Consider the following 56,810-nt stretch of genomic DNA (forward strand, 5'->3'; position numbering starts at 1 on the left):
CCTGCGCGGTGGCGAAATCAACGACCTGTCCCTAATCGCACGCCATGTCGGCGATTTGCAAATCGGCGTCTACGTCGCCCCCAGTTATGTGGAACGCCTTGGAGCCCCTACACACCCGCGCGAGCTGGAAAACACTGACCATCGCATAGTGGGATTCATGTCCTCACGCACCGGTAAGATTGATCCTCTGGTACTGCGCAGAGAGAGTGAACATATTGAAATCACGGGCAACTATGTACTTGCCGTGGATGATGGCAATGCTTACCTCGAAGCTGGGTTAGCCGGGTTAGGCGTGATTGCGCTGCCAGTCTATATGGCGACAGCACATCAGGCTTGTGGCTCCTTGATTCCGCTATTTGAACATTGGCGTATTAATCCAATGCCCCTGTACCTGGCATTTCCGCCGAACCGCCATGTCAACGCCAAACTGCGAGTTTTTATTGATTGGATCGTTGAATTGATGCAGCAGCATGTCCCCCATTCCAACAATAAGTAACGACGTCCCGGCCATTCGCTCATCAGCGTCGATTGGTGGTCATTCTGGTGGTCTTGACAGCAAGGGAATTCAGATTCAGCTTACTTATTCGCCAGTTACTGGCAAAGGCGATCCCAGTCAGAGGAGCCATATTAGAGAAGCCCGCTCAGGGAAACCTGAGCGGGCTTTTTGGCGTTTTTGACCGACGGTTATGAGCTGTGAGTTCAACGGGTCGATGCAACGCTATCCTTTATCTTGGAGGGCGCAAGCCTATCATTCGCTACCAGCATGAGCCGATTAAGATACTTGTCTATACAGTCGGGATGGTGCCGCCATCTATCACATATTCAGTGCCGGTGATGGCGGCAGCATAAGATGACGCCAGGAAGGCAATGAGATTAGCCACCTCAATGGGTTTTGAAGGACGCCCCAGCGGAATACCCCCGAGTGCCTTCATGATGATCTGCTTACCGCCTTCGTAATCCGTTCCAGCCTGCTGCGCCAGTCGTTCCGCCAATGCCACCGAAGCTTCGGTTTCGACCCAGCCGGGCGCGACGCGAATCACCCGAACGCCCTTCGGCGATACTTCTTTCGACAGGCTTTTGCTGTACGCCGAGAGCGCCGCTTTCGCTGCCGCATAGCCGGTGGTTGATTCCGGTAACGGCAGTTCACGCTGGATAGAAGTGACGTGAATGATCACCCCGCCACCCTGGGCCAACATCCCTGGCAACAGCGCACGATCCAAACGTACCGCGGGCAACAGATTGAGATTGAGTTCTTGCTGCCACTCCTCTTCGCCCAACGCCGCAAAGCCACCGCCGGGTGCGGTAGAACCGCCCGCCACATGAACGATGACGTCGACCCCGCCCAGGTGTGTCTGAACGGCTTCCGCCACTGAGGCACAGCCTTTGACCGTAGTCAGGTCCGCCGCCACGAAGGCGTCTGCGATACATTCCGTGGGCGCGTGGCGCGCAGTGGTTAACACTCTGGCGCCCTGCTGTTTTAACAGCCCGACGACCGCCTTACCGACACCTTTGGTGCCCGCGGTAACCAGCACGCGTTTACCCTGGAAATCAAGATCCAACGACATCATAGAATCTCCAGGGTGTTGATCTTGTCGCCGACCAGGCCGAAAGCATGTTTAAGCACTACCGGGCTGCCGGGAAAGTTACCGACGACGTTCGAAGTGACCGTCACCCGGTCGCCTTCGGCAAGAACCTGAATCGGCTCAACGCTGTAGTCGAACGCAGCCTGCGCGGCACGTTGCCATGCCTCGATCGCTGCGTGCCCCTGATGGGTTTTACCTTCGTCGATCACGACGGCATCGGCGGTAAAACACTGCTTAATGCCGGCGATATCGGCACCATTGCTGATCGAGAAATAGGTAGAGATAGCCGGCGGTAGTGATAATGACATGGCTCTGTACTCCCGTTATTTACAGTACGGATATCTTCAACATAGACTGTGAAATTGACAAGTACGCACGAAAAAGTGAGTGACTGAATGGTGAGTAAGTTATATAGCCCGGAATCGGCCGCAAGCGGCGTGGAGCAGGTCCTGCGGCTGCTGGAAGGCCGCTGGAAATTAATCATTCTTTTTCATCTGTTCGACGGGAAAGTACAGCGCTATTCCGATTTTGAAAAACTGATCCCCAGCATTTCGCAAAAAATGCTGGCGCAGCAACTGCGACAGTTGGAAGCCGACGGGATCGTGTCGCGGACGGTGTATCCCCAGGTGCCGCCGAAAGTGGAATATCGGCTCACTGAGTGGGGGCAAGCGTTGTGCCCTGCTCTCGATGCAATGCTGAAATGGGCGGAAAAACGCGAGGTTTAACCGGCCCAAAAGCTTAGTCGATTGAGACGTTACCTGATTGCGTTGATTCTCGGGACACAGAAATTGCCGAAGTAGCAAGAGTGGCCGGTTCCGGTTTACTGCTGCACCATAGACCTTATCGACGTCCGCTCCCGGCACCAAGCCGTTGGCCGGACCTATACCGGCCGGCTCTGAGTGAGGAGCCGACTGAGGGGGCATAGGGTAAATAGCCCAGTGAACGGCAAAAGGTGGAATAATAAATTTAATGCCAGAGGGTTCACCTAAAACGCTCGGCAAGACAGGCATAGCACCCCTGTTTTGCATTATGTATCTGGATATAACTGATCGCCGGGTCGTTGAAAAAACGGCCTATCAGATTTTCTGCAGACTTTCCTTCACAGAGATCCGCTTGTCTTAGAAAATGGTTTTCGTCGTAAGCTCGCAATGAAAGGATCCGACTTGTCATAACTTCAGGTAACTCATTGATGTAGATACCCTGCTCAGTACATCCCTCCCAGATGTATATTGCATGAGAGCCGAAATAAGGGGTATCGGCCGGTTGGTATATATGGTTAATCAGAAGCGCGTTTTCTCCAGCAGGAATATCACGCAACGAAATTCTGTCAGGGTAGCCAGGATAGCTATCCACTGTATTTCTTACTGCACCCTGTCTTTTTAGATAGGACTCGCTCTGCCCGAAAAGATGGGTAAACTGCCCGGCTTGCAGGCCTGAAATTTTGTATCCCATAACTTTCTCCCGTTGTTGTCATAAATACAGTAGCTTTCATTCTCGGGAGGTGCTCGCTGTTTTAGGACATGTAAACAGCGGTGATGCAGCTGTATAAAAGCGGACTCTATACAATTGAAAGTGATGCTTTTAAGAGGCGCTCCCCTCCTACTTACCCTAATGAAAGATACTGTAAGCTGTGCAGGGCGTACGCGAATATAGTGCATGTTCGACTGCCCATTTTGATGAGCCCCAAAGCCAGCTGTTCAAAAAACCGGGTATCGAAGACCAGGTAAAAGAGAAGGCGCACATGATTGAACGCCCTCCGATGGCATCCGAGGTGGCGAAAGGGAAATATGCGGTAGGTTTCCAGCAAGTGAGTGAACTGCTACGTAGTCACAATCTTGATTCAGTTGCTCACGCGGGTACGTTTCTGTTGACTTGTTATGTAGCGATCACTAAAAATAAAGAATGCATTACTTAGTGAATGATACAAAACATTCTGAAGCTGTAATTTATCTGAAGAGAGAATCATGGAAAGCACTGTCGCATCGCTGGTTATACAGCGTGATATTGAAGAAGTCTGGGCCATCATTGAAAAGTTTCACGCACTTTCAACGTGGCATCCCGCCGTAGTAAGCAGTGAGTTTGAAGAAGGCTATACCGAAGATGTTGTAGGGGCGGTGCGCCGGGTTATCCTTGGAAGTGGAGCCTGTGGAACGGAAAAATTAATCCGTAAAGACAGTGAAGCATATGTTTTGACCTATTCCTTTGAAACAGCACCTCTGCCTGTTGAAAATTATCTTTCTACCATACAGCTGTTACCGACCCGTAATCCGGGGAACACGCATGTTGTCTGGTCCGCCTCTTTTGACTGCAAACCTGATTTGTGCAGTGAGATGCGCAGGGTGCTGGAGAATGATGTTTATTTGGCTGGAATTAAAGCCTTGCAGACAGCGACCGTCTGACGACGATAGGCTGAAGTCGTTTATTTCCAGAGCTGAAGTGGCAGCCAGCCTGCTGCCACTGTTGATTTACCAGTTCTGTTTCGTAGGGGATACGATAAGATCGTTGACCGTCACGTTCTTAGGCTGGTTGAGAGCGTAGACCACCGCATTTGCCACATCCTGCGGGCTGATAGCAATTTTTGTCAGCTCCTGCGCCACCTTACGTCCTTCCGGATCACTCACCTTGTCAGCCCATCCCGTGTTAATCACGCCCGGGCTGATGGTATTGACCCTGATGCCCTTATTCACACCCAGATCCTTACGCATAGATTCCGTCATTGCGTGTACAAAGAATTTGGTCGCACTGTACACACCCGCGCCGGCATCAACCTGGTGCCCAGCGACAGAGGCCATGTTCAGGATCTGTCCGTCATTTTTGCTGAGCATGACCGGGAGTACGGACGCAATGGCATTCAGATACCCCTTGATGTTGACGTCGACCATCTTGTTCCAGTCGTCCCACGCGATGTCACTCCAGGCTGAAAATAGCATCAGTCCGGCGTTGTTAATCAGGATATCAACAGAACCGTAGGTGTCAGTAGCATGCTTTACCAGCGCCTGTGTGTCTTCAAGACGAGTCACATCAGTCACAAGACCGGTAGCATGGCCGCCGGCTGACTCAATATCCTTTACCAGCCTATCAAGGCCGGTCTGATCCAGTGCTGCGGCTACGATATTCACGCCATGACGTGCAAGTTCCAACGCGGTTGCGGCGCCAATGCCCGACGACGCGCCAGTAATAACAGCGGTTTTATTCTGCAGGTGATTCATATTCTTATCCTTCTTTATGAGGTACAGCCGGCGGGAAGATCCCGCCAGTTTTATTTATCAGTAATTCCCTTCGGGCCAGTCGGTGTAACCTTTCGCACCACCGCCGTAGTAGGCTTCTTTCGGCGCGATGGTCAGCTCGGCACCATAACGCAAACGCTTAACCAGATCCGGGTTGGAAATAAACAGGCGGCCGAGGGCGACGGCGTCGATTATCCCGGCATCACGGCGACTGATGGCCATCTCAAGGTCGTAGTTGTTGTTACCGATAAACGGACCGCTGAACTGCGCGCTCAACGCATCCATATCCACGTCAGCAGGCACGTTACGCGACGTTGCCGTTGCCCCTTCGACGAAGTGCAGGTACGCCAGATTAAAGCGGTTAAGTTGCTGGATCAGATAGCCATACATCGCCATCACGTTGCTGTCCGGCGCCGTGTTGCCGGCGTCAGGGGTAACCGGTGACAGGCGGATGCCTACGCGGTCATTGCCCCATATGTTGACGATCGCTTCAGTGACTTCCAGCGTCAGGCGCGCGCGGTTTTCAATAGAGCCGCCGTAGGCGTCGGTGCGTTGATTGGTTGAATCGCGCAAGAACTGATCGAGCAGGTAGCTGTTTGCAGAGTGCACTTCTACGCCGTCAAAACCTGCGCGCAGGGCATTTTCAGCGGCACGTTTATACTGCTCAATAATGCCCGGAATTTCATCGGTTTCGAGCGCACGCGGCATCGAGACCGGCACGAAACCATTAATGGTATAGGTCTGGCCTTCGGCCTTGATAGCGGAAGGGGCGACAGGACGCTCGCCGTTGGGCTGCAGTTCAACGCTTGAAAAACGGCCTACATGCCAGAGCTGACAGACGATTTTTCCGCCTTCAGCATGCACTGCATCGGTGACCCTTTTCCAGCCGGCGACCTGTTCGTCATTCCAGATACCCGGCGTTGCCGCATACCCGCGGCCCTGAGCTGAGATGTTTGTGGCTTCTGAAATAATCAGGCCGGCGCTGGCGCGCTGAGCGTAGTAAGTCGCATGTAACTCATCCGGTACGCCGTCTTCACCATAGCGGCTGCGGGTTACAGGCGCCATAACAATACGGTTAGCCAGCTGAAGTTTCCCCATTGTCACAGGGGAAAAGAGATCGGTACGGGTGCTGTTATCAGTCATGGTTACTCCAAAATAGTTGACCGGTCGTCTAGTAAATTAGTAAAAAAAACGCGGCTACGCGAGCAGCCGCTTTGTTGCACTCATTGCTTTGTCGAACGCCTGTTCAGGCGTATGAATTTTTGCCATCAGGGATGCGCCCAGCCACAGCTGGTAAAGCTCTTCTGCAAGAGCCTCTGCATCCACACCCGATGGCAGGGAGCCATCCTCCTGCCCCTGATGTATGCACGCCGTGATCTTCTGAATAATTTCACGGGTTCCGTTTGCCAGGACGCTTCGCATGCTGTCGTATTGGTCGCAAACTTCTGCCCCAAGTTTGACGACCAGACACTTGCTTTCCGGCAGATCGGCTCCCTGCGTGGCTCTCCAGAATGCAAAGTAGCGCAGAAGGCGCTCTCTGGCCGGCTCGCTGCCGCACAGCTGCTCTTCAACCTGAATGAGATAATGGCTGAAGTAATGTTCCAGCAGGGCTTCGGCAAACTCTTCCTTGGACTGGAAGTAGTAATAGAACGATCCTTTAGGAACGCCGGCGGCTTTGACAATCTCAGCCAGGCCGACGGCGCTGTAGCCTTTATGTGTGACAAGCGTCCGGGCAACATCAATGATGTGCTGACGCATGTTAGCCGTTTGTTTTTTCATAGTCCGCATAGCATAGTGAAAAAACTGACCGGTCGTCTAGCTTTGCGGTTCGCATTTTGTGCGGTCATTTTTTTCCGCCCGGGAGCAGATGTGAAGCATACCGCCCGGTTATCCTCAGGCTTTCAAGTGTGGCCCCGTCTTTAGCCTCGATCGACATACCCTCCAGGAGCGTATTCAGAACCGTGGCCAATGCAGCGGTACTGGTATTCACCGGCAGTTGCTCTTCACGAACTGCCCTGCTCAGCCGTTTTTCAAACAGATCTTTTCCTTCCTGCCTCAGTTTGCTTACTGCCTCCACAACGTCAGCGGACTCCTGGGAGACGTTGATAGCTGCAAGTACCACCATGCAGCCGCATGGTGCGGAAGGCGAAAGCAGAATATCAGCCGCTTCGCTGAAGAATTTTTCAATCGCCTGCGTGATATCAGGCTCCTTTTCAAGCCGCTCCCAGGTTGCCTTCCAGTAAACCCTTTCGTAATAGCTCACGGCCTCCAGAAAAAGTTTCGCCTTGTTACCGAAGGCGGAATAAAGGCTGGGCGGATTGATTTCCATCGCAGCGCAGAGCTCGGCTACCGAGGCTGGCTCAAACCCTTTACGCCAGAAAATGTCCAGCGCTCTGAGCAGGGCCCAGTCACGATCAAAGCTGCGCGGCCGGCCTTTTGGCTTCTCGCCAGTGGCACCTGCGTTTTTCGTCTTCATGTCGGGCATACAATCATTCTCTTGACACATTACATAGCAATCACTATACAATAATAACATTACTTAGCGATTACTACACAATGCATGAGACTCCCTATGTCAGAACTCGCGTTCTCCTTCAGCCATTATCTGCAGTCCTCCGGAGAGGCAGGGGTTGTGTTGTATTTCGTTATTTTTGTCACTGCGACGCTGATGTTTTTCCCGGCTTCTCTGCTGACCGCGCTGTCCGGGTGGCTGTTCGGCGCTACGGGAGGAACCGTGCTGGCTCTGCTAGCGGGCACCACCTCCGCTCTGGTCGCGTTTTGCCTCAGTAAAAGTCAGTTATTTCCGACAGCATCGCGCGCTGCAGGCCGGAACCGCTATCTGAAAACTCTGCTTTCACTGTCGCATAACAATGCCCTCCTGCTGATCTTGTTGCTACGCCTGAGCTCGGTCCTGCCGTTCACGCCGCTAAATTACGTGCTTGGGATCAGCGGTGTATCGCTAAGAAAGTACACGGCAGCGACGGTGTTTGGCCTGATCCCCGGCACGTATGTGTATGCCGCTGCCGGGAGTGTTATTTCTGACGTCCAGGTGCTTCTGCGCGGCGGGGTCAGCGCCGGGGATGTTTTACAGCGAGCGGATGTGTTAACCGGCATGGCAGTTGCTATGGCGGGTCTGATGCTACTGTTCGTCATAAAAAAGATTTTCAACCGCATAGCGGGCATCCATGCGGATACCCGTAACAACACAATCGGAGACAGATGATATGACCGACTTAACTTATGTGCAGGAATATAACGCCATCGTGGAAGTACTCAGCAAATATAACGAAGGCGGAAAGCAGGCAAAGAGTGAGGTAATGAAGCCCGCTTTCAGCGACCAGGCAACGATTTTTGGTGTTGACGCTGATGCAAATCTCACGGGCGGTCCGATCCAGGGCCTCTTCGACACCATTGACACCGCGTTCCGGCCTTCACCGGAGGCGAAGGCCGCCATCGTATACGTCGACATCGTGGGCACCGCGGCAAGCGCACGTATCGATACCGACGATATTTCAGGCTTCCGTTTCACGGACTTTTTCAACCTGCTGAAGGTCAACGGACACTGGACCGTGGTGAGCAAAATTTACCATACCCACATAGCTTCCTGACATCAGCCATAGCCCCACATCCGCCGTGTCTGGCTGTCCGACAGACGCGGTGGAACCAGCCGAGGAAAAAACATGAGCGAAAATATCAAAATCGTCCCCACCTCTGCCTATGAGGCCGTACTCGACACCGCGCGTCGTTACGTTGATGGTCTGAGAAAAGGCTGTGCAGAAACGGTGGCAGAAGCGTTTCATAAGCATGCCGTCATGTACGGATTTACAGACGGTGAACTGCTGGGAGGATCTGTCGACAACCTCTATAAATTCGTTCGCGAAAACGGCAGCGCGCCGGAGATCGTAACGCATCTGGATGTGCTGGCCATCACCCCGACCACGGCGGTGGTGCGTGTGGACATGGAAAAGGATGCTATCGGTGCCGACTACAACGACTACCTGACCCTTATCCTAATCGACGGCCGCTGGCAGGTCATTGCGAAAGTCTATCACCAGTTTAAGAGCTGACTGCCGGCGATTTTCTGCAGAAAACAGGTAACGCAAAGGAGTTATCCATGAGTGCAGTTTTCATTATCGGAGGTGCAGGCAAGGTGGGCCTACGCCTGTCTAAAATTCTTGCTGACAAAGGACAGGCTGTTCATGCGCTTCACCGTTTGCCGGAGCAGGCCCAGTTTATCCGCCTGCAAGGAGCGAAGCCCGTCAGTGGGAGCCTGACGGAGCTTGATGCCGAAGCCCTTGCGACGGTCATGAAAGGCTGTGATGTGGTGGTATTTTCGGCCGGTGCCGGAGGCAAAGGCGGTCCGGAAATGACAAATGCCGTTGACGGCGAAGGTCTGAAGACCGCAGCAGAGGCGGCAGCGCTGGCCGGAATTTCGCGCTTTCTGCTGGTTTCGGCATTTCCGGAGGCCTCGAGGGGTGAAACCACCTCTGCATCTTTTGAAAACTACATGCGGGTTAAAAAGCAGGCCGAGGTAGTGCTGGCCGAAAGCGCTTTGGACTGGGTCATTCTGCGGCCCGGCCTGTTGCGGGACGACAAAGGATCGGGATTTGTCCGTACGGGGCTGGCCATTCCTTACGGTGAGGTTACCCGGGATAACGTGGCGGCCGCGCTGGCTGAAATTATCGGGCAGCCCCGGGTCAGCCGCCTCATCATTGAGCTGACCGACGGTGAGGTACCGGTCCGGGAAGCGATACAGCAAATGGCAGGACGCTGAAATGGAAAAGTCGCCGGTTTCAGGTCCGGAAATGCGGCTGCTGTTGCTCGGCGCAACCGGCCTCGTGGGCAGTCATGCCCTGCATCAGGCTATGGCCAGCCCGCATATCGGTACCGTGATTGCGCCCACGAGAAAACCACTCGGGTGTGGCCTGGCCGGGCGAACACGGCTCATAAATCCCCTGATCGACTTCGATGCGCCAGACGCTGACGCCCCGGAATGGCGCGTTGACGCGGTTATTTGCGCGCTCGGAACCACCATCGGCAAGGCCGGCAGCCGCGAGGCATTCCGGCGGGTTGATTACGACTATCCGCTGACGTTTGCCCGGCTGGCGCGTAATGGCGGCGCCTCAGCGTTCGCGCTGACGTCGGCGACCGGTGCGAATACGGCCTCCCGCTTTTTTTATAACCGGGTGAAGGGTGAACTTGAAGAAGCGCTGATGCGCGAACAGTTCACCTCACTGACGCTCGTCCGTCCCGGGGTTATTGCCGGTGCCCGGACTGAAACCCGCCCGGGAGAAACGGCGCTGAAGCTCGCGCTCACGCTTTTCTCGCCGCTTCTGCCAGGTAGCTGGCGGCTTAGCCCGGCTGGAGACATAGCCAGCCACCTGCTCAGGGCCGTTATCACTCCCCGACAGGGCATCAGCATTGTTTCTGCGGGTGAAATAAGCCTTAAAAAATGATTTTCATAAGATGAATGATAAGAAGGAACCATTATGTCAGTAGTTAACTTTAATGCCGCGGTTAAAACCGATGCTGGCCGCGTCTGGCAAACACTCAGCAAGTTTGGCCGTATCAGCGACTGGCACCCGGCCATCCACAGCAGCGAAATCGAAGACAATCAGCCCGACGGTCGTCCGGGCTGCAGGCGCCGACTGGTACTTGAAAACGGCGATGTCCTGCGCGAACAACTGCTCATGCTGGATGAAGATAAGCGTGCCTTCTCATATCGCTTTATTGAAGCCCCGCTGGCCGTAGATGGCTATGTGGCAACGGTCAGCCTCATTCCTCTGAGCGATAGCGACGAAACGGTCATTGCCTGGCAGGCGAGTTTTGAAGCCCGGTCCCGCAACGAGGTACAGGCGATGGAGGCGAGCGTTCTGGAGCTGATAGCGTCAGGCCACCGCAGCCTCGCTGCCTACCTTGAAAACCTGTAACGTCTTAACGGAGCCCGGAAATGCTTGACCACATTGTGCCCGTAGAGCCAGCAAAGGCCTACAGGCTGATAAATCATGGACCGGCAACGCTGGTCTCTGCGCGCCATAACGGAGCGGACAACGTCATGGCGGCGTCATGGGTCTGCGCCCTGGATTACGAACCGGCGCGGCTGACCGTCGTGCTGGACAAGACTGCATTCACCCGCGGGTTGATTGAAAAAAGCCGTTCCTTTGTTATTCAGGTCCCGGTGGCAGCCCAGGCGTCGCTCGTGCACTACCTCGGTTCACATTCACTGTCCTGTGAAGCGGATAAACTCGCGCAGTCCGGGGTGTCGCTGTTTGAACTGTCAGGCGTGGATGTGCCACTGGTTTCAGGATGTGCCGCGTGGCTGTATTGCGAACTCATCCCTGAAGCACATAACCAGCAGGCCTATGATTTATTCATCGGAGAAATAAAAGCGGCCTGGGCTGACAGTCGCGCTTTTAAGGACGGACACTGGCAATTTGAACGGGGAGCGGCGGACTGGCGAAGTCTGCACTATATCGCGGGCGGCCACTTTTACACTACCGGCGATCCGCTGGACGTGCCGGACGCGCCGCTGCAAATGCCCGGAGAGCCGCAGGGCTGAGTCTCACGCTGTTGCCGGTCGGGTTTACCGCCCCGCCTGCAGGATAATCTGCTCGGAGATCCGCCTGACGTTATCGTCAAGGTTTTCAAGCGGGCGATGAATAAGCCCAACGTCCCGGTAAAAAACCTTCTCATTCAGACCGATGGCCCTGACGGAGGCCGGCCAGCGCCGCCAGTTGGCTGTCCGGGGCAGCAGAGCAACCCCCATGCCATTACTGACGAGCTTGAGGATGGCCTCCAGCTCGTCCACCTCGCAGATTTCGTTGACCGAGAGGTTCATTTCGCGAAGAAAGCGATCAACCTGGCGTCCACCGAAGGACGAACGATCGTAGCGGATAAAAGGCTGGTCGCTCAGCAGAGCGGCAATATCGTTACCTGCCACATTTTTCGGCACGATGAGGTGAAAAGGTTCATGTGCCAGCGCACTCCACTGCAGCCCTGTCGGCAGCGCAAACGGGGGTTTCAGCACCGCGGCCATATCTATTTCACCGGCGTCCACAAGGTTAATCAGTTCCATCGACAGGCCCGGTATAACGCGGATACGGCAGCCGGCGCTGTGTCTGCAAAACGCCGTCAGCGCATCCGGAAGCAGCGTACGCTGTATAGAGGCAATTGCGCCTATCGTGATGGTCTTACCGGGGGTAGCCAAATTCAGTCGCTCACCCAGCCCGTCATACAGAGAGAGGAGTTCCTGAGCCTGGGAAATCAGTTGCAGCCCTTTCTGGTTCAGACGTGCGTTTCTCCCCGACCGGTCAAACAACGGGAAGTTTAAGTCGGCCTCCAGCCTCTGCATCTGAGCGCTGACGGCCGCCTGCGTCAGACCAATTTTATTGCCAGCCGCCGCAAAGGTCCCTTCCTTTGCCACCATCAGAAACGTTTTCAGTTCACGGATCATCGCGCTCACGATACACAAATATTATTTGTTATATATAAAGATAAAAATTGATTTTAATCAAATTAAATTATCCATAAGCTCATTTGTGACGGTAATGTTAATGCGGGAAAGTACTGAAACCCGGCTGTGCATTGAACATTACACCTCCCCTAAATTATCGATCTTGCCGCAAGCAGGCGGATCTTCTTACTGAGGATGCATAAATGAGCCTTTCCCCCTTCCATCTGGCGATCCCTGTCTATGATCTGAAAGCAACACGTCGTTTTTACGGCGAGACCTTCGGCCTGAGTGAAGGCCGTTCGAGCGAACAGTGGGTTGACTTTGACTTTTACGGTCATCAGCTGGTCATTCACGAACATCCTAAAACCGCATCGCAGGAGAGCGTGCATTCCAATTCCGTCGACGGTCATGACGTACCCGTCCCGCACTTTGGCATCATCCTGAAGTGGGAGGAATGGGAGGCACTTGCAGAACGCCTCAGATCATTTAACACCAAATTTGTCATCGAACCTTACATCCGCTTTAAGGGACAGGTCGGAGAGCAGGCCACCATGTTTTTATTCGATCCCTGTGGCAACGCGCTTGAGTTCAAAGCGTTCAAGGATATGAGTCAGCTTTTCGCAAAATGATTACCCGGCACGGCCTCAGGCCGTGCCATACATCTCCTTCACCCGAATTTTTTAAGCGTGGCTTCTGCCTTTTTCGGGCAGAAGTTGCCCCTGTTTAAACTGAGGGCGTAATGAAAAAAATAACACTGGTCTGGCAGATAGTTATTGGACTTGTACTTGGAATAATTGTGGGATGGTATTTTAATACGCACCCTGAGTATCAGCAGTGGGTCAGCCACGAAATCCTTAAACCGCTGGGCGATATTTTCATCAAAATGATGAAAATGGTCGTGGTGCCTATTGTCTTCTGTTGCATGATCCTGGGCATAACCGGAAGCGGTGACAACAAGTCGTTCGGACGAATGGGCGCGAAAGCGCTCGGTTACTTCTTTATCGTCACGGGGCTGGCCACCATCTTTGGACTGGTGCTGGCTAACCTTATTTCCCCAGGCGAAGGCACCAGTATTCAGGGAATGGTGCACGGCGACGGACACATGAAAATGGAACCGGCGCGGGGCGCACTGATTATTCTTCAGAATATCGTTCCTGATAACCTGTTTGTTGCGCTCTCCGAGGGCAAACTGCTGTCAGTTTTGTTCTTTGCCGTGCTGTTTGGCCTGGCGCTCAATGGCCTTCCCAGGGATAAAACGGCCCCGATCCTCAGCGTTCTCCAAAGCGTATCAGATGGCATGTTCAGGGTGGTGTCCATTGTCATGGCCTACGCGCCGGTTGGCGTCTTCGGCATGATTGGTGCCACCGTGTCCACTTTTGGTTTCGCTTCCCTTCTGCCGCTGCTCAAGCTTGTAGGCACCGTTTATCTGGGTCTGGTTTTATTCGCCCTGATCGTGCTGGGCGGTATCTGCGCGCTGATCGGGGAAAACGTCTTTAAGCTGATAAAACATTTTCGTCAGGAACTGGTGCTGGCATTCTCAAGCGCTGCTTCTGCAGCGGTGATGCCACAGCTGATGTACAAGCTTGAACGCTATGGCGTACCGGGGCGGATCGTCAGCTTTGTGGTGCCCGTGGGATATGCTTTTAATCTTGACGGTGCGTCGATATTTCTCGGTGTGGCGACCATATTTGTGGCTCAGCTTTACGGTATTGACCTGACGCTGATGCAGCAGGTCATTTTAGTTGTCACAATGGTGCTAACGTCGAAAGGAGCAGCCGGTGTGCCGGGGTTCGCCATTCTGATCCTCTCCGCCACTCTGGCGTCTGCGGGATTACCGCTTGACGCCGTTGCCCTGATAGCCGGGATATTCCGTATTATCGACAGCGGTACGACGACCCTCAACGTGCTGGGAAACGTTGTTGCTCCACTGGTCATTAACCGGTGGGAAAAAGAACCCGCATCGTTCGAGGGCTCTCAGCCGGGCCTGAATAAACGCTGATATGAAATTAAAAGGGAACGATGCCTGTTCCCTGCATCATTCCGGTAATTTGTGAAAATCGCAGAATTGAAAATTGGTTCGGGTTTTACACATCGTGTTTGAGTAGCGTCCATCGGTTGAACTCACTGCGAAAAGCGGAAAAATATTAGAAGCGTGACAGACTGCAGCCCCTGTGCTCCGACAGAATAATGGGGTCGAAACTCATAATCAGGGCAGCCGGGAAACTATTACTTTGTTATACGGGATTGAGCTCAGCTAGCTCGCTATCGCTTATAAATCCCTTTGCGTCCTGTGCTGGGTCGCATTTTCAATAGCTTCAGTCATGTGTCCTGAAGATGCTGCTATTGGTGGTCTTGACCGGAAGAGAGTTCAGGTTCGGTTTGTTTATCAGCAGTTACAGGCAAAGGCGTTCCCAGTCAAAGGAGCCAAATTAGAAAAGCCCGCTCAGGTTTGCCTGAGCGGGCTTTTTGCTTTTCCGTTTGGGGGAAAAGTGACATGTTTTTCAGCTTAGCGTTTCGGCTCGAAAGCCTGATGGCAGGCTCCCCATCGTCACTTTCACGTTGTTCGTTCTACGCGTGACAGGGCACGCTTGTCGTCTTGCTCATTCCTTACCGGCGGGAAACATGCATCCGCCATTGCGAACCAGCGCCTTCACCTCTTCGCTCACTTCCACGGGGTTTCGGCTTAGTCGATCAACCCACTCCTTGCGGTGCAGCACGTACGACTTCGAATCGTGCTTCGCGCTCCAAAGGACGATGTTAAGCATGACAGGAATGAGGTCGAGGCCTTTCTCGGTCAGAGTGTATAAATCCTTGCGCCCGTCGTCGGGGCTGGGTGCCCTTGCAAGAATCCCCTGCTGCTCAAGAAAGGCAAGCCGGGAAGCCAGGACATTGGTCGCAATGCCCTCTTCCGATTTCATAAACTCGCCATAGGTCTTCTTACCGGTAAAAACGATGTCGCGAATGATCAAGAGCGACCACCGGTCGCCGAAGATCTCCACGCCGTAATTTACCGCGCAATGGGACCGAATTTCTTTATTCGTCGTTTTCATGGCGAGATCTTACATCGCTTGTCTATCGCAAGCAAACCCCTCTCCTTTTCTTACTTGTTTTTTACAAGTAATTTTACTTGTTTATTGAAAGTGACAAGACTAGCATGACCTGTACGTTGAGTCCGGTTGTGGGATCGCCCCTGCAATCCATGAATGATTAACCCCCTATCCGTAAGGAAATTGCACATGAGCACTATCAGCATCATCGGCTCCGGCGGCATGGCGGCAGCGATCGGCGGTCTTGCCGCCAGGGCCGGGCACCTCGTCGAGGTAATGAGTCGCGATGCGGCCAAGGCGCGGGCACTGGCCGAAAAGATCGGAACCGGTGCAACGACAGGAACCTTCGGCGCCACCCCGGCCGGGGACATCGTCATCCTGGCGGTTCCCTACTCCGCCGTTCTCGACGTGCTGAAGCAGTACGGCGAAAAGCTGGCGGGCAAGCTTCTTATCGACATCACCAACCCCATCAAACCCGACTTCTCGGGCTTCCTGACACCTGAAGACAGTTTCGGCGCGCTGGAGATCGCCAAGGCCGCCCCTGCCGATGCGGATATCGTCAAGGCATTCAACACCCAGTTTTCCCACGTGCTGGCCGTGGGTTCAGTCAAAGGTCAGTTGCTGGACGTGTTCATCGCCGGGGATAACGCGCAGGCGAAGGCACACGTCTCGGCGTTCATCGAAAGCCTCGGGCTGCGCCCGCTGGATACCGGGCCACTGTTCATGGCGCGGACGCTGGAGCACGCCTGCATGCTGTGTCTGGGCCTCATGACCCACTCCGTCAGGCACACCAACTTCTCGATCGGCGTCAGCCTTCTCGGTTGAGCGCACGACACCACCACTCATATCGCACCTAAAAGGAAAATATCATGCACGTTTTAGTCACTGGCGGGACCGGCCATATCGGCTCGTACATCATCCCCGAGCTTATCGCCGCCGGCCACGAGGTCACCGGCCTGGCCAGGTCGGATAAGTCCGCCGCTGCGGTGTCCGCACTCGGCGCCAAAGTGCGTCGCGGGGATATTTCCGATCTGGATGGGCTCAAGGCGGCTGCGGCGGCGTCCGATGGCGTCATTCACGTCGCGCACAGGCAAGACCTGCTTCCCGTCGGCGGTATTGACGCCGTGGCCGCAGCGGAACTCCAGATCATGCTCGCGTACGGCGAGGCATTGGCCGGAACCGGAAAACCGCTGGTCGTTTCGGGGAGCATTGGCTCGCCCACGAACCTGGGCTGGGCGGCGCCCGGCGCCAGCTTCCTCGACCGACCGGCGACCGAAGAAGACCCGGCCCTCCCCGGCGGCGATGCGTACAAGGGCTCCCTGCGGGTTCGTAACGTCGTGGAACTCGCGGTAATCGGCCTTGCGGAGCGCGGCGTGCGATCCTCGATCGTGCGGATCCCGACTATCGCGCACAGCATGACCGACAATACCGGGTTCCTCCCGCTGCTGATTGGCCTCGCCAAGGAGAAGGGGGTCATCGGCTACCCTGGAGACGGCGCAAACCTGTGGCCGGCGGTGCATGCCCGCGACCTCGCCGCGCTGTTCCGCCTGGCGCTGGAGAAGGGGCCGGCCGGCAAAACCTGGCATGGGATCGAGAGCGAGGGCATCCCGTTCCGCGAGATCGCCGAGGCCATTGGCAGCCGTCTGGGCCTGCCTGCGGTGAGCATTCCCACCGACGAACTAATGCTACCGGGATACTTTGGGTTCCTCGCGAATCTGGTCACGCTGAACCTCCCGGCGTCCAACCTCATCACCCGCCAGACGCTCGGCTGGGAAACCGCCCAACCCGGGCTGCTCGCCGATTTGGATAACGGCCATTACTTCCCTGCCAATTGAGCTGGAACAGGGATTCGGGTCGCAACGAACCTGGCAAACGACAATGCCGCAATACCCTGCCCCGGCCGGGCAAAGACTTTGTCGACCCGACGATGGCATCAGGGATGACGCGAGAGGCTCGACGCACACGAAATATCAACCGGGAATGCCCGTTTAGCGATTGCGGGCAATACCCCAACTCACGAGGAATCTGCATATGAGCACTATCAGCATCATAGGATCAGGCGGCATGGCCACGGCTATCGCCAAGCGTACCGCCAAGGCTGGACATACCCTTGAGGTGATCGGCCGCGACACTGCCAAGGCCCAGGCGCTGGCCGACCAGCTGGCAGCCGGCGTGACCCTAGGGACGTACGGCGCCAAGCCGGCGGGCGACATCGTCATTCTCGCCGTGCCGTACAGCAGCGTTGCGGCGGTGGTGGCCGACTTTGGCGAAGCGCTCAACAACAAGGTGATCATCGACATCACGAACTCGGTTGCCCCCGGCCTCTCGGGCCTCATCACTCCTCACGGCAGTTCCGGTGCGTAGGAGACCGCCAAGCTCCTCCCCGCCGGTGCGCATGTCGTGAAGGCGTTCAATACCCTCTTCGGCCACGTACTGGCCAAGGGCGGACGCCTAGACACATTCATCGCAGCCGACGATGCGCAGGCGAAGGCACGCGTCTCGACCTTTCTCGAAAGCCTCGGGTTGCGTCCGTTCGATGTCGGCGGCCTGCAAATGGCCCAGACGCTAGAGTCGCTCGGCCTGATGATGATCGGCCTGGCCAAGAATGGCGCCGGTAGCTGGGACATCGCCATGAAAGTCGATATCGGCTGAATCAGACACCACAGCTTCACCGGCAGCACCGGCACCGGCGCTAGCCGCCGAGAAAGCCGCAAGCGCCAGTCCAAGCGGAGCCTAACGCCGATGCAGAACCAATGGCGGCCATTTGGGTGATCTTGACAGGCGGGATGTTTTTATTAGTTATCAGACAATTAGTGACAATAGTGTTCCCAGTCAGAGGAGCCCTATTAGATAAGCCCGCTTAGGGAAACTTAAGTGGGCTTTTTGGTTAGTGAGCTAATAAAGTAGCTCCTGCCCTACTTATTTTCTGTGAAATATCTGGCGGATAAAAAATAGCCTACCTGCTGTCTTGTGAAATAAAAGCTTTCAACCATACTTCACTGAACAATATCGTCTAATAGGAGTAAGGGAATGAATACTTTCCTTTATGGTGCTTTTGGTTCATTGCTTCCAAGCATACTTATTGCTTTAAGCAAAAACTTTAGCGCTCCGCTTCTAATATTTAATAGCTGGCAGCATTGTGTTGGTCTTATTATCTGGGCGGTAGTTGGAGGTATTATTGCCCGAATTTATCCCTGGCGTATGACGTCAGATCCGCGCTGGAACGCCGTCGTCGTTGGTGTCATTCTCCCGACAATTATTTCAGGCTTGCTTTCCGTGGGCGACAGAGCGTCGCACCCACAGGATGCACCTTTAGCGCCGCGAGGACCTGTGCCGGAGGACTCATCCGCCCCGCCGACTCGTCAGCAAGGTACTCTGCTAGATCTGCTAACACTTTATTAATCCAGGCAGGTGAAAAAATGAAATGGCGTAACGCTTTTTTTTTCATTATCTTCGTCTTTAATCATACCGCAGCGGCAGCAGAAAATAACATTCGCTGCGCAACTAATTCGTTGCTTATTGAATTACAACAAACACTGCCTGCCATTACCAGTGAGAACAAAGATGAGGCACTGTTAAAAAAAACACGCGCTATCGACCAGAAAATATTAAATAGTGTGAATCCGGCAACGCTGAGCGCCTGTGATATTACGCTGTTATTAACCATAGCAGAACAAAGAATTATTTATGCCTACGCACCGGCTGCCGACATATACGATGTATTCAAAATTTCACCCCCCATCTCAACCAAGGATCCACGCGTAGCGCAGTGGCTTGATATTATTACGCAGACTTGGCAGCAAGTTCTCAATGGCGCCGATGAGGCCGGATGGCCCGTGGTGCAGAAAACGATCGCAATGGAAGAAACGCTCAGCCAGTTGGCGCTTTCCGGCCAACGAGAAAATGACACGCAACTGCTTGCCAAGCTCGCTCTTATTCATGTCGATAACGACAAAGCACGAGCCATCACGTTTATCGATAGGATCCCCAATATCTCCATTCCAGAAAAACTCCCGACACCACTGCGCACGTTGCTGGCACAAGCCTACTTATCGCTGTCACTCTTCGAGCAAGCAGAAAGCATGCTCCCCCGTGAGAACGACAATACCCCAGAGTACAAGCGCATTGCAGACGGCATCGCTCTGGCCCGCCAGGCCAGCAATACTTTATTTTCTTGCGTTGGTGATCCATGGCGGTTATCGGCACAAAACCCCCCTCTGCAACAGGGGTTGCTCTGGCTACTGATCACTTCGCCAACCCGAGGCGAATCACCTTTTTTAGCCCCCTCTTCCACTGATGCTGAGGGTAGCCTGCAAACAACTATCGGCACACGGTGTCCAGAGCCGCCCGCAACAACAGCGGTTCCCCCACTGACACAGATATTTGACGCCTCACCCACGCCAATACCCGGACTGGACGAGACAGGTCTCCGTAGCCCAGTCGCGGCGCAAGCATTACCGCTCTTGTCGCTCCCGGCAGAGATGCAATCGACGCTGAAAAGTCTAATGAGTAAAACGATTACGCCGGCCGGCGAATCACAGATTGCCGAACAAATCCTCGACAAGCGCTTTTACTCGCACCTTATCAGCGCCGCGCACGCGGCCTTTCCTGACCCGGATGCAGAAAATAGCAAAGCAGAACCCGAGGATATCGACGCATTAGAGATCTTCCAAACCCCGAACGCGCTAATCCTGCATATCGGCAATTTCTCTACCGCTGAGCAACTTCTGCTGTTGATTGATAACCAGCAGCAGGCGCGCATTTTTCTGACTCAGGGTCATAGCGCCAGCATCTCTTTTGCCGACGCGACCGGCGATGGGGAACCCGATTTGATTGTTGCCGGTTATACCACATCATCGAAATACCTGACCGCCAGCGTTGTCGATCTTAAACAGCAGCACTATTACGCCTTCAATAGTGGCGAAACTCTTTATCAGGGCAATCTGCAAGCGTTGGATATCAATGGGGATAAGATTGCGGAAATCACGCTGTCGGCCATGGATCATGAGCGCCTGCTTAGCCAATGCAACCAATGCCCAGGGCAGCGCAGCTTTTACCTTTATCGCTTATCTCCCGAACACCATGGTTTCGTGCTCATAACCCGTTATTCAGATCCTGCCGAAACAGCCAATGACGCCACTTCCGACATGTTCGGCATTAATCAAGCCGCAGCATTGGCATTCTCCCGTGGCAACAGCGAAAAATTATTGCGTGATTTTGAAGACGGCACACTCCCCATGGATAATGAAGCGAATGCAGAAGCAGCAACAGCCGAAGTCAGCGCACTGATGGAAGAGTATTATCAGGTCAGCGACTATCTGAGTGGTGAACGGGTCAATAAACGCATCAGCCGCCGCCTGGATACCCTGCCCGAAACAAGCTGGAAGCCACTTCTGCTGGCAAAATATCGCGCTACACTCGCCGATACCTTGCTCAACGCAGGATTCGACAGGGAGGCGCTGGTAACCATCGATGACCCGAACGTCACGATAATGGTGGAACAGCAAAAAATTCCTGCTGGGTTGGTCAATGCTGTCATTGCCAGAGCGGCCTTTGGTGTGGGTGATTTAACCCGGGCCTGGCAAGCCAACCGCAGAGTGGTGGCCACGAAGGAACCCTTTGAAGGTAAAGAGGAGTACGCCCAGTTTTTACTCGATATCGGTGAGAAACAGCAAGCTCGCGAATTGATTGAGTCAGACATCAGGAGCTCGGCACTGGTATTACAAGCCTCGCTGACAAACGAACCAGCGCTGAAAATGTCGTTACTGCAACGGGCACTGATTCTTGCCCGTGACCAAATGAGCCAAGATGACGTGAATGATATCTTTTTCCTGGCCGGAAAGTGGGCGAGAGATGACGGCGATATTGCGCTATCAACACGATTTTTCACGCCACTCCTATTTCAGTCCTCTCCCCGCTGGTGGCACAGAAACGGGGCAAACTTGCTGCTGGCTCTTGGCAATAATGCAGCCGCCGCAGGTGACGACGAAACGGCACTGCAAATCTGGAAGACCGCAGAGTTAACTGGCGAGGCCACGGATGCGGCTGCCCGTGTGTCCGCCCTGCAAAATATTGCTAACCATGAAACCGGAGACTTGCGTTTCGCCACTATCGAAAAGGCGTACGATGCGGCAACCCGCCATCGCAGCCACCTGCCCGGTGAAGACCGTAAAATCAACTTTGTCGCTCTCACAGATACCATTGCCGAAGCCTATTTCCAGCAAGCGCTAACGAGAAACATGACCACAGACGAGTTGCTGGCCAAAATGGAACAATGGCGCTTTCAGGTTTTTAGCCAGTTGTATATGAGCGCCGAACATCAGGCGCAGGCAGCATCCAGTGGTGAAAGCCTGCGGCAGAAATTACAGACCGGCGACACACTCGTAGTGTTTTACGTCAGCAAGGCGGCCTCCTTCGCGACGGTGAGTACCCGCGAGGCTTCGCGAACCATACATCTGCCGCTAGCGCCAGACGTGTTGGCTCACGATATCGACCGATTACAGGTATTGATCACGCCAGCCGACGCAAGCAGCAAATTGATGATCAAAAGCGACAGGATAAGCCCAGAGTTGAAAGAGAACCTGGAACATCTTTACCAGACACTTATTGCTCCACTCTCTATCCCGGAGCAAACTCAACGTCTGATTATTGTTCCCGATAAAGTCTTGCAAGGTATCCCTTGGGAAGCGTTGTCTCAACCCACCACCACGCTGTGGGAACGAATGAAACTTGAGATGGGCTATGCAGATCTGAGCCCGCTTATCGAAAAGTACGCGATCACGGTGCTGCCTTCCGCATCATTGATGCAGCAAGCAGGCAGTAGCCATATCACGTCGGCGGTACTGATTGCCTCTTCCGTCGGGCTCCACGATGCCAGCAAAATTGCTCAACTGCCGGAAGCATACCGTCAGGTGCTGGGAAAAGGCGTTGATGCACTGCAAGCGACGAATGCAGAACTGGATAGCCTGCAGACGGTATTGCAACTTCCAGCAACACAGGTCAAGTCATGGTATTTCCCCGCGCGCGCCGATAAGCCGCAACCGACCCCGACAGCACTGCGCGATGTGCTGGATTCGCTGCCAGGGAAATCGCTGATACATCTCGCCGCACACGGCTTTTTTATACCAACTCAGCCTATGGCCTCGTTTATTTTTTTGAACGACCAACCGGGGATCCTTCTGCTCCAAGCTGCCGATCTGATGCAAACTAACCTGCATCAGGCGGAACTGGTGATGCTAAGCGCCTGCTCTTCCGGTAATGTGACCATTCCCGTCGGGCAGGAGGTTATGGGGTTCTGGCGCGCGCTGTTTGCCAGCGGTGCGCGGCGAGTACTCCTCACTCGCTGGCAGATTGATGACGCCACCACCCGTCTTTATAGCGAGCAGTTGTACAAGGCCATTCAGCAGGGCCACTCTATTGCACAATCCAGTCGTCAGGCCATACTGGCAGTGCGCAAAGAACATGCGCACCCCTGGTTCTGGTCAGGCTATATGCTTTCGGAACGGCGTGATTAAAAGCACTTGAACACTGATATGACTAACTTCAAGCAGGCAATAAGATGAATAACATTCTGTGCGAAAGACTGAGCATCAATCACCCCATTATTCAAGCCCCCATGGCGGGCGTTTCCACTGCTGAAATGGCTGCAACAGTCAGCAATGCCGGTGCGCTTGACTCGATCAGTGTGGGGGCGTCAACGCCATTGCAAGCTGAAAGTTTGATAAAAAAACACAGGCTCTGACGAAAAAACCATTTAACGTAAACGTTTTCTGCCATGCCCATGCACAGCGTAACGAGAAGCTGGAAAAAGCCTGGATTGAACGCTTTCGCGAGGTGTTCGCGCGTTACGATGCCGACCTCCCTGCTGAGCTGGCAGAGATTTATCTGTCTTTTCATGACAATGAGAACATGGCGGACGTCATCATGGAAAACGCGCCTCGACGGGCTGAGCGCGCGTTGCTGGTTTATTACCGCACCTTGCGGGGATGTCACGGTTTCGCCTTCGCGATATAAGCCCGTAAACCCTCTGCAAGAATATCGAATACCGTTTTACAGGCCTTGCTGTGGCGAAGGTCTTCATGCATTACCAGCCAGGTGTCGAGATGAAATGCAAAGAAATCAGGCATCAATCTTTGTAACGGAACAGGAGAATTGGCCAGTTGAACCTGGCACATACCTATGCCAGCACCTGCGCGAATAAGGTTCAGTTGTGCCACATCACTGTCAGTGCGCAGGGTAAATAGTTCACGATGCAGCTGAGGATAGTGTTTCAGTGCCTGTAAAATAAATGGCGTCATTTTATCAAAGCCCACAAGCGTATGCGTGAACAACTCCTCCATACTTTCCGGTGCGGCACGCCGTGCCAGATAGGAAGATGAAGCATGCAGACCAATTTCAATACTGCCTATCCGACGTGCAATCAGTTGCTCCTGCACCGGCGCGGTCATGCGTACTGCAATATCCGCTTCCCGGTTCAATAAATCCTGAATGCGGTTAGACAAAACCAGTTCAATTGTAACCTGCGGGTAATCTTTTTTAATTTGCGCAATGAGGGGCGGCAGAACTTCTGTGCCGATAATTTCGCTCGCAGAAACACGCACCACGCCACGCAGTCCGGCGGTGCGGGTGCTAAAGCTGGCAGCCGAACGTTCAATCATACTGGCCGTGTTTTCCATCGCTTGCGCGTGGCCTTGCAGCGCGACGGCTGCATCCGTGGGCTGTAGGCCAATCTGAGAGCGTGTAAACAAAACCAGACCAAGTGCTGATTCCAGGGCCGCCACGTGGCGGCCCGCTGTAGGCTGGGTAATGGCAAGCATACGTGCAGCCCCCGACAGGGAACCTTCTTTCATCACCGCAAGGAAGGTGCGATACCATTCCCATGGAATATTTAGCTTCATACAAAAATGCATACCTGCTGTTTGATGCCATGCAATTACATTTAGCTCGCGCAGGCACTACGATGTCAAGCAGACATCCGACAAAGGTAAAAACAATGAAAAGCCAAAACAAGGTACTCATACTGGGCGCAACAGGCGGGATCGGTGGCGAAATCGCCCGTAAGCTCGTCCGAGATAAATGGGACGTTCATGCATTGCGCCGCAGTATCCCGAAAAGTGAAGAGCACGAAACGGTGACATGGACAGCCGGTGATGCGCTGAATGCAGAGCAGGTCGCGTCTGCCGCGTCAGAGTGTAGTGTGATTGTCCATGCGGTTAATCCGCCGGGGTATCGAAACTGGGAACAACTGGTTTTGCCTATGTTACATAACACTATCAATGCGGCGGAGAGAAATGGCGCATTAATCGTTCTCCCGGGCACCGTCTACAACTACGGTCCGGATGCCTTTCCACGCTTACGTGAGGACTCTCCCCAAACCCCTGTCACCAGGAAAGGGGCCATACGGGTGCAAATGGAGAAGGCTCTGTTAGCCTACACGCAACGTGGCGGAAAGGTGTTGATTCTGAGGGCCGGTGACTTCTTTGGTCCTGACGCAGGCAACAACTGGTTTTCACAGGGATGGGTTAAACCGGGTCAACTCCCACGGATAATTAGAAACCCCGGTAAAGCCGGAACAGGCCATCAGTGGGCCTATCTGCCGGACGTCGCCGAAACCCTTGCCGCACTGTTGGCGCGTCGGGACCAACTCGCCCCCTTTGCCTGTTTTCACATGCGTGGGCACTGGGATCACGATGGCACGACGATGGCCGCAGCCATACAGCGTGTCGCGCAACTTGCTGGCGTTAAAGCGAAGGTAAAATCGTTTCCCTGGTGGCTCATCTTTGCGATGTCACCTTTCAATACCACGCTGCATGAAATGCTGGAGATGCGGTATTTGTGGGAACAGCCAATACAGATGGACAATTCGAAACTGATCGATTTTCTGGGCCACGAACCTCATACTCCCCTTATTGAGGCCGTGCACAAGACTTTAATCGGCCAGGGCTGTCTTAATCATGCGTCAGAAACGCGTTCGTAAGCAGGTCAGAGGATTATTTTGAGTGCGCTCCTGGCACAGGGCTACTGTAGCAGCCCTGACAGGCTCAAACCTCCATCGACTCAGAGATCGCCAACGCATCAACCTCAAGCCCAGATCACGCGTTTACCTTCCAGTTGAAGTCTGATCCGCCTCCCCCAGAGATAAGATATCTGAAGCGGACGTCATCCTCATAGGGCACTGGACAGCTCTTCAAGGGAGCCCTCTTTGGGCATTAGTTGAGTCTGTCTAATGCCAGTATTCCAGCTGTGCGCCCAGCCTCAACTGAGGGGATGATTATCCGCCGTAAGGCTGTTGGCGCGCTTTCTCAAGCTCAAGCTTTACTGCCTTCAATGTCCTTTTCCGAATCCAGCCGCTTCCCACTCGGATTGCCAGCCAGTATCCGGCCATTTTCAGCTGTGTCGCTCTGTCCGGGCAATGTATGAAGGTTTCTGTACAGAGTGCATATTCGTCGGCGGTGAGTTGTCGTACCTGATATCTCAGCAGCAGCTTTGCGTTGCCTGGCCGTAGCGCGGCGCAATAAGCGCTGATATCGGGCACCTCCTCAAGGCCAAAATCGGTTCGCCAGAACTGCCCTCTCAAGCCATAGCAAAGTTCGGTGGGTGAGTTTTCTAACAACGTGAAACTCTGTAGCCCAAACTGATCAATGGCACTTTCAGATTGATGGCGTCGTAATTTTTGCGGCAGTTTCCGCACCGCCATTAACGTTTTAATCACGATATCCTGCTGGATATCATAACCCGCAATTGCCGGTAAGATTTTTTCGGGGTAAGCCGTGGTTATGGTGGTGCTGTGCCGCTCATGGAACTGAAAGTTCGGCAGATACAGAGGGACGTTTTGCCAGTCAGCCAGCGCGTTCTTCGTAACAAATCCGAGTGCCATCCCGTTATTACTCCCTCAAGAACCCTAATCCTGCCGCGATTGCCGCAACGTATTCAAGTTGTTAAAACATAAAGACGCGCTGCCGCGATTGTGAAACAAGGCTAAGGTTTTATCAATTTTTGCCTCTGGAGCGCCACCTGTTTTATAAACACTTTCGGCAAAAAATGGCCCATACAGTCAGTCATGAGCGAAAAGCAGGCACCTGCCGCATTTTGCAGGCGGACATTATCCAGCCATGTTACTGGGCGGGATATCTCGCTCAAACCTGCGGCGATTCAGGGGGCCATTGTCTTGTAAACTCCCCGGCAGTTAACGGTGTCAACCCGGTCCCTCACTCCCTGCCGCCAGCAGCGGCACCAGCACGTCGCTGATCGGCGTCGGAATCCCCTGCAAGCGACCATAACGCTGTACCACGCCGTTGCGGATATCCCACTCCAGTGGGCGGTTGGCCTGGCGGTCGGCGAGAATGGAGGTCCCCAAATCCGCAGGGGCATGATGAAAACCCTCGACGATCTCCTGCGGAACCTTATCGTTCAGTACGGCACCTTGCGCACGCGCCACCGTCAAACACTCGCGCAAATACGCCAGAGCCAGTTCAGTGATATCCCCGCGTGAGAACATTCCGGCACGACGATTGGCGAGAACCATCAGACCCGCGGCCGCATTCTGCAGCAGTTTGCGCCAGGCTATGGAGAGAAAATCGGATGACAACTCAACCGCGCAGTCTGTGCCGCTGAGCACATCGGCGACCCGTTTCGCCTGCGGCACATCCGGCAGCGTAAGGCGCGGTTTGGCACGCAGCCAGACGGAGGCATCCGGCTCGCGCTGGGCCGGGAACCACACGACCGAAGGCAGCACCTTTGCGCCGTTGACGTAGGGTTTCAACTGGGTTTCCTGCTCGACGCCATTTTGCAGGGCACATACCAGGGTGTTTTCATCGCACAATGCGTCCAGCCAGTTGGCGCTGTCAGCGATCTGGGTGGTTTTCACCGCGACAAACACCAGGTCGAACGGATGGCTGATAGCCGCCGGATTGATCAATACCGGCCCCGGCACCATAACTTCGCCGCCATCGTGCCGCAGAATTAACTGCGGATACGCGGTACGCCCGCACAGGACTGGCGTTCGGCCAACGTCATGCAGGACAGCGGCGATGGTGGTACCGATAGCACCCGGACCAATAAGAGCAATTGTGGGATAGTCAGACATCTTGCGTTCTCCTGATTCGATTAGCCCATCATCAGCGTGCCGGCGGCAATCGCCGCACACGACGGCATTTTATCAGTGTTAACCTCTCGCCAAGGAAAAGATAACCCAGTGCTGATGCTAACCAGCACATGCCCGAATGGAAAGTGAAGCCTCGTCATCCATGGATAAGCAAATGCCCATACATTGAAAGCGCCCCCCCACACACACCTTTTAGCCTTGCCATAAAGCGGTTCAATCAGCCACTTCTGGCCCGGGAAGCCCTGCTGTAAATCTGGTGTGCCAGGGTTTCTGCAACACCACCAGCCCCAGCCGTATTCCTGATCATGAAGATGACTCATGTTGTAATGAAATTAAGTCGCTTTCACTCATCCCATGGCTCTGGCATAAAAGATGCATTGTTAACTTATTGACAACATGAAGACTGGCGAAAGAACAAACCAGTGATTGCTGGGAAATCAAGAAATAAATTCAGTTTTCATGTCAGAACTTAGGATGCAGAACACTATGAATAAAAATTTTACATTTACGCTTAAGAGCAGCGTTTTCGATGAAAACTATAACCCTTCCGAAAATACGCGTATCACGACCAACTTTGCCAATTTGGCCAGAGGAAAGAACCGCCAGGAGAACCTGCACAACACGTTAGTGATGATTGACAATCGTTTCAATACACTGGCGCATTGGGACAACCCCAAAGGCGATCGTTATTCTGTCGAACTTGAAATCATTTCTGTTGAGATGAGTATTGAAGGCAATGGCAATACCTTCCCGGTGATTGAAATATTAAAAACGAACATTGTTGATAAAAAAACCAATGAACGTATCGAAGGTATTGTAGGGAACAACTTCTCTTCTTACGTGCGGGATTATGACTTTAGCGTATTGCTGTCGGCGCACAACAAGAATCAACCTCAATTCAGCATTCCGGCTAATTTTGGTGATTTACACGGCAACATATTTAAATATTTCATCAATTCAGAGGCGTACAGAGATAACTTTAATAAAAACCCGGTTATATGCCTAAGTGTTTCAAGCAAAAATACCTATTATCGCACGGGTAATGAGCACCCTGTATTGGGCGTGGAATATCAGCAAGACGAGCCTTCATTGACCGATGCATATTTCAACAAAATGGGGTTACAGGCTCGCTACTTTATGCCTAAAAATAGCGTTGCGCCTTTGGCTTTTTATTTTAGTGGCGACTTGCTCAGCGATTACACTGATCTTGAGCTTATTAGCACCATCAGTACGATGGAGACTTTCCAAAAAATTTATCGGCCTGAGATTTACAACGCTAATTCTGCAGCAGGGCAATACTATCAGCCAAGCTTGAGCCAACAGGATTATTCTTTAACTCGAATCGTTTATGACCGAGAAGAACGTAGCCAGTTGGCTATTGAGCAGGGAAAGTTTACTGAAGAGAACTTTATTAAACCATACAAAACTATTCTTGAACAATGGTCTGCTAACTACGCTGCTTGATTAACCAAAAAACAGGGTCATCTATTATGAAAAAGTTATTACCGACGTCAACTGCCGGCAGTTTGCCTAAGCCCTCTTGGCTGGCACAACCTGAGACACTTTGGTCACCTTGGAAATTGCAAGACCAGGAATTAATCGACGGCAAACAAGATGCTCTGCGTTTGTGCCTGGAAGATCAACAGCAGGCAGGTATCGATATTGTCAGCGACGGCGAGCAAACGCGCCAACATTTCGTCACTACCTTTATTGAGCACCTCAACGGCGTTGATTTTGAGAAACGCGAGATCGTTAAAATCCGTAATCGCTATGAGGCGAGCGTACCGACAGTCGTGGGCCCGGTGAGTCGCCAAAAATCTGTTTTTGTCGAAGATGCCAAGTTTTTACGCCAGCAAACCGACCAACCCATTAAATGGGCCCTGCCAGGTCCCATGACCATGATAGATACGCTGTACGATAACCACTATAAAAGCCGCGAAAAGCTAGCCTGGGAATTCGCTAAAATTCTCAATGAAGAAGCCAAAGAATTAGAAGCTGCCGGTGTCGATATCATCCAATTTGATGAGCCCGCCTTTAATGTCTTCTTTGATGAGGTGAACGATTGGGGCATTGCCACGTTAGAAAGAGCCATTGAAGGGCTTAAATGCGAAACGGCTGTACACATTTGCTACGGTTATGGCATCAAAGCCAATACCGATTGGAAAAAGACGCTGGGAACAGAGTGGCGGCAATATGAAGAGATTTTTCCAAAACTGCAAAAATCCAATATCGATATCATCTCACTGGAATGTCAGAACTCCCATGTTCCCATGGAGCTGATGGAGCTCATTCGAGGTAAAAAGGTGATGGTGGGGGCCATTGACGTGGCGAGCAATACCATTGAGACGCCAGAGGAAGTCGCCGCTACGCTTCGCAAAGCGCTTCAGTTTGTAGACGCCGACAAGCTCTATCCTTGCACCAACTGCGGCATGATCCCCCTCCCTCGCGGAGTAGCAAGAGGCAAGCTGGATGCGTTAAGTGCAGGCGCAGAAATCGTCCGCAAAGAACTCTTGGCCAAATAACCTCGCCAAATAGTAGATCATTTGAAGGAAACTCAGTCCGGGGTTAGCGCTCTGACCAATCGCTAACCATTCCCAGCCACCAACCGGACTGAGCGATGCCGATCATACCGCGATTCTTACGCAGTACTTTCAGCACAGGGTGGCAATCAAACTGGATAGCAAGAAGTGACCCACCCGAAGTTATTCCAGACGGGGCATCCGCTAAATGGCGCAGGAAGAAGCGAAGGGATTATTAGATTATGGATAAAAGAACCCGCCAAACGGGTTCTCTTTCAGCATAAAGAAAAAATCTTGGATATCAGAGGGTAAAAACAGTGCGGCAACGGCTGTCATCTTCATTCCAGGCGTCGTTCACTTCACTTAACGGGCGAAGACGGAAGGGAACGGAGAAATCGCTCAGTACTGCCGCTTGCAAGAGTTCACCAACCGAAGCGACCAACTCTCCATTGGATACGCTGCCCAGACCACTGCCCATCAGGGTCAGTCCCGATGAGCGCAGCAATTTGCTGTGCAATGATATTTCTTGCCCGCTCAATGAGCCGATCTGTACAAAACGCACTACCCTGGCGCCCCCCGCAACGGCAGACTTCATGATATCAAGCGCACTCTCCCCCCAAAGATAGTCCAGAACAACATCGATCCCCTCTTCCATCAGCGTGGGGAGTTCAAGCGGCAATTCATCCAGCGCAAGCGTGATATCCGCCCCCTGAGTACGAAGTTTTTCCAGCACTTCAGTATTGCGGCCGGTTGCAATGATTTTCCCCGCGCCCAGGTGACGAGCGATACGCACGGCCAGACCGCCGGAGGTGCCGGTCGCGCCATTGATGAGAACAGTTTCCCCTTTTCGCAACTGTGCCCTGCGCGTTAATGCCGTCCAGGATGACATTCCGGGATTACCAATGGCGGCGGCCATTGAGAGATCGAGTGTTCCTGGCAGCGGCACGATGCTTTTAGGCGTAACCAGACTCATCTCAGCCATACTGCCAAAAGGGGAACTCAATGCGAAAAAAAAGACCGGCTCGCCGTTAGCAAGGTAACCGGTACCATCGATGCCGGGTATAAACGGGTATTGAATCGCCGAACTATAATGAGTCCCCGCAGCCCGTGACTTGGCCAATTGACTCATCGCGGCCGCTTTCACATTGACTACTCTGTGCCGCTCATCGGCCTTAGGCTCCCGGAAATCCCCGTAAACCGGTGTTTCGCCTTTCCCACTGACAATTGCTGCTTTCATTGATATCCCCTTCTGCCGATAAATAATACGTGTATAATGCACACATTATTTTTATTCCCGGAGACCGTCAATGAAAAGAGTGCAAAATACACATAAATTAACAAAGTTTGACGATTTGCATGACACGTTGCTGGCTATCGTCGGCGCTTTTAACCGCCCGCAACGTGATGAAATTATGATAAAAAATTCCGGAATAAATCTTGATCGCGCTTTATTTCCGCTGCTGGTGCTGATAGGCCGCTTTGGCCCAATGGGGGTTGGAGAACTCGCTGACCGTGTCGGCCGCGATTACACTACGGTGAGCCGTCAAGTCGCCAAGCTCGAGCAAATCGGTCTGGCTCGACGACAGAAGAATGTTAAAGACAAGCGAATTAATGAAGCGGTCATTACGTCTGAAGGCAAAACGATGACCGATAAAATCGATCAAGCGCGCGCCTTCATTTATGACGGCATCTTCCAGAATTGGCCCAATGATGAGAGCGCCGAACTGGAAAGATTATTGAAAAAGTTTTTGACCGATTTTACGACTCTGGAACAAAACAAAAAAACCGGCTAACCCGAGAGACTGGCCCGAAGAAAGAGATACGCGGGCAATCAAACGATTTAGCCGCCATCCATGGCAGAAACAACGATAGAAACGGCCCTAATGGCTCATTCTACCGCTTCGCGCTGCCACCCTCCCCCCAAGGCCTTGTACAGGGTGATTAGGCTGTTTTGTTGCGAAAGTCTGCTCTGAATCAACGATTGTTGCGCTGCGAATAACGTCCGTTGGGCATCCAGCACGTTCAAATAGTCCGTCGCACCGTTGGCGTACTGGACCTGAACAAAATCCAATGCCGCCTGAGCGGCTTGGACATTTTTTTGCTGTGCCTCAGTTTCCTCATCCACCACACTCCGCTCTGCCAGCGCATCCGAGACCTCACGGAACGCGGTTTGAATGGTTTTCTCGTATTCAGCCACTGCGATATCCCGTTCGACTCGGGATGTTTCTAATTGAGCCATAAGCCGGCCACCGCTGAAAATGGGCAAATTAACCTGGGGGGCAAAGCTCCAGCTACGCCCTCCTGCGTCAAAGAGCTCCCCTAAAGCGTTACTCGCTCGTCCGGCCGAGGTTGTCAGGCTGATACTGGGGAAGAACGCCGCACGTGCTGCCCCGATGTCAGCATTGGCCCCCAGTAAACTGTGTTCCGATGCGACGATATCAGGGCGTTGTTGCAACAAATCGGAAGGGAGGCCCGCAGATAACGGCTTATTGCTGATCATGTGCGCTAAAGAGTCTGTTGAGGGTAATAAACTCGCGGGTAAAGGTTTGCCCACCAGTAAAGCCAGCGCATTACGGTCTGACATAACTTGCTTATCGGCAAGGAGTGCCTGATAACGGGCGCTCTCCAGCTCGCTTTCCGCCTGATGCAGCGGCAACCGAGAGGATTTACCCACGTTGGTCAGGCTCTGCTGCAGGTCATATGCCTCCTGGCGACTGTGCAGCGTCTCCTGTGCCAGACGCCGTAGATCCTGGTCGGTCGCCAGCGACATATAACTTCCCGCCACTTCGGCGATCAGGCTTATTTGCGTGGCCTGCCGTGACCAGGCGGTCGACAGGTAAGCCTGCTGTGCCTCTTCCTTAAGACTACGGATGCGGCCGAAAAGATCGAGCTCATAGGCACTGATACCGACATCCAGACTGTAACCTCGAGTCACGCCCCCAATGCCCGTGTAAGAGACGGACGCCGGCGTGCGCTGGGCTTGCTCCGCCCCCGTTATTCCTATCTGAGGCATAAGCTCCGAGCGCTGTATCCGGTACTGTGCTCGTGCCTTCTCTATATTCAAAATCGCAATCCTCAAATCACGATTGTTGTCCAGGGCCAACTGAACGACCTGCCGTAATTTGGGATCGCCGAATAATGCCTGCCAGGTTATCGCCGCAACGGGGGTTTCCGGCAAGTCAGCATTAGCCTTTATGGGCCATGCAGACGGCACGGGCGCTTCGGGGCGATGATACTCGGGCGCTAAAGTGCAACCTGTAAAAAAGGTGGCAAACACTAACGCCGCTACCGGCGTCAGGGCGCGGCGGGATAGGTGTAAAGTTCGGTACAAAGTAAAATAACTCATGCCATTGCTACCTGACTGAGAGTAAAGGGATGGCTCTCGCTCAAGCCGGCATAAATCGTCGAATGTGTCATTCTGCCGTCTCCTCTTGAGGGATCTTGAACCACGTGACGTAGAGCGCGGGAAGGAATAACAGCGTCAGGAGGGTACCGATAATGATGCCGCCCATCATGGCGTACGCCATCGGCCCCCAGAAGATTTCTCGTGCGATGGGGATCAGCGCAAGCGTAGCGGCCGCCGCCGTTAACATGATGGGCCGCATACGATGTTCGGTTGCCTGTACGACGGCCTGCCAGGGGGATATTCCCTCGGCACGCAATGTGTCGATATGCACCACCAGGATCACGGAATTGCGGATCAAAATGCCTACCAGCGCCAACACCCCCAGAATGGCCACGAATCCCAGCGGCGCGTTGCTGAGCAACAGTGCCGCCACTACACCGATTAACGCCAGCGGTGCGACGGAAAAGACCAAAAACAGACGATGGAAACTTTGTAACTGGATCATCAAAATGGTCGCAATGACAAACAGCATGACGGGTACCACCTTCACTATCGGTGCCTGCGCCTTGGCACTCTCCTCAACCGCCCCGCCCGTTTCGACAGAGTATCCCTGAGGCAGGCCCTGCCGGAATGCCTCCACTTTGGGCTCAAGGCGTTGCACTATGGTTGCCGGTTGAATGTCACCGGTAATACCCGCTTTCAGCGTAATGGTGGCCGCGCGGTCACGCCGCCAGATGGTCGGTTGTTCAAGCTGATAGCTGAAGGTGGCGACGGAGGATAAGGGTATCTGCTGACCGTTGGCGCCATCGAGCTGCAGATCCAGCAACGCGTCTACTGAGCCGCGATCTTTCGCCTGCCCCCGCCACACTACATTTATTAGATAGATATCATCGCGGACCTGGGTGATCGTTTCCCCGCCTGCCAAGACGTTCATGGCCTGAGCGATAGCCTGCGATGAGACGCCCATCTGGCGTGCCTTATCCTGCATGACGTTCACCTTGACCACACGGGCAGGCTCATTCCAGTCGAAAGCAAGGTTGTTAAGCGCAGGGTCCTGGCCCAGGATCGCGGCCAGTTTATGGGCTTCGCTGCGTACCTGTTGGATATCCGGCCCTGCCACCCTGTATTGCACGGGTTTACCTACCGGCGGGCCGATATCCAGCAACTTGACGTAAGCGTCGGTACCTGGAAACGCGTGGGCCAGGTAAGATTTGAACTTTAGTTGCAAACGGTCCCGCGCTTTGATGTCTTTCGCCACAATCACCGTCTGGCCGAATGATAGCGATGAAGGTTGCACGTCGAACGATAAAATAAACCGTGGGGCGCCGGTACCGATATAGCTCGACCAGTGATCCACGTCAGGGCTGTTTTGAAGCGCCTCCCGTTCAAATTGCACCATTTGCCGGCTTGTTTCTTCGATTGAACTGTTCTGCGGCAGATTCCAGTCTACGATCAGTTCGGGGCGGTCAGAGCTGGGGAAGAACTGATGCTGGACCAGCGACATCCCAAGAACAGAGATAATAAAAGCCGCACAGGCGCTGCCAATCGTCAGCCACCGGTGGCGCAGACACCAGTGCAACATGCGGGAAAAGGCTTTGTCGGTCCGGCTCTTGTGTTCGGCTTTCTTTTCTATCGTCTTTGGCAGCAACGCCACGCCTAATAGCGGAGCGATCAATACCGCGACAACCCATGAGACAATCAGTGAAACGGCGATCACTACAAACAGCGTAAAGAGAAACTCACCTGCATTGCTGGCGTTAAATCCCACCGGAATAAAACTGGCCACGGTAACCAGCGTTCCCGTCAACATCGGAAACGCGGTTGAGGTATACACGTGCGTGGCCGCTTTTCTGAGGCTGTCGCCCATTTCCAGGCGAGCCACCATCATTTCCGTGGCGATCATCGCATCGTCGACTAACAGCCCTAACGCAATGATCAATGCGCCCAACGAGATGCGTTGCAACGAAATACCGGCGTAATACATCACCAGGAAAGTAATGGCCAGTACCAGCGGAATGGAAATGGCGACCACCAGGCCGGCCCGAACGCCCAGGCTGATAAAACTGATCGCCAGCACAATGACGACGGCCTCAAATAATGCACGGGTAAATCCGGAGACGGCGTCATCCACAATCGCGGGTTGATCGGAGACTTTTGATATCGACACCCCGGCAGGCAGATCATGCATGATATTGCCGACCATCTGGTCCAGCGCATGGCCGAACACCAACAAATTACTGCCTGATTTGATGCCCACCGCCAGCGCGATGGCAGGTTTACCCTGGTAGCGAAACAGCGAGGTCGGCGGATCAACATAACCCCGTGTAATGTTGACCACATCAGTGAGAGGGAAGAACCGGTTATTAACGCGCAGGTTGATTTGCCGCAGGCTCTGCTCAGACGCGAAACCGCCATCGACCCTCAGCGCGATCCGATCCGAGCCGGCTTCGATAAAGCCGGATGCGGTGACGGCGTTCTGCGCCTGCAACGCGGCAATAACCTCACTGCGGCTCACGCCCAGTTCGGCGCTTTTCCGGGGATTGAACTCCAGATAGATCACTTCATCCTGGGCGCCCAGGATCTCAACTTTGCCGACATTGGGGATAGTCAGCACTTTCTTTTGCGCCTCGTTGACATAATCGCGCAACTGACGCTGGCTGATGCCCTCGCTGGTAAAGGCATAAATATTGCCAAACACGTCATCGAAACGATCGTTTAAAAAAGGCCCCTGTATGCCTGCCGGAAAATCGGCCTGAATATCCGCCATCATATTGCGAACCCGTTGCCAGACGGCGCGAACGTCCTTGGACGGCGTATCTTCCTTCAGATCCACGAAGATAATGGTTTGCCCCGCCGTTGTCTGGCTGCGGGTGTGATCTAAGGTATCAATCTCCTGCAGCTTCTTCTCAATACGGTCGGTCACCTGGTTTGTCATTTCTTCCGCTGTCGCCCCTGGCCACTGCGCCTGTATCACCATCGTTTTGATCGTAAAGGCCGGGTCTTCTTCTCTTCCCAATTCCTGATAGGAAAAGAAACCGATCACCGCAGAAATAATGATGAAATACCAGACCAGAGAGCGATGCTCGAGCGCCCAGTCCGAAAGGTTAAATTTGTTCACAGCGTAGACGCCCTCTCAATGCGGATTTTTTGCCCCGGTTGTAAACTGTTCACACCGGCCGTAACGATCTGCTCCCCCTCCCGCAGCCCACTCAATACATGAACCGAGTCCGCCTGCGGCGAAGGCATTAACCGGATCTTTCTCAGGTTGACGGTCAGAGAGGATGGGTCAATCACCCAGACAAAGTGCACCTGCTGACGTTCAAGGACGGCGCTCGCAGGAATGACTACCTGTGTGTCCTCATGTTTTGTCATCAGGGGAAATGCCGTCACCACAGTGCCTAACCGAAATGCCGGCGGAGCATCATTTATGGCTATCTTGATCCGCAGAAGACGCGTAGCCGCATCTGCCGCCGGAGCAATTTCTCTCAGCTCGCCCGTCCATTTAATGGCGGGATCCATTTGCAACGCGATCTCGAATCTATGCCCCAAGGCTACATTTTTTAACTGCGCCTCCGGCACATCAACCACCGCATCCCGGTCCCCCAGACTGGCGAGCTGCAATACCGTCTGTCCTGCGGCCAGGGTCTGTCCGGCCTCAACGGACACCGAGGTGATAACGCCGTTAAAGTTCGCTTTCAATTGCGCATAACTCCGCTGTTCAACGGCTTTACGGACTCTGGCCTGAGCTTCTCCAACCGCCGCCTGAGCTGCCGTCAGATTTTGTTCTGCCTCGTCCAGCGCCTCAATACTCGTGACCCTTGCGGCGGCCAGGCTGCGTTGTCTTTTAGCCGTAATGAAGGCGTTTTGAAGTTTTGCCTGTGCATCCTGCAAACTGGCTTGCGCGCTTTGTACGGAAAACTCCAGCGCCAGGGGATCGAGCTCGGCAAGTACCTCACCGGCATTAACCTCGTCGCCTACCACCACATGGCGTGACACGACACGGCCCGGAGTCTGGAAGGAAAGTGGCGACGTGGCACGAGGTTGCACCGTACCGGCCAGGCTCATGCCGCCGGCCGACTCTGCGAGCGCGGTGGCGGAGAGTACGTAGCGCGGTGCCGGCATGACGGTAGTGTGCTCATCACATCCCGCGACCATCGTCAGTAGCAGAACCAGTGGACACATAAAGAACCATGGATGTCTGTTCATTTACTTTTGCTCCCGAGAAACGCGCTGACCTGCTATCAGAAACTTTCCGCCTTCAGTCACCACCCAGGATCCTGGCGTCAGGCCTGCCGTCACCACCACGTCGTGGGAGCGGAAGCGCGAAACCTTAATGGCCCGAAGAGAAACGACATCTTTTTCTTTGTCTATCACCCAGACGGCGGGTTTACCCTGGATTGAGGTCAGCGCGCCGGGCGGCAGTAAAATGCCCTGCGCTTCTTTCGCCACGAAGCCACCGACGATAGGTGCGCCAAGCGGCCACTGCGCCGTCGCGGGTAACGTGGCTTTCACCCTGACTGTGCCGCGAGTCTCATCCAGCAACGGTGCAACTTCCCGCACCCTGGCGGTTAAGGGGGAAGACGCCATCGAAAGCAAACCAACGTCAATGTTCTCTCCCGCCTGCTCGTTGAGTACCAGGGCTTCCGGCACCTGGAACACGGCATCGCGCAAACCGTCATGAGCGAGAGTGAAAACGGTTTGGGCTGAAGCTACTACCTGGCCAACTTCCAGTTGGCGCGACACGATCACCCCATCAGCATCCGCTTTGAGTTCGGTATAGGTCAGCGCATCCTTTGCCGTATTCAGTGAGGACTGCGCACTGGCTAATCCCGCCTGGGCACTGCTGAAGTCTTCCCGCGCCTGGTCCCATTCGGCCTGTGAAATGGCCCGGGTCGCGAGCAACTTCTGATCGCGACTGAAGGTATTTTGTTTTAACTGAAGCGTTGCGCGGGCTGAGCGGAGTGTCGCCAGTGCCATATCCACATCCGCTTTTTTTTCAACGTCGTCTAGCCGGGCCAGCACTTGCCCTTTTTGTACCCGGCTCCCGACATCAACCAGCCGCGCACTCACCCGCCCTTCTGTGCGAAATGCCAGATCCGCCTGGAACCTTGCAGCCACCTCGCCCGATATGTGTGCCACATTTTGATAGCGAACCCACTGCGCCTGTATGGCGTGCACCGGTTGTGGCGGTGCAGACGCCTGCTTTTGTCCGTCACACCCTGTCAGTGCTATACAGACCAAACTGAATACAACTAACGAAACCCGTTGCATGGGATCCCCATCATTGAAACCACTGAAAATAGACGCTACATTTACCACTGACTAACCAGTCAGTCAATTTATTGGTGAGTAACGTTGTGGGTCGTCCGCACTGCTGCAGAACGCTTTCAATGGCTTCGATTTCAGTGCCAGGCCCCTAATGGTATTTGCGATGATGCGGAACTGTGACATGATCCGGGCAGGATAAAATCGAGGCCCAGCCACGGCCAATCTAGGGAGTTCTTCCAAATGTTAAATAAGATGACGCGGGCTCAACAAAAAGCGCAGCGCCCTCAAGAAATTATGGAGGCCGCTTTCGAAGAGTTCGCCATTAAGGGCTATGCCGCCACCAGGCTTGATGATATTGCCAAGCGTCTTGGCATCAGTAAGGGCACTATCTACCTTTATTTTCCCACCAAAGAAGCGCTCTTCGAAGCGATAGCTCACCATCATTCCCAGCCATACCGTGATGTGTTAAGCATGTCAGAATCATTTAAAGGCACCTGCGCTGAACGCCTGCGTCAACTGCTTCTCTCTGCCTTTGAAAAAATATCCAAGGACAACAAAATCCAGCAAATGCTGCGCTTGTCTTTGACTGAGGGTATACGTCTTCCAGAGATCGTTGACCGCCATTATGACGAATTCGTAGAACCCCTGGCTGGAGCAATAGGTAAATTATTGAAAGAAGGGGTCGAAGCCGGCGAGTTTCGCGATGGGCCTGCGTCTGGTACTCCTGAGGTCATTATGAGTTCTATTTTAAATCTGATGATATTGCATATAAATGTCACCGGCCGTCGTCACCTGAAGAAGGAAATATTAATAGAGGCACATCTGGATCTCATGTTTAATGGGCTGGTCAGTCGCACTCTGTAACGTCCTCATCTCATTGAAAGATATCCTGTCCATAATTTTAACGACCGCATCATTAACCCGCTGGATATTGGTTTCGGCCTCTCCATCCGCTTTGGTCCGGTGAAAGACACACAGGATCTCATTGCCCGTAGGCAGGAAGCTCGCCAGCTTTTACTCACCGGCGAGCATCGCGCGTCTGAAGTTGCCTTTATTGTCGAATATGAAAGTGCATCACTGTTTAACCGCGAATATTTGCGACAGTTCGGGGCACCTCCCGCACGCGACATGCAACAGATACGAGAGGCGATTGATATATCGACAAGAACAAACCGTCACGATTAATTGGAGCGCTCACGAGTCGGGCGTAGCATGTTCAAATATCCGCTTACCGCTGTGAGTTCAACCGCCCCAACACATCCAGTCAGAATGACAGCTTAAGGAAGTAATTTGACCGGATGAGTAAATCTCAGGATGTACAATGGTCGTATAATCGTGTTTTCCGCCATTGATAAGGCAATAACATGAAATTATACAGCCACAGTTTTAAAGACGGTGAGGCCATCCCAGGCAAGAACAGCTTTGCCGTTTATGATCCAGAAAACCGCATTCGTTTATCTGACAACCTCAACCCACATCTTGCCTGGGAAGATGTGCCGGCAGGCACACAGGCTCTGGTGCTTCTTTGCCACGATCCTGATGTTCCAACCAGCGCAGAAGATGTTAATCAACCGGGAAAAACCGTTCCGGCGTCTCTGCCCCGTGCAGATTTCTATCACTGGTCGCTGTTGAACATTCCGGCGGATCAGGGCGAAATTATTGAAGGCACTCAGTCCAGCGGCATTTCTGCCAGAGGCAAGCAGGGCCCTTCCGCACCGGACGGTCTTATCCATGGCATCAATGATTACACCGCGTGGTTTGCCGGTGATGAGTCAATGGCCGGAACATATTATGGCTATGATGGTCCCTGCCCGCCGTGGAATGATGAATTGGTTCATCATTACATATTCACGTTATATGCTATTCCGATGCCGACATTAAACGTAGAGGGAGAGTTGACTGGCGCTAACGTTCGTCGTGCACTGGAAAACAGCAACGTACTGGCAACGGCCACGCTGACAGGGATCTATACCCTGAATCCGGACGTGAAGGTTTAACTCACCACGAGCCATCAACAGGTAAATAATGACCAGAGAAAGTCGGTTAGTTGTCCCGGATGAACAAGACGCCATGAGCAATGAATCTCTTTTCTGGTCAGACTATGATGGCAGCAGTCTCAGCCGCGATAATCTGGTTTCGGTGGCTTACCCGCAGCTCAAAGTGAGACAAAGCACCCCCGCATTTTGCTTCTTCGAACCGACGGTGCTCATCGTACTGGCGGGGCGAATTGAATTTCTGACCTCGGGAGAAAGTCATACCCTGGCTGATACGGCCGCCGTGGGCTTTATAGATCAGGGAGTCATTGCTGATTATACCAAGTTTCCCCCGGATAACGGTTCCCCGTTCCGATCGCTGTTCCTGACTTTCAGCGCCGATGTGCTGGAATCTTTTTATCAGTTCTCGCAAAGCCATTTATCTCTCTCAGGTGACAGAAAGAAGCCGAAATTTACCGCGACGGCGCTTAACGGCGCGCTGCGAGAGTCGTTGCAAACGCTGCTGAAAAACCTGGCGCAACCGAATCTCAGTGATGCAAGAATACGTTTGAGAATATTCGACTTGCTGCTGGTCCTGGCAGAACAAAATATTCATTTTGCTCTGCCCCGGCGGCAGGGTGTTTTACCGCGCTTAAGCCATCTGCTGCGTGCTTCACCAGAAACCGACTGGACCGCGCGCTCTGCCGGCGAAGCGCTGGCGATGAGTGAATCCACCCTGCGCAGACGCTTACGCGAGGAAGGGGGCAGCTTTGAGAAGCTGCTCGTGGATATACGCATGCACCACGGCCTGATGCTGATACAAACTACCCGCTGGAACATGGCGCAGGTGGCTGACGCCTGCGGCTACAAATCGGTTTCGCGTTTTGCCGAGCGATTCACTCAGCGCTTTGGCCTGCCTCCTTCACGGCTGCGCTAGCCTTTTCATCAGGGCCCGGTTTGCGATCAGCGCAAGCTTTATTGTGGCCGATTAAGGGGTTGCGGCAGACTCGTTGTGGTTGTCAGATCAAAAGCGAGCCAAACACCACGTCACAAAAACCCCGTAGCGGACGGCCATCTTTTTTTGCGTAAGAAAGAAGCTCAATTCCGGGGAAATCGGCGAAAAACCCAAATGCCCCCTTTTGCCCCCCGCTCGGCATTTTTCTGCCCCTTCGCCTTGTATGAAGCCTGTCACAAAACGCGCATGAAGTTTTTAGCCTGTAATGAGCAAGGCTGCACGGGGCAAACTTGTTAATGGCCCGTTGCAGCTTATCGCGGCCAATTGTTAACAATAATTCATGCGTCAAACGCATCAGTCCATGAGTTTATTGCGCTTATTTACTTTATTTTCATGGTCCAGTCTGCAGAAACAGGCGCGGCAAAAGCGCTAAAGCAAACTGGAGATAAAGATGCATTCACCTAACGCACCAATGACGACTCGGGCAAGGATCAGCGCGATACTGCGCGTGACCTCTGGCAACTTTCTGGAGCAGTTTGATTTTTTCCTGTTCGGGTTTTATGCCACCTACATCGCCCATACCTTTTTCCCGGCCAGCAGTGAATTCGCCTCGTTGATGATGACCTTCGCGGTCTTTGGCGCGGGCTTCCTGATGCGCCCTATCGGCGCAATCGTGCTGGGCGCGTACATCGATAAAGTCGGCAGACGCAAGGGGCTGATCGTTACCCTGTCGATCATGGCCGCCGGGACCTTCCTGATCGTGCTTATCCCGTCCTATCAGACGATCGGGCTCTGGGCGCCGCTGCTGGTGCTGGTTGGCCGTTTATTGCAAGGCTTCTCAGCGGGTGCTGAGCTGGGCGGCGTATCCGTTTATTTGGCCGAGATTGCCACGCCAGGCCGCAAAGGCTTTTACACCAGTTGGCAGTCCGGCAGCCAGCAAGTGGCCATTATGGTGGCCGCGGCGATGGGCTTCGCACTGAATGCCTTCATGGAAGAAAGCGCCATTCGCGAATGGGGCTGGCGTCTGCCTTTCCTGTTCGGCTGCCTGATTGTGCCTTTCATCTTCTTCCTGCGCCGCAAACTGGAAGAGACCCAGGAGTTCGCCGCCCGCCGCAACCACCTGGCGATGCGCGACGTGTTTAAAACCCTGTTGGCGAACTGGCAGGTGGTTATCGCCGGCATGCTGATGGTCGCCATGACCACCACCGCGTTTTATCTGATCACCGTCTATGCGCCGACCTTCGGTAAAAAAGTGCTGATGCTCAGCGCCTCCGACAGCCTGTTGGTGACCTTGCTGGTCGCGATCTCCAACTTCCTTTGGCTGCCGGTCGGCGGTGCCCTGTCGGACCGTTTTGGCCGCAAGCCGGTTTTGGTGACCATGGCGCTGCTGGCGCTGATCACTGCCTATCCGGCACTTAGCCTGCTTGCCGAAGCCCCCAGCTTTTCGATGATGCTGACGGTACTGTTGTGGTTGTCCTTCCTCTACGGCCTCTACAACGGCGCCATGATCCCGGCGTTAACGGAGATCATGCCGACGGAGGTCCGGGTTGCCGGTTTCTCGCTGGCCTACAGCCTGGCGACCGCGATCTTTGGCGGATTTACGCCGGTTATTTCTACCGCACTGATTGAGTACACCGGCGATAAGGCCTCACCCGGCTACTGGATGAGTTTTGCTGCCGTATGCGCATTGCTGGCGACGCTTTATCTGTACCGTCGCAGCGCGTTAACACTACACACCGCACGTTAAACCAGGGATTACGTCATGCAAAAAATTTATCGTTCACTCCTCGCCACGCTGGTGCTTTCCTCTGTCAGCACGGGTGTTCTGGCCAAAGACGTGACCGTCATGATCTCAGGCGGGTTTAAAGCCGCACTGGAAAAACTGGCCCCGCAATATGAAGCCAAGAGCGGCGACCACATCATTTTGGTGTCCGGCCCTTCTATGGGTAAAACGCCCCAGGCGATCCCCGCGCGCCTGGCTCGCGGAGAAAAGGCCGATGTGGTGATTATGGTGGGTGATGCGCTGAAAAATCTGGAAAAGGATAACTGGATCCAGCCGGGTTCGCGCGTGGAGCTGGCCGACTCGCCGATTGGCATGGTGGTCAAACAAGGCGACCCTAAACCCACTATCCAAAAGGATGCCGATCTGCGCACTACCCTGCTGCATGCCCAATCCATTGCCTATTCGGACAGTGCCAGCGGCCGCTATGTCAGCAGCCAGCTGTTCAAAAAACTGGGGATCGAAGACCAGGTGAAAGAGAAAGCGCACATGATCGAGCGCATTCCGGTGGCATCCGAGGTGGCGAAAGGGAAATATGCGATAGGTTTCCAGCAAGTGAGTGAACTGCTGCCGGTGCCGGGCGTCACCTTTATCGGCGAACTGCCTGAGGATGTGCAGTACATTACCCGCTTTGCCGGCGCGGTCACCGCCAAAGCGGAACACCGCCAGGAAGGCAAAGCGCTGCTGGATTTCCTGTCTTCCGCCGAGGCGCAAAACACCATTCGCGCCACCGGGATGAGAACCGTGAAAGCTGAACAGCCGGTTAAACAGCCTGATACTGTTCAGTAATCAACTTTTCCAGCTCGGCGGCAACGTAGGACTGCATGCGCCCGCTGCGCCGGATCAGGCCAACCGTGCGCTTCACCACCGGGTCGGTCAGCGGCAGGTGTGTCAGCACCGAATGCTCTGACGCCGGCATCGACATCGCGGGTACGGCGGCAATGCCGACACCCGCTTCAACCATACCCAGCATGGTCGTCACATGGCGGGTTTCGCAGATGCTGGGGCGCTCAGGGATGATGTGCTCCAGCCTCTGATCGAGCAGATTGCGGTTACCGGACGTCTTATCCAGCCCCACATAATCCTGCTGATAAAACTCGCGCCAGGTCAGGCTTTTTTTACTGGCGATGGGATGATCGCGCCGGCAGGCAGCCACGTAGACATCCCCCACCAGCGGCAAAAATTCGATATTGGGTTGCAGGTTTGTCGCGAAACAGATGCCGAAATCCGCCTGGCCGCTGGCGACCGCTTCGATGACGTTACCTGCACTGCTATCGATAAGCTTGACGCGTACTCGTGGGTAGCGGGCCTGGAAACGGCGGATCACGTCGGGCATGAAATAGTAGGCCGCCGAAGGCACCGTGGCGACGGTGACCAGCCCCACGCGATCCTGGCTGACCTTATTGATATCCGCCAATACCGACTCGACATTCGCCAGTAGCAGGTCTGAACGTTCGGCAAAGGTCTGCCCATACAGCGTCAGGGTGACGCGCCGGGTGGTTCTGTCGAACAACTTGATGCCCAACGCGGATTCCAGCTTCTCTATTCTGCGGCTCAATGCGGACTGCGAAAGGCAGATGGACTCTGCGGCAAGGCGAAAATTACCGTATTCAACCAGCGCTCGGAAGGCATAAAGATCGTTGAGATCAAAATTCACGGGCATAGCGGCAGACAATCCTTTCAGAGGCGGCAAGGGCGTAAAGAAGAGATGATAGCCGCTTATTGGGCAACGGCAACCTTTTAGACACGGATCGGCAGCCTCCTCTGACCTTATGCTCTGATTGCATTTGAAGGCTAAGACGCTGACAAACATGCCGTTCAAAATGCCGTTCGTCGGCAATAAAGCCCCCACCGCTTGAATGCACGCGTTTAAAGGGGGCCAATAGTGAAATCCGCTATTTAAAGCGGATTAAAGTTGATGACAAAGTTGTCTTTGAGTCCAAGATACCCGGGCCTAGCGCACCGAGGGGCGCTCCGACGGCCAAGGCCGTTACGACCCCTTCGGCACGCTCTCCCTAATAACGGGCTTTGTCAGCAGTCTGAATCCACTATTTAAAGCGGATTGAAATTCACTTCCATGCAGAAATAGCGAATGTCCCTTCGGGTTTCACCGGCAGATACTTAGCATAGTAATCCAGGTAATTTTTTACCGGATCCACATCTTTAAACTGCTCTGGGTAAAGTGATTTGGCGATAAACTGAATCATGGCGAAATCGGAAAGCGTTCTGGATGCGCCTTGGTATACGCCGAAGAGCTGTTTGTTTTTGATCGCCGGCAGCGAGGCCCAGCCATTACGCGCAGAAAAACCGATAAGCTGCTGAGTGGCCATGCTTTTATCAACGCCAACCCCCATGGACAGTGCCGACGAAACCTTGTTGTTTTCTCTTCCCGAGATAAAAATCGCATCTGGCATCGCAACCAGAACCTGCTCTGGATTAATGACACCCCACCACTCAAAAAGTGATGCAGCTATATTATCCGCGCCGGCGAGTTTCAGCATCGCGCCCCACATGTTCTCGCCATAGGTAAATGAATATTCACCAGGCCCTTTGTTCCCAAACTCAATATAAACCTTGGGTTTTTTCAGGCCCGAACTGTTTACTCTGCGTTGCACATCTGCAATGTTATTGGCGTAAAGATCCGAGAGTTCCTGGGCCCGTTTTTCTTGCCCCGTCAGTATTCCAAATATTTTGGTAGAGCTAACATGTTTTTCTACCGTTTGAGCATTGTAGTCGATCACAACAACCGGGATTTTCAACGCTTCAAGGCGAGACACTTCATATTTTAAAGCGACATACTGCCACTGAGCCAAAATAACCACGTCAGGTTTTAACGAGATGATATTTTCAAGCGAGATATTATGGAGATCGACCTCGCCAATATCGGCGATGCGGGCAAGGGACGGCATTTGTTTAACGTACATATTCCAATTGGCGGGTACTTTTCCTCGCCATGCTTCACGCGAAATGCCTATGACGTGATCGAATGCGGCTTCCCCACCCACAGCCATGTAATCTTCGAAGTTAAATCCTAAGATAGCCCGCTTTACCGGCGTATCAACAGTAACCTGCCGCCCCATAACATCTGTTAAGGTCGTGGTGGCAGCATTAGCTATGCTGGCCCCAGTCAAAAAAACAATGAACATCAAAAAGGTGATTAAATTACGAACGCCCATAAAATGAAAATCCTCGGGATTTGGGTTCAATCTTAGAATAATTTATTCTATTTTCTTGAAATCAAGATGCAAATGATAATAATTTCTATTAAAATTAACGGCAACTCTAATCGTTTCACCCTTTGAATTTTGTATAAAAAAACCAGTCACAGCATAAAACCCAGCATCAACAACCATTCATAAAAACAAAGCCAGCACAGAAAACCGCAGTAAAAAAAAACCGAGATACCCATTTAGCATCGGCAAGGGATCGCATTTACGCCGTTACATTGTTTTTAAATGGCCATGGCGAAAATATCACCATGGCCAGATACTGCCTCGCCTGGTTAACTGAGCGTTTTCTTTTCAGCCATTCGCGCAATGGCAGAATGCCCCTGATAACCTTTCAATCGACGCGGGCCTTAGGCCGGCACGGGGTCGAGAAACACGTAAAGTTTGGTGATCTTGCCGTCGAGGATCTCGACAATATCGAGCCCGGTTAACGCCGGTGGCCCTTCTTGCGGCCCGAAATGCCAGCGCAGGCGGCCGACACCGTGATGCCCGACCGCCGGCCCGAAGGTGCCGAACACAAAGCCCGGAGGTGCCTGCGATAACACCTCGTTGACGACCTGTTCGATACCTTCATACCCGCTCGCTTCGACGCCAGGTTCGTAAACCTGGACGTTTTCGGCATAGATCTCTCGGATCGCCGCACGGCGCTTCTGCGTATCTGGCTCGGCGAACACGCGATGGATAGGCGCCTGCATCACGGCGTCGTAATCGATATACGTTTCCCTGGATATGCTCATGATTTACCTTTTGGTTAAGTGAGTACTGCGCTTGAAAGTTCAGGGTTAGGGTCGATTCAGTTCGGCTTGATGCGCGCCCCGGGCGGCATACGCGTTGGGGTGGGTCTTCACGCTCATGAGGACCAGGGCCGGACGGGTTAAATGCTTTGGCTACAATGACTGCCTCTTTGCGTTTAACGTTAAGGTTCTTCAGAACCGGCCCTGCATCTGCTCCGAATGGCCAGGGGCCAGCCCTTCTGGCTCCCGGAGAGGTGACTATGCGTCATTCTATTTTTGTCATAAAGTATGCCAATCGAAACCCACAGTTATCGCGAAACGACACAATGCAAGATCTCGACTCTTTGGCCATTTTTGTACGTATCGCGGAAATGGCGAGCTTCACCCATGCGGCGGAAAGCCTCGGCATTCAAAAAGGCCGGGCCTCGAACGTGGTGCGCCGCATCGAAGCGGCTATGGGCGTGCGGCTGCTGCACCGCTCGACGCGTACCGTGCAATTGACCGAAGATGGGCGCGCTTTTTACAACCGCGCACGCGCGTTGCTGGCGGATGCCGAAGAATTAAATAGCATGTTCGCAGGCAGCAAAGCGCCGCTGCGCGGGCGGCTGCGCATCGATCTGCCCACCGAACTGGCCCGTACCCCGATCGTGCCCGCGCTCCCTTCGTTTATGGCCACCTACCCAGAAATTCAGTTAGAGATATCCAGTACCGACCGGCGCGTGGATCTGATTCAGGAAGGCATAGATTGCGCGCTGCGCATCGGAGAGATTGTCGACGAAACGCTCGTCGCGCAGAAGATGGGCGCTTTAAGCATGGTGAACGTGGCAAGCCCCGCTTACCTGAAAAACCACGGCATGCCCCATACGCTTGAGGATTTATTGGCGCAGGGACACCGCATGATCCACTACGCGCCAATCTTGGGGAGCCGGCCGTTTGGATGGGAATACCCAAAGGGTGACGGCTACGCCACGCTGACGCTGGCAGGCTCTATCAGCGTCAATAGCGTGCAGACTTACCATGCCGCAGGGCTGGCCGGTTTGGGGCTGATCCAGGCGGGACGCTCAAGCCTGATCGAATACATTGAGAACGGCGAGCTCGTAGAGATACTGCCGGATTTGCGCCCCGAGCCCTTGACCGTGTCATTCGTCGTCGCGCACCGGCAAAACTTGTCGCGCCGCGTACGCAGTTTTATGGCGTGGTCGCAGCAGGTATTGGCGCCGTATTTGGATACGTAGAGGATCGAGGGCAAGCACCTTGCTTAAAGCAGCCATGCGCAGATGTCCGAGCATACCTCTGTAATGACGTACAATATTAAAGATGGAATCGGTCTTAGGTATGGTAAGAGAGAACTCCATTGAGCTAAGGCCATTATCGATAGCGAATGATTTTAACTGGCCAATAGTCCAGTATCCTCTAAAATCGTTGTTGCGACTAACAAAGCTCTCATTAAGAGTATTAGCTATACCCCGAAGCTCAATTCGGCGTGCCATTGTTATTCCCCGAGTGCTTGCCAATGTTTTTGCCGTTCCGGTCAGTCCGTTTTTAAAAGCATGAGTGAGGAATGATTCAACTGTAATAGGCTGGAGCAAGCCTGTTTTTTTTCCATTCTTCAGGGTCATGACCGGGTATTAATACCGCATTATATCGCTCGGTAAGCTGACGCAGCTTTCGGACAGACTGAGCGACATCAGTGGCTGACGTCATCAGGCCAGGGAGCGCCTTCTCATGGTAATGATCTAAGGTATAAGCTGCATCAATCGCTAGCGTAAAATTTGTACCACTGGGTAATCTGATAAGAAAAGATTGATGTCCCGGTGAATGCCCTGGCGTGAAAATACACTGTAACGTGCCGTCACCGTAAAGGTCATAGTTATCATCCGACAACCCGTTTAGAAAAAGCCAGTTAAGTTCTGGACGATCGTAATCGTGTCGGCAATAGGCTCCAGATGTAAACCAGTCAGGGGCAAAGGCATATTCATACTCGCGCCTCTGTACCACATGAGTGGCATGTGGGAAGCGACCAATAGCTCCAGTGTGATCAGAGTGCAAATGGGACAGGACCACATAGCGGATATCCTCAGGGGCAATGCCAATCCTTTTAAGTTGTTCTAAGCAGCCCTGTTGTTCTGACATCACCGGTTTAAACTGCTCTATAGCACTTCCCCAATAGGCACCGGGGTCTTTCAATCCTTCTACAGCCAGACCACCGTCAATCAGAGTAAAACCATCCGGATGTGTCAGCAGGAACCAGGGGACAGGGATTTCATAACTCTCTCCCACGCCCTGATTCATCCGAATATGCTGATATTTACAATGCTGCGTTCCTGACTGGAACATGAAAAGTTTGATATCTGACATAATTGTTTTCCACCAATAAATCAATGAAATAGATTAACATTTAGCTTAACTCATACTTGAGTCTTTAGTTTTCATCATTTCGCGGAAGAACAGTAGATGCCCGTATCCACTTACATTTATCGGTAAAACCAATATAATCGGCAAATGGATCTCTTCTCAGCAATGCGCATATTCATCAGGGTGGTTGAGCGGGGCAGCATGTCGGCTGCAGCCCGCGATCTCGGCATTGGCCAACCCGCCGTCAGTGAAAGAATAGAAAAACTGGAAGCACATCTTGGTACGCGTTTGCTAAGGCGCAACACGCGTAACATGTCTCTGACGCATAGCGGTAACTTGTTTTATGAGCGAAGTAAAACGGCAATTCAGGCGGCAGAGCACGCTCTTTCTGTGAATGAAGAAAATCAGGGTCTGCAAGGCAAAATCCGTATTGCCGCGCCCTATTCTGCCGGGGAAAGCTTGCTGATGCCTGCATTGTTGCAGCTTCAGAACGAACATCCGGGGCTGCAGGTCGATGTCATTTTTAACGACCGAGTCATCGACCCTGTCACTGAGGGTGTGGATTTATCATTGAGGCTAGGAGATGTTTCAGAAGGCTTTTTTGTCGCACGTCCGCTTGGCACCGTGCGCAGAGTGTTACTGGCCTCTCCTGCTTTGCTGGCTAAAATGGGTTATCCACCCTCTCCGGATGCGCTGGCTGATTATCCATTTGCTGCTGTTTCTGGCGTATTTGCCAGTAATCGCATTCAATTGATCACCTCTGAAGACCAACTCATTAATGTTCCCGTCAATGTTAAATTTCAGTCCACGCACTGGCGGAGTATCCTCACCTATTTATTAGCTGGGCATGCCATTGGTGTTTTGCAATTTCCGGCTTGCAGAAACGAAATTGAAAAGGGAGTGCTAATACCCCTTTTAAGCCACTACCAGATCCCGCCTTTTAGTGCCTATTTGCTCCATCCACCGGCAGGCATGATGTCATATGAAACGCGAATGTGTGCATCTCTGCTGGAGGGTTATCTCAGAGATTCGCTGCTTGAGTTGATGTGATACTACTAACTTTCGCTTATGGCACAGAGCTGCCCACAAGAGGGACTCGTACGGCAGCTAAGAGGGAAGCGGACGTTCACCTATAGGTGTAATACTAACATTGCCACGTGGGGGATCTGCGAGAGGTAGGTCAATTGACCAACTATCGACTGATCTTCAATTTCACTTTTACAGTTTAATTGAATACTTTTCTCCTTAGCCCCCGCGTCAAATTTCGATTTCTGGTGGTTCTTCACCGAATATTTCAATCCATTCTGACTGCCAGGTGCTGCTCAGTGAAAACTTCCTGAACTTAGGATGCAAATCCGTCCTGATCAGCAACCATTTCTGTTTGATTAGAGAGTTAGAACGCAGCGCACGTGAAACATTATTTGTATATTTTTTATTATCATCATTTACTATATAATCGTTAATTGTTTCTGTAATCTGAGTACCGATACTGGCCTCAAAACCAAGATAGGATCGTATCACCAGAGCGACAAAAATGAGAGGGATATACTCACTTCCACAGGACATGGCATTTTCAAGAGATAATGGCTTGAATGAAGTTGGGATGTCTCTCTCTTCACCGGATGTGCTGTTTTTTTCAATTCCATCATCGAAATCGAAAGATAAATTACCGTGATCGTTTTTCTCACGGTTAGTGGTAAACTCGTCGTTGTTACCTATATTACGACTGAACGATGCTACAAGTCGGTTTATGCTTTTTTCCGTTAAGAGCACGTCTGTTTGAGTTCTCAGTAATGATAAAGTCAGCTTTTCTCTTAAATACTCTGATGACAGATATCTTGATATTATAATTGGCATCTGACTTTCTTCGACCAGATCAATAATCTCATGATTGGTGTTAATACTCTTATCATTATAAATTGCATTGATCAGTCTGGTGAGTTCTTGTTTTGCTTCGTTATAGGGCATTTTTTCATGGAAAGGCAAATAAAGAGATGTTAAAGACAGGTAAATGGATGTGTGGCAGATATCGAGTATCAAACAGGTGCCTAAAGGCGATATACGAAATGTATGGGCTGAGCTAACAGTGTATTCTATGTTGAAATCGCTGTCAGAGGGTAGTTCAATACATTCAATAATTCTTTCTTTAACCGAGCTTTCAATTGCTTTGCTAATCCAATCTTTTTTATAACCGTAAAGTGATGCGAAACGGATTATCCTTTCAAGGCTGATTCCTTTTGCAATTTCACCGGGGGAGACGGCGTCATTCAAAAAATAGAGTATCCTTAACTTCAGGAAATAGCACTGATTTATGTTCTGATAGGGCAGGTAAACATTCGGTATATATGCTTTTTCCGTATGATCGGGATGGTATGTGAGCGTAGAGATAACATCCTTTTTACGCCACGCTGTCTCATTTCCCAATTGGTAGTGTACGTGTTTAATCATTTGATAAAAATTTCTGATATTATGCCACGACACAGAAGATAATATTTCCAGAATGGGCATGCTTTCGCTCGACAGTTGAAGATTTTTTCTCAGCACATCAGCGTAGAAATTCATTTTGCCTAAGAAATCTTGAAGCTGATATTTTTTTCTCCAGTCTTTAATCCTAAAGTCCTCACTCAGATATTCTTTAATGTACTTTATCCTGGTAGAAATCAGCTTGTTAAAGTCTGGTGATTTGAGATGAATGATCTTGTCTTCTGGCCTAACGTCTAGAAAGCCTTTATCTTTATTCTTAAAGAAGGTGAACTCCCTGAGTGTGATGATGACTGTTGCACCCGACGCTTGGGTTATTAAATGAGATAAAGCATAAATTTCCTCTTGAAACGATTCAGAAGCACGGTCGACATTATCAATCACAATAATAACGGATTTGTTTTCCTTGACACGCTTTTTGAAAATTTTTAATACTAGACCCTGCCGGTTGATTATTTCCTTCTCCAGTAGTTCAGCTTCTTTGACCATAAACATTTCTGGGTTCTTGGAGAATATATCCTTGTAAGGGCCGTTTTTTAATACTTTAATTTCATGCGCAAATGTGATGCGTAGCTCATCTAATGAAAACTCACTTTCATACTCGTTTTTTATCTTGTCATGCAGATAAGTGAATACGACGTTTTTCACATCAATGCTATTTTTTGAAACGTCATTTATTAAATCTATGATGATTGGGGTTGCATATATGTTCTTTTGCTGCCTGGCTTCTACTAAACATTTAGTCACCAGAGTAGTCTTTCCACATCCAACGGCACCAGTAATGATGATAACTTTACCAGTATTATGCTCTAAGATGAATTCTTTACCTTCAGAAGGTGAGAGGTCTAACGCATCATTCGGAAGAAAGCTGGGTTTTGAATCTTTTAACGCTCTTTTTATTTCTCCTTTAAACTGATCCAACTTAGAGTCACTGACAAAGCAGTGTTCCAGCATTTTTCGCTGATTGTTCTCTGTTATCTGGGAGAAAAAATTTTCATAAAAATCATCGATCCATTGATTGTCTTTGTTACTATCCCAAATGAAATCATGAACATGATCTTTTAGCATGTAACACACTTCTGACGGTACATGATTCAGTTCAGAGAGATAGCTATCCAGATTATTCTTTTCTGTGCTGTCCCTAGAGATTAGGTTGTACATGAGATCAAACGAAAACTCATCTCCAAAGATGTTCCCAAAATAAACGCCTTTCATCGAGTCAGTTGTTTTACCGGCTTTTGGCAGCATCGGGCAAACAAACCACTCTGCACCATTTGTGATTAATGCATATTGAACCGCTTTTTCGACACAGTATCTTTGTGCCTGATCGATAACCTCAGAAATTTTCTTATTGAATGCTTTTTTGAGATAGGCGACAGAGTATTCGTTCAAGGTTAAGGTGTTTTTTGGAAGTCCGAAGGTCGCGCCGATTTTTTTGGCTTCAACAACAAGGCGTGGCGTTCTTTCCATACTCAGTACATAATCGGCATACCCCGCTGTTCTGCAATATGCTTCCGGCGTAAATTCTTCTTTATTCCAACCCAGTATGTTTAGGATCTCATCTATCACCAGTAAGCGGCTTTCAGCTTCATTTGCTTCAAAAAGAGTATCCTTTCTAGCGATATACCGTTTCTGAACTTCCTTAAATTTTTCGAAAGCCTTTTCTCTGCTCATACTTAGCCCCAATAAGAGTATTGAAAATTTCTGATCTGTGGCGCTTGCCCCAACGATCATGCTTTGCTGTTTGTTTTATAACCTGTTATCGCACCTTTCTGAGACAACTGAAATAGGGATGACGTCATTTTTTAATGGGTAAGCCTGCTTTCATGGCAAATCAGAACTGACATACTTCCCTGTGGTTAGTACAGACTGTTTTGGAACTTCCGCTTTTGGCACTAAGCGGACATGTATCCTCAGTCGCGAAGATTAACCATATAGTTGCTACGACCGTTATGTAACACTCTTCCTGCATCCTCACTATTACTCCAGCAGCACCAATTGATGTCTGGTAAATGAGCGATACATCATGCTTACCAAGCCAAGCATTACAGAGTTATCTACACCTGCCTTTAACGGATAATGTTTCTGTAAATAAACCCATTTTAGAAAGCTCATAGTCTCAGTCCAATATAACTAGCCCTGAGTCACGAACAGTTCGCGCAGTAATGCGGTAGGATCTGTCTACCTCAGCACCGGACTGAATAATATACGCAGTCAGATCCAACCGTGTAAGTTCATGACGCGTGCGTAACCCCATCATGTCGCGCCAGGTAAGCACTCCGGATGTGTTCAGTTCGTTTTCTATCAACATCCGTTTAGCCGCAGGAATGACGTGTTCTTCCAGTTGCCGTAACGTATGTCGGTCGCTGACAACCAGCCATCCCCACCCCCTTGCGTGTGCCCATGCCCGACCCGCATTGGCTTTTGCACGGTTGACGCTTAAGGACATGCTGTCTGTAGGCTTAACTTCAACAAGGAGGCACCGGCCATCAACGGTCGCAACGAGCAGGTCCGGATAGTACTTTCGGAGTTTGTCTTTAAAACTGTACGGTATAGCAACGGGTTGTTCCTGATAAAAGGAAATCTGATCGCTACGCTCCAACTGCGTCATGATATTGAGTTCAAGTCCGGACTCGTACTGGACGGTGCGTGCGAGTTTCTGTGAGTAAAAATGACCGGCGATATCCGAATCATTGACTATTCGCTGCGAAGAGAGCTGTACTGCTAACGGTGGCGGAGCGATGACTTTGGGCCAGTCTGTATGGCTTAACCAGCCGCTGAGCTCAGATTCAACTCTCTCTTTCGCAGCCCGACTCCGATCCAGCTCGCGTAACTTTGCCAACTTTGCCTTTTGTAGCAGTGAAATATCGGAGAAGAATCCCACAATTTCCTCTCTCTTAGCCTTCTGAATACCCGCAGTGCAGAGAATAAACTTCGCTGCTAGTCCGGACGACGTCATAAAATCACGGTGAGCGATACGATGCACCCATATAGCTATTTCATACGAGGAATTGCTGACTGCGTTAATGAGCTTTTTAAGGGCAGCACCGGGGGTTCCCTCATAGCGAGACTTACCCGCTAGCCGCCTGAAGGCTCGTTCCTGAATTTGTCTCACTCTTTCACGAGAAACGCCGCATTTGGCAGCGATCTCAGCGAGTGTATGAGGATGTTCATCCGTGCCGAGACGCATGAGAAGAATATCCCGATCGCGTTCCTTAGATAAACTATCCAAAGCAGCACTGATCAACATGATGACATCGAACTCACTGGCTACATAATCCAGAAATTCCGTACTGGGGACGAAACCTGTTATTTGCTTTTCATCTGGTATTTTACCGCTCGCTCCCGGCTCTGTGGCACATGACGAAGCGGCTTGCTTGCTCGCCCCTGTTTCCTGTTTTTTCTCCGTTTTCTTTTCAGTGACAGCAGACGGGCACAGGGCATTGATAAGATATTCCCGTTCGTGACTTCGTGATTCGTTGAAATAGCGCGCCAGATCACTCACTGAACCAACATTGTTGTTCTGGCAAAACTCAGAGGGGAGCAAACGCTTAATCGCGCCGAGTATGCCTCCAGACGTACGCTGATGACGCTCGACAAGCTCGTTTAACGTGAGGCCCTGCTCTATTGCCAGGATCAGTTGCTGAAACTCTTCTTTACTCCACGGGGCTCCGTGGCGCGCAGGAAAGTTTTTGGTGGAGGTTTCAGACATAGCTTTAGCGTTGTACTCCCTATTTTTCGTTACGAACTGCCTCACTATGAGCGCATGACGTCCATTATGGTGACTATGGTAGCAATTTCAGTCTGTGGCAGAAAACAGCCGCACCGACATTAGCGCCCTAAATGCGATCCCCGTAGCATTAGCCTAATTCTTGGATCTCTGTCCCTTTCCATCTCCCAATAACAACATCATTGCTCCCGCAGTACCCGTTTTATTCATAAGTAATTCTTTCGGCTGACATTCCAGAGTAAATACCGTCCTGATAGCTAGTGGATTAATGGCTCTTCATCCTTTACCTAGTAGTGAGGCACAGAAGTCCACTTTGAGCGAAAGGCGGAAGCTCTCAATCATTTTGCTTAAAGATAAACATTACTAATATTGATCGTACCCGCGTAATGTAGACACAGTTCTAAGCGAGGCTCTGGTTTTCAAATTGTTCTGGGCTGAAGCCGCCACAGGCACTAACCAGACAGTCAACACCTGTCCCGCCGAGCTAGTTACCCTACCCAGCAACATCCCCCTGCAAGCCAACTAACAAACGCCCCCCTACTTCCGCCCCGCCCCTTTAAGCCCGCGATTTAAGTCCTGAATGCGCTTCATGGTTTTCATCGTACGTGCAGAGGTGGCCGAGGCGACGGAAAGAATCAGCATTTCCAGGCATACCAATACGGTGCCGTGCAGCGGTAAGCGGCCATTCTCGCCGCCGCGGGGAACGTTGATCACGACATGCGCTTCCCCGGCAAAAAATGAGTCGCTGGCGTTGGTCAGCAAAATAATCGGGATGCCGAGGCGCTTCGCTTCGCGAAGGGTGGTCCTCCCTTCCCTGTGCGCCGATTTCTGCGCCATCATAATCAACACGTCGCCGCGCTGGAGGCTGATCAACTGTTCGGCTAGGGCAATACCGGAGCGATTCAGCGATACCGCAGGAATGCCAATGCGGTTAAACAGTCGGGCGCTGTAGTCGGCCAAAATCCCGGAGGCATTAATGCCGAATAGCGCCACCTGGCGTGCCTCAATCAGCAAGCTCACCGCTTGCGA

General features: G+C 52.3%; 54 protein-coding genes and 1 pseudogene (2 of these 55 cut by a window edge). 31 read left to right on the forward strand and 24 right to left on the reverse strand.

Going from position 1 to position 56,810, the window contains the following annotated elements:
* Window positions 1-496: the 3' portion of a LysR substrate-binding domain-containing protein gene (locus ACTJJ1_RS10070; RefSeq protein WP_440833418.1), read on the forward strand. The gene continues 425 nt to the left of window position 1, outside the view; 496 of the gene's 921 nt are visible here — the last part of the coding sequence; the start codon falls outside the window, past its left edge; the stop codon is at window positions 494-496.
* Between the two features lie 289 nt (window positions 497-785).
* Here the strand turns inward: ACTJJ1_RS10070 and ACTJJ1_RS10075 are convergent, their stop codons facing one another.
* Window positions 786-1,565 carry an SDR family oxidoreductase gene (locus ACTJJ1_RS10075; protein WP_440833634.1) on the reverse strand — a complete coding sequence of 260 codons (780 nt, stop codon included), beginning with the start codon at window positions 1,563-1,565 and terminating at the stop codon, window positions 786-788.
* A complete protein-coding gene (locus tag ACTJJ1_RS10080; RefSeq protein ID WP_440833420.1) occupies window positions 1,565-1,891 on the reverse strand; it encodes a nuclear transport factor 2 family protein in 327 nt (108 codons plus the stop codon). The genes ACTJJ1_RS10075 and ACTJJ1_RS10080 overlap by 1 nt, the downstream gene beginning before the upstream one ends.
* A gap of 90 nt (window positions 1,892-1,981) precedes the next feature.
* On the opposite strand from ACTJJ1_RS10080, the gene ACTJJ1_RS10085 reads away from it, so the two are divergent.
* Window positions 1,982-2,308 carry a winged helix-turn-helix transcriptional regulator gene (locus ACTJJ1_RS10085; protein ID WP_440833636.1) on the forward strand — a complete coding sequence of 109 codons (327 nt, stop codon included), beginning with the start codon at window positions 1,982-1,984 and terminating at the stop codon, window positions 2,306-2,308.
* A 256-nt stretch (window positions 2,309-2,564) separates the two neighbouring features.
* On the opposite strand, the gene ACTJJ1_RS10090 is transcribed toward ACTJJ1_RS10085, so the two are convergent.
* Window positions 2,565-3,035 carry a DUF1203 domain-containing protein gene (locus tag ACTJJ1_RS10090; protein WP_020453886.1) on the reverse strand — a complete coding sequence of 157 codons (471 nt, stop codon included), beginning with the start codon at window positions 3,033-3,035 and terminating at the stop codon, window positions 2,565-2,567.
* Between the two features lie 235 nt (window positions 3,036-3,270).
* Between ACTJJ1_RS10090 and ACTJJ1_RS10095 the strand changes: the two are divergent.
* Together ACTJJ1_RS10095 and ACTJJ1_RS10100 are read left to right on the forward strand one after the other, a co-directional pair.
* Window positions 3,271-3,405 (forward strand): annotated as a pseudogene (locus tag ACTJJ1_RS10095) (ABC transporter substrate-binding protein); the annotation flags it as partial.
* A gap of 142 nt (window positions 3,406-3,547) precedes the next feature.
* Complete coding sequence (locus ACTJJ1_RS10100) at window positions 3,548-3,982, forward strand: SRPBCC family protein (protein ID WP_020453887.1); 435 nt, start codon at window positions 3,548-3,550, stop codon at window positions 3,980-3,982.
* A gap of 66 nt (window positions 3,983-4,048) precedes the next feature.
* Here the strand turns inward: ACTJJ1_RS10100 and ACTJJ1_RS10105 are convergent, their stop codons facing one another.
* The 4 genes from ACTJJ1_RS10105 to ACTJJ1_RS10120 form a co-directional block, all read right to left on the reverse strand.
* A complete protein-coding gene (locus ACTJJ1_RS10105) occupies window positions 4,049-4,792 on the reverse strand; it encodes an SDR family oxidoreductase (protein WP_062792308.1) in 744 nt (247 codons plus the stop codon).
* A gap of 57 nt (window positions 4,793-4,849) precedes the next feature.
* Window positions 4,850-5,953: an alkene reductase gene (locus tag ACTJJ1_RS10110; protein ID WP_004946559.1), complete on the reverse strand. Its 1,104-nt coding sequence runs from the start codon at window positions 5,951-5,953 to the stop codon at window positions 4,850-4,852.
* Window positions 5,954-6,007: 54 nt separating this feature from the next.
* Window positions 6,008-6,589 (reverse strand): TetR/AcrR family transcriptional regulator, encoded by a 582-nt coding sequence (locus tag ACTJJ1_RS10115; protein ID WP_440833423.1) that lies wholly within the window; start codon window positions 6,587-6,589, stop codon window positions 6,008-6,010.
* Between the two features lie 64 nt (window positions 6,590-6,653).
* Window positions 6,654-7,295 carry a TetR/AcrR family transcriptional regulator gene (locus tag ACTJJ1_RS10120; protein WP_110605849.1) on the reverse strand — a complete coding sequence of 214 codons (642 nt, stop codon included), beginning with the start codon at window positions 7,293-7,295 and terminating at the stop codon, window positions 6,654-6,656.
* Between the two features lie 87 nt (window positions 7,296-7,382).
* Between ACTJJ1_RS10120 and ACTJJ1_RS10125 the strand changes: the two genes are divergently transcribed.
* The 7 genes from ACTJJ1_RS10125 (at window position 7,383) to ACTJJ1_RS10155 (ending at window position 11,369) form a co-directional block, all read left to right on the forward strand.
* Window positions 7,383-8,033, forward strand: a complete 651-nt coding sequence (locus tag ACTJJ1_RS10125; protein ID WP_051170097.1) for a TVP38/TMEM64 family protein — start codon at window positions 7,383-7,385, stop codon at window positions 8,031-8,033.
* A gap of 1 nt (window position 8,034) precedes the next feature.
* Complete coding sequence (locus ACTJJ1_RS10130; RefSeq protein ID WP_004946569.1) at window positions 8,035-8,418, forward strand: nuclear transport factor 2 family protein; 384 nt, start codon at window positions 8,035-8,037, stop codon at window positions 8,416-8,418.
* Window positions 8,419-8,490: 72 nt separating this feature from the next.
* On the forward strand, window positions 8,491-8,877 hold the full coding sequence (locus tag ACTJJ1_RS10135) for a nuclear transport factor 2 family protein (RefSeq protein WP_004946573.1): 387 nt from the start codon (window positions 8,491-8,493) through the stop codon (window positions 8,875-8,877).
* A 47-nt stretch (window positions 8,878-8,924) separates the two neighbouring features.
* The gene (locus ACTJJ1_RS10140) at window positions 8,925-9,584 is read left to right on the forward strand and encodes an NAD(P)H-binding protein (RefSeq protein WP_440833426.1); all 660 of its coding nucleotides are present in this window, start codon (window positions 8,925-8,927) and stop codon (window positions 9,582-9,584) included.
* Between the two features lies 1 nt (window position 9,585).
* Entirely contained in the window at window positions 9,586-10,266 is a 681-nt protein-coding gene (locus tag ACTJJ1_RS10145; RefSeq protein WP_252978608.1) for an NAD-dependent dehydratase, read from the forward strand.
* Window positions 10,267-10,299: 33 nt separating this feature from the next.
* Complete coding sequence (locus tag ACTJJ1_RS10150) at window positions 10,300-10,740, forward strand: SRPBCC family protein (protein WP_440833429.1); 441 nt, start codon at window positions 10,300-10,302, stop codon at window positions 10,738-10,740.
* Window positions 10,741-10,760: 20 nt separating this feature from the next.
* Window positions 10,761-11,369: a flavin reductase family protein gene (locus ACTJJ1_RS10155; protein WP_440833431.1), complete on the forward strand. Its 609-nt coding sequence runs from the start codon at window positions 10,761-10,763 to the stop codon at window positions 11,367-11,369.
* Window positions 11,370-11,393: 24 nt separating this feature from the next.
* Here ACTJJ1_RS10155 and ACTJJ1_RS10160 read toward each other — a convergent pair whose 3' ends face one another.
* On the reverse strand, window positions 11,394-12,263 hold the full coding sequence (locus tag ACTJJ1_RS10160) for a LysR substrate-binding domain-containing protein (protein WP_004946581.1): 870 nt from the start codon (window positions 12,261-12,263) through the stop codon (window positions 11,394-11,396).
* Window positions 12,264-12,466: 203 nt separating this feature from the next.
* Between ACTJJ1_RS10160 and ACTJJ1_RS10165 the strand changes: the two genes are divergently transcribed.
* Entirely contained in the window at window positions 12,467-12,892 is a 426-nt protein-coding gene (locus tag ACTJJ1_RS10165) for a VOC family protein (RefSeq protein ID WP_004946583.1), read from the forward strand.
* 110 nt (window positions 12,893-13,002) lie between these two features.
* Complete coding sequence (locus ACTJJ1_RS10170) at window positions 13,003-14,262, forward strand: cation:dicarboxylate symporter family transporter (protein WP_440833434.1); 1,260 nt, start codon at window positions 13,003-13,005, stop codon at window positions 14,260-14,262.
* A gap of 601 nt (window positions 14,263-14,863) precedes the next feature.
* Here ACTJJ1_RS10170 and ACTJJ1_RS10175 read toward each other — a convergent pair.
* Window positions 14,864-15,313 carry a winged helix-turn-helix transcriptional regulator gene (locus tag ACTJJ1_RS10175; RefSeq protein ID WP_004946587.1) on the reverse strand — a complete coding sequence of 150 codons (450 nt, stop codon included), beginning with the start codon at window positions 15,311-15,313 and terminating at the stop codon, window positions 14,864-14,866.
* A gap of 186 nt (window positions 15,314-15,499) precedes the next feature.
* Between ACTJJ1_RS10175 and ACTJJ1_RS10180 the strand changes: the two genes are divergently transcribed.
* From ACTJJ1_RS10180 to ACTJJ1_RS10210, 7 genes are all read left to right on the forward strand, one after another.
* Window positions 15,500-16,135: an NADPH-dependent F420 reductase gene (locus ACTJJ1_RS10180; protein ID WP_440833436.1), complete on the forward strand. Its 636-nt coding sequence runs from the start codon at window positions 15,500-15,502 to the stop codon at window positions 16,133-16,135.
* 44 nt (window positions 16,136-16,179) lie between these two features.
* Entirely contained in the window at window positions 16,180-17,145 is a 966-nt protein-coding gene (locus tag ACTJJ1_RS10185) for an SDR family oxidoreductase (protein ID WP_004946592.1), read from the forward strand.
* A 160-nt stretch (window positions 17,146-17,305) separates the two neighbouring features.
* On the forward strand, window positions 17,306-17,674 hold the full coding sequence (locus tag ACTJJ1_RS10190; RefSeq protein WP_440833439.1) for an NAD(P)-binding domain-containing protein: 369 nt from the start codon (window positions 17,306-17,308) through the stop codon (window positions 17,672-17,674).
* Between the two features lie 36 nt (window positions 17,675-17,710).
* A complete protein-coding gene (locus ACTJJ1_RS10195) occupies window positions 17,711-17,962 on the forward strand; it encodes a hypothetical protein (RefSeq protein WP_440833441.1) in 252 nt (83 codons plus the stop codon).
* Between the two features lie 378 nt (window positions 17,963-18,340).
* Window positions 18,341-18,712, forward strand: coding sequence for a hypothetical protein (locus ACTJJ1_RS10200; RefSeq protein WP_147150481.1), 372 nt, complete (start codon window positions 18,341-18,343; stop codon window positions 18,710-18,712).
* 17 nt (window positions 18,713-18,729) lie between these two features.
* Complete coding sequence (locus ACTJJ1_RS10205) at window positions 18,730-22,824, forward strand: CHAT domain-containing protein (protein WP_440833443.1); 4,095 nt, start codon at window positions 18,730-18,732, stop codon at window positions 22,822-22,824.
* A 101-nt stretch (window positions 22,825-22,925) separates the two neighbouring features.
* On the forward strand, window positions 22,926-23,051 hold the full coding sequence (locus ACTJJ1_RS10210; RefSeq protein ID WP_440833638.1) for a hypothetical protein: 126 nt from the start codon (window positions 22,926-22,928) through the stop codon (window positions 23,049-23,051).
* A 247-nt stretch (window positions 23,052-23,298) separates the two neighbouring features.
* Here ACTJJ1_RS10210 and ACTJJ1_RS10215 read toward each other — a convergent pair whose 3' ends face one another.
* Window positions 23,299-24,207: a LysR family transcriptional regulator gene (locus tag ACTJJ1_RS10215; protein ID WP_004946606.1), complete on the reverse strand. Its 909-nt coding sequence runs from the start codon at window positions 24,205-24,207 to the stop codon at window positions 23,299-23,301.
* A gap of 95 nt (window positions 24,208-24,302) precedes the next feature.
* On the opposite strand from ACTJJ1_RS10215, the gene ACTJJ1_RS10220 reads away from it, so the two are divergent.
* Complete coding sequence (locus ACTJJ1_RS10220; RefSeq protein ID WP_421417092.1) at window positions 24,303-25,286, forward strand: NAD-dependent epimerase/dehydratase family protein; 984 nt, start codon at window positions 24,303-24,305, stop codon at window positions 25,284-25,286.
* A 294-nt stretch (window positions 25,287-25,580) separates the two neighbouring features.
* Here the strand turns inward: ACTJJ1_RS10220 and ACTJJ1_RS10225 are convergent, their stop codons facing one another.
* Window positions 25,581-26,186 (reverse strand): hypothetical protein, encoded by a 606-nt coding sequence (locus ACTJJ1_RS10225; protein WP_440833445.1) that lies wholly within the window; start codon window positions 26,184-26,186, stop codon window positions 25,581-25,583.
* Window positions 26,187-26,504: 318 nt separating this feature from the next.
* Window positions 26,505-27,395, reverse strand: a complete 891-nt coding sequence (locus ACTJJ1_RS10230; RefSeq protein ID WP_440833447.1) for an oxidoreductase — start codon at window positions 27,393-27,395, stop codon at window positions 26,505-26,507.
* A gap of 504 nt (window positions 27,396-27,899) precedes the next feature.
* Between ACTJJ1_RS10230 and ACTJJ1_RS10235 the strand changes: the two genes are divergently transcribed.
* Both ACTJJ1_RS10235 and ACTJJ1_RS10240 read left to right on the forward strand, forming a co-directional pair.
* Window positions 27,900-28,877 carry a DUF1852 domain-containing protein gene (locus tag ACTJJ1_RS10235; protein WP_440833449.1) on the forward strand — a complete coding sequence of 326 codons (978 nt, stop codon included), beginning with the start codon at window positions 27,900-27,902 and terminating at the stop codon, window positions 28,875-28,877.
* 26 nt (window positions 28,878-28,903) lie between these two features.
* On the forward strand, window positions 28,904-29,935 hold the full coding sequence (locus tag ACTJJ1_RS10240) for a methionine synthase (protein WP_004946619.1): 1,032 nt from the start codon (window positions 28,904-28,906) through the stop codon (window positions 29,933-29,935).
* A 298-nt stretch (window positions 29,936-30,233) separates the two neighbouring features.
* Here ACTJJ1_RS10240 and ACTJJ1_RS10245 read toward each other — a convergent pair whose 3' ends face one another.
* Window positions 30,234-31,169, reverse strand: a complete 936-nt coding sequence (locus ACTJJ1_RS10245; protein WP_440833452.1) for a quinone oxidoreductase family protein — start codon at window positions 31,167-31,169, stop codon at window positions 30,234-30,236.
* Between the two features lie 70 nt (window positions 31,170-31,239).
* Here ACTJJ1_RS10245 and ACTJJ1_RS10250 point away from each other — a divergent pair, with 70 nt between their 5' ends.
* The gene (locus tag ACTJJ1_RS10250; protein ID WP_062792329.1) at window positions 31,240-31,725 is read left to right on the forward strand and encodes a MarR family winged helix-turn-helix transcriptional regulator; all 486 of its coding nucleotides are present in this window, start codon (window positions 31,240-31,242) and stop codon (window positions 31,723-31,725) included.
* Window positions 31,726-31,820: 95 nt separating this feature from the next.
* Here the strand turns inward: ACTJJ1_RS10250 and ACTJJ1_RS10255 are convergent, their stop codons facing one another.
* The 4 genes from ACTJJ1_RS10255 to ACTJJ1_RS10270 form a co-directional block, all read right to left on the reverse strand.
* Window positions 31,821-33,278 (reverse strand): efflux transporter outer membrane subunit, encoded by a 1,458-nt coding sequence (locus ACTJJ1_RS10255; protein WP_440833454.1) that lies wholly within the window; start codon window positions 33,276-33,278, stop codon window positions 31,821-31,823.
* A 67-nt stretch (window positions 33,279-33,345) separates the two neighbouring features.
* Entirely contained in the window at window positions 33,346-36,396 is a 3,051-nt protein-coding gene (locus ACTJJ1_RS10260; RefSeq protein WP_440833456.1) for an efflux RND transporter permease subunit, read from the reverse strand.
* Window positions 36,393-37,484: an efflux RND transporter periplasmic adaptor subunit gene (locus tag ACTJJ1_RS10265; protein ID WP_440833458.1), complete on the reverse strand. Its 1,092-nt coding sequence runs from the start codon at window positions 37,482-37,484 to the stop codon at window positions 36,393-36,395. The genes ACTJJ1_RS10260 and ACTJJ1_RS10265 overlap by 4 nt, the downstream gene beginning before the upstream one ends.
* Complete coding sequence (locus ACTJJ1_RS10270; RefSeq protein WP_440833460.1) at window positions 37,485-38,549, reverse strand: efflux RND transporter periplasmic adaptor subunit; 1,065 nt, start codon at window positions 38,547-38,549, stop codon at window positions 37,485-37,487.
* Window positions 38,550-38,786: 237 nt separating this feature from the next.
* Between ACTJJ1_RS10270 and ACTJJ1_RS10275 the strand changes: the two genes are divergently transcribed.
* The 5 genes from ACTJJ1_RS10275 to ACTJJ1_RS10295 all read left to right on the forward strand — a co-directional run bounded on the left by ACTJJ1_RS10275 (window position 38,787) and on the right by ACTJJ1_RS10295 (window position 44,043).
* On the forward strand, window positions 38,787-39,410 hold the full coding sequence (locus ACTJJ1_RS10275) for a TetR/AcrR family transcriptional regulator (protein ID WP_062792333.1): 624 nt from the start codon (window positions 38,787-38,789) through the stop codon (window positions 39,408-39,410).
* A 500-nt stretch (window positions 39,411-39,910) separates the two neighbouring features.
* Entirely contained in the window at window positions 39,911-40,543 is a 633-nt protein-coding gene (locus ACTJJ1_RS10280) for a YbhB/YbcL family Raf kinase inhibitor-like protein (RefSeq protein WP_020439362.1), read from the forward strand.
* 142 nt (window positions 40,544-40,685) lie between these two features.
* A complete protein-coding gene (locus ACTJJ1_RS10285; protein WP_440833463.1) occupies window positions 40,686-41,456 on the forward strand; it encodes a helix-turn-helix transcriptional regulator in 771 nt (256 codons plus the stop codon).
* A 469-nt stretch (window positions 41,457-41,925) separates the two neighbouring features.
* Window positions 41,926-43,221, forward strand: a complete 1,296-nt coding sequence (locus ACTJJ1_RS10290) for an MFS transporter (protein ID WP_004946629.1) — start codon at window positions 41,926-41,928, stop codon at window positions 43,219-43,221.
* 15 nt (window positions 43,222-43,236) lie between these two features.
* Window positions 43,237-44,043, forward strand: a complete 807-nt coding sequence (locus ACTJJ1_RS10295) for a substrate-binding domain-containing protein (RefSeq protein WP_122288943.1) — start codon at window positions 43,237-43,239, stop codon at window positions 44,041-44,043.
* On the opposite strand, the gene ACTJJ1_RS10300 is transcribed toward ACTJJ1_RS10295, so the two are convergent.
* From ACTJJ1_RS10300 to ACTJJ1_RS10310, 3 genes are all read right to left on the reverse strand, one after another.
* Window positions 44,018-44,917 carry a LysR family transcriptional regulator gene (locus ACTJJ1_RS10300; RefSeq protein ID WP_004946633.1) on the reverse strand — a complete coding sequence of 300 codons (900 nt, stop codon included), beginning with the start codon at window positions 44,915-44,917 and terminating at the stop codon, window positions 44,018-44,020. The genes ACTJJ1_RS10295 and ACTJJ1_RS10300 overlap by 26 nt on opposite strands.
* A 406-nt stretch (window positions 44,918-45,323) precedes the next feature.
* The gene (locus ACTJJ1_RS10305) at window positions 45,324-46,430 is read right to left on the reverse strand and encodes an ABC transporter substrate-binding protein (RefSeq protein WP_440833466.1); all 1,107 of its coding nucleotides are present in this window, start codon (window positions 46,428-46,430) and stop codon (window positions 45,324-45,326) included.
* 401 nt (window positions 46,431-46,831) lie between these two features.
* The gene (locus ACTJJ1_RS10310; protein ID WP_440833468.1) at window positions 46,832-47,218 is read right to left on the reverse strand and encodes a nuclear transport factor 2 family protein; all 387 of its coding nucleotides are present in this window, start codon (window positions 47,216-47,218) and stop codon (window positions 46,832-46,834) included.
* Between the two features lie 323 nt (window positions 47,219-47,541).
* Here ACTJJ1_RS10310 and ACTJJ1_RS10315 point away from each other — a divergent pair, with 323 nt between their 5' ends.
* Window positions 47,542-48,450 carry a LysR family transcriptional regulator gene (locus tag ACTJJ1_RS10315; RefSeq protein ID WP_440833470.1) on the forward strand — a complete coding sequence of 303 codons (909 nt, stop codon included), beginning with the start codon at window positions 47,542-47,544 and terminating at the stop codon, window positions 48,448-48,450.
* A 331-nt stretch (window positions 48,451-48,781) separates the two neighbouring features.
* Here ACTJJ1_RS10315 and ahlK read toward each other — a convergent pair whose 3' ends face one another.
* Complete coding sequence (ahlK, locus tag ACTJJ1_RS10320; RefSeq protein ID WP_440833640.1) at window positions 48,782-49,576, reverse strand: N-acyl homoserine lactonase AhlK; 795 nt, start codon at window positions 49,574-49,576, stop codon at window positions 48,782-48,784.
* 159 nt (window positions 49,577-49,735) lie between these two features.
* Between ahlK and ACTJJ1_RS10325 the strand changes: the two genes are divergently transcribed.
* Window positions 49,736-50,620: a LysR family transcriptional regulator gene (locus tag ACTJJ1_RS10325; protein WP_440833472.1), complete on the forward strand. Its 885-nt coding sequence runs from the start codon at window positions 49,736-49,738 to the stop codon at window positions 50,618-50,620.
* A gap of 207 nt (window positions 50,621-50,827) precedes the next feature.
* Here ACTJJ1_RS10325 and ACTJJ1_RS10330 read toward each other — a convergent pair whose 3' ends face one another.
* The 3 genes from ACTJJ1_RS10330 to ACTJJ1_RS10340 form a co-directional block, all read right to left on the reverse strand.
* The gene (locus ACTJJ1_RS10330; RefSeq protein WP_440833474.1) at window positions 50,828-53,725 is read right to left on the reverse strand and encodes an AAA family ATPase; all 2,898 of its coding nucleotides are present in this window, start codon (window positions 53,723-53,725) and stop codon (window positions 50,828-50,830) included.
* Between the two features lie 445 nt (window positions 53,726-54,170).
* Entirely contained in the window at window positions 54,171-55,763 is a 1,593-nt protein-coding gene (locus tag ACTJJ1_RS10335) for a sigma factor-like helix-turn-helix DNA-binding protein (RefSeq protein WP_440833476.1), read from the reverse strand.
* 555 nt (window positions 55,764-56,318) lie between these two features.
* Window positions 56,319-56,810 carry the 3' portion of a MurR/RpiR family transcriptional regulator gene (locus ACTJJ1_RS10340; RefSeq protein WP_440833478.1) on the reverse strand. The gene runs 396 nt beyond the window's last position, so only the last 492 of its 888 coding nucleotides appear in the window; its start codon lies beyond the right edge, outside the window; it ends in the stop codon at window positions 56,319-56,321.

The sequence above is a fragment of the Serratia sp. 22264 genome (assembly GCF_052045345.1).
Lineage (GTDB): Bacteria > Pseudomonadota > Gammaproteobacteria > Enterobacterales > Enterobacteriaceae > Serratia > Serratia plymuthica.

Bases quoted from the DNA above. Each gene is read 5' to 3' on its own strand.
- ACTJJ1_RS10205 (WP_440833443.1), top strand. From the start codon at position 18,730: ATGAAATGGCGTAACGCTTTTTTTTTCATTATCTTCGTCTTTAATCAT.
- ACTJJ1_RS10180 (WP_440833436.1), top strand. From the start codon at position 15,500: ATGAGCACTATCAGCATCATCGGCTCCGGCGGCATGGCGGCAGCGATC.
- ACTJJ1_RS10125 (WP_051170097.1), top strand. From the start codon at position 7,383: ATGTCAGAACTCGCGTTCTCCTTCAGCCATTATCTGCAGTCCTCCGGA.
- ACTJJ1_RS10230 (WP_440833447.1), bottom strand. From the start codon at position 27,395: ATGTCTGACTATCCCACAATTGCTCTTATTGGTCCGGGTGCTATCGGT.
- ACTJJ1_RS10160 (WP_004946581.1), bottom strand. From the start codon at position 12,263: ATGATCCGTGAACTGAAAACGTTTCTGATGGTGGCAAAGGAAGGGACC.
- ACTJJ1_RS10280 (WP_020439362.1), top strand. From the start codon at position 39,911: ATGAAATTATACAGCCACAGTTTTAAAGACGGTGAGGCCATCCCAGGC.
- ACTJJ1_RS10185 (WP_004946592.1), top strand. From the start codon at position 16,180: ATGCACGTTTTAGTCACTGGCGGGACCGGCCATATCGGCTCGTACATC.
- ACTJJ1_RS10290 (WP_004946629.1), top strand. From the start codon at position 41,926: ATGCATTCACCTAACGCACCAATGACGACTCGGGCAAGGATCAGCGCG.
- ACTJJ1_RS10090 (WP_020453886.1), bottom strand. From the start codon at position 3,035: ATGGGATACAAAATTTCAGGCCTGCAAGCCGGGCAGTTTACCCATCTT.
- ACTJJ1_RS10295 (WP_122288943.1), top strand. From the start codon at position 43,237: ATGCAAAAAATTTATCGTTCACTCCTCGCCACGCTGGTGCTTTCCTCT.
- ACTJJ1_RS10075 (WP_440833634.1), bottom strand. From the start codon at position 1,565: ATGTCGTTGGATCTTGATTTCCAGGGTAAACGCGTGCTGGTTACCGCG.
- ACTJJ1_RS10305 (WP_440833466.1), bottom strand. From the start codon at position 46,430: ATGGGCGTTCGTAATTTAATCACCTTTTTGATGTTCATTGTTTTTTTG.
- ACTJJ1_RS10165 (WP_004946583.1), top strand. From the start codon at position 12,467: ATGAGCCTTTCCCCCTTCCATCTGGCGATCCCTGTCTATGATCTGAAA.
- ACTJJ1_RS10335 (WP_440833476.1), bottom strand. From the start codon at position 55,763: ATGTCTGAAACCTCCACCAAAAACTTTCCTGCGCGCCACGGAGCCCCG.
- ACTJJ1_RS10300 (WP_004946633.1), bottom strand. From the start codon at position 44,917: ATGCCCGTGAATTTTGATCTCAACGATCTTTATGCCTTCCGAGCGCTG.
- ACTJJ1_RS10080 (WP_440833420.1), bottom strand. From the start codon at position 1,891: ATGTCATTATCACTACCGCCGGCTATCTCTACCTATTTCTCGATCAGC.
- ACTJJ1_RS10215 (WP_004946606.1), bottom strand. From the start codon at position 24,207: ATGAAGCTAAATATTCCATGGGAATGGTATCGCACCTTCCTTGCGGTG.
- ACTJJ1_RS10310 (WP_440833468.1), bottom strand. From the start codon at position 47,218: ATGAGCATATCCAGGGAAACGTATATCGATTACGACGCCGTGATGCAG.
- ACTJJ1_RS10210 (WP_440833638.1), top strand. From the start codon at position 22,926: ATGGCGGGCGTTTCCACTGCTGAAATGGCTGCAACAGTCAGCAATGCC.
- ACTJJ1_RS10175 (WP_004946587.1), bottom strand. From the start codon at position 15,313: ATGAAAACGACGAATAAAGAAATTCGGTCCCATTGCGCGGTAAATTAC.
- ACTJJ1_RS10200 (WP_147150481.1), top strand. From the start codon at position 18,341: ATGAATACTTTCCTTTATGGTGCTTTTGGTTCATTGCTTCCAAGCATA.
- ACTJJ1_RS10130 (WP_004946569.1), top strand. From the start codon at position 8,035: ATGACCGACTTAACTTATGTGCAGGAATATAACGCCATCGTGGAAGTA.
- ACTJJ1_RS10245 (WP_440833452.1), bottom strand. From the start codon at position 31,169: ATGAAAGCAGCAATTGTCAGTGGGAAAGGCGAAACACCGGTTTACGGG.
- ACTJJ1_RS10135 (WP_004946573.1), top strand. From the start codon at position 8,491: ATGAGCGAAAATATCAAAATCGTCCCCACCTCTGCCTATGAGGCCGTA.
- ACTJJ1_RS10240 (WP_004946619.1), top strand. From the start codon at position 28,904: ATGAAAAAGTTATTACCGACGTCAACTGCCGGCAGTTTGCCTAAGCCC.
- ACTJJ1_RS10150 (WP_440833429.1), top strand. From the start codon at position 10,300: ATGTCAGTAGTTAACTTTAATGCCGCGGTTAAAACCGATGCTGGCCGC.
- ACTJJ1_RS10265 (WP_440833458.1), bottom strand. From the start codon at position 37,484: ATGAACAGACATCCATGGTTCTTTATGTGTCCACTGGTTCTGCTACTG.
- ACTJJ1_RS10100 (WP_020453887.1), top strand. From the start codon at position 3,548: ATGGAAAGCACTGTCGCATCGCTGGTTATACAGCGTGATATTGAAGAA.
- ACTJJ1_RS10270 (WP_440833460.1), bottom strand. From the start codon at position 38,549: ATGCAACGGGTTTCGTTAGTTGTATTCAGTTTGGTCTGTATAGCACTG.
- ACTJJ1_RS10140 (WP_440833426.1), top strand. From the start codon at position 8,925: ATGAGTGCAGTTTTCATTATCGGAGGTGCAGGCAAGGTGGGCCTACGC.
- ACTJJ1_RS10330 (WP_440833474.1), bottom strand. From the start codon at position 53,725: ATGAGCAGAGAAAAGGCTTTCGAAAAATTTAAGGAAGTTCAGAAACGG.
- ACTJJ1_RS10115 (WP_440833423.1), bottom strand. From the start codon at position 6,589: ATGAAAAAACAAACGGCTAACATGCGTCAGCACATCATTGATGTTGCC.
- ACTJJ1_RS10235 (WP_440833449.1), top strand. From the start codon at position 27,900: ATGAATAAAAATTTTACATTTACGCTTAAGAGCAGCGTTTTCGATGAA.
- ACTJJ1_RS10145 (WP_252978608.1), top strand. From the start codon at position 9,586: ATGGAAAAGTCGCCGGTTTCAGGTCCGGAAATGCGGCTGCTGTTGCTC.
- ACTJJ1_RS10275 (WP_062792333.1), top strand. From the start codon at position 38,787: ATGTTAAATAAGATGACGCGGGCTCAACAAAAAGCGCAGCGCCCTCAA.
- ACTJJ1_RS10255 (WP_440833454.1), bottom strand. From the start codon at position 33,278: ATGAGTTATTTTACTTTGTACCGAACTTTACACCTATCCCGCCGCGCC.
- ACTJJ1_RS10155 (WP_440833431.1), top strand. From the start codon at position 10,761: ATGCTTGACCACATTGTGCCCGTAGAGCCAGCAAAGGCCTACAGGCTG.
- ACTJJ1_RS10250 (WP_062792329.1), top strand. From the start codon at position 31,240: ATGAAAAGAGTGCAAAATACACATAAATTAACAAAGTTTGACGATTTG.
- ACTJJ1_RS10225 (WP_440833445.1), bottom strand. From the start codon at position 26,186: ATGGCACTCGGATTTGTTACGAAGAACGCGCTGGCTGACTGGCAAAAC.
- ACTJJ1_RS10120 (WP_110605849.1), bottom strand. From the start codon at position 7,295: ATGCCCGACATGAAGACGAAAAACGCAGGTGCCACTGGCGAGAAGCCA.
- ACTJJ1_RS10315 (WP_440833470.1), top strand. From the start codon at position 47,542: ATGCAAGATCTCGACTCTTTGGCCATTTTTGTACGTATCGCGGAAATG.
- ACTJJ1_RS10220 (WP_421417092.1), top strand. From the start codon at position 24,303: ATGAAAAGCCAAAACAAGGTACTCATACTGGGCGCAACAGGCGGGATC.
- ACTJJ1_RS10170 (WP_440833434.1), top strand. From the start codon at position 13,003: ATGAAAAAAATAACACTGGTCTGGCAGATAGTTATTGGACTTGTACTT.
- ACTJJ1_RS10110 (WP_004946559.1), bottom strand. From the start codon at position 5,953: ATGACTGATAACAGCACCCGTACCGATCTCTTTTCCCCTGTGACAATG.
- ACTJJ1_RS10105 (WP_062792308.1), bottom strand. From the start codon at position 4,792: ATGAATCACCTGCAGAATAAAACCGCTGTTATTACTGGCGCGTCGTCG.
- ACTJJ1_RS10325 (WP_440833472.1), top strand. From the start codon at position 49,736: ATGCGCATATTCATCAGGGTGGTTGAGCGGGGCAGCATGTCGGCTGCA.